The sequence below is a fragment of the Mycobacterium sp. genome (assembly GCF_047975165.1).
Classification (GTDB): domain Bacteria; phylum Actinomycetota; class Actinomycetes; order Mycobacteriales; family Mycobacteriaceae; genus Mycobacterium.
The window spans coordinates 1-44304 of record NZ_JBKECZ010000064.1 but is presented as its reverse complement, the minus strand read 5'-3'; the positions used below and the strand labels follow the sequence as shown (position 1 = coordinate 44304).

Genomic DNA, 44304 nt, shown 5'->3' with positions numbered 1-44304 from the left:
GCCGGTCGCGGTCGCGGCATTCGGCGGAGTACCGCGATTTCAGCGTCGCCAACCTCACGCGGTCCCCGGCCGAGCGCGGCGACGTGAATCCGCCCGAATCGCCGGCCCCGGCGGTCCCCGAGCCCGTACAACCCCGCCCCGCACCCCCGGCCCGGGCCCCGATTCCGCCCCCGCCGGCGCCCCCGGGCCCGCCGGCGCAGGCTGCTCGGCATCGCAGCCCCGAGGATGCCGACGCCCACCTCCCCGACCCGGAGCCGCAAAGCGACGGCCTGTCGGTGGCCGACTTGATGGCACGGCTGCAGGGGCAGTCCCGCGAGGGCGGGCGCCGTCGCCGCCGCGACGGCTGAACTGGGACCACGTGGACCAATCGACTAAGGTCTTGGTGACCGTCCGGTACCCGCACGTCGGGACTGGAACGAACCAAAGGATCTGTGAGGCCGTCTGCGATGATGCAGCCCGACGGTTTACGTCCGGCCCGGCTCAAGGTGGGGATCATCTCGGCCGGCCGGGTGGGCACCGCCCTGGGGGTGGCGCTGGAGCGTGCCGACCACGTCGTCGTGGCGTGCAGCGCCGTCTCGCATGTCTCGAACCAGCGGGCGCGGCGACGGCTGCCGGACACCCCGGTGCTCGCTCCGCGGGATGTCGCCGCCACTGCTGAACTGTTGCTATTGGCTGTACCCGACTCCGAGTTGGCTGGATTGGTGTCCGGCTTGGCCGCTACCGCGTCGGTGCGGTCCGGCACCATCGTGGCGCACACCTCCGGCGCCAACGGGGTTTCCGTTCTGGCGCCGCTGACCGAACACGGATGCGTCCCGCTGGCCATTCACCCGGCGATGACCTTCACCGGTTCCGACGAGGACATCGTCCGGCTGCCCGATGCCTGCTTCGGTGTCACGGCTGCCGACGAAGTCGGCTATGCCATCGGTGCGGCGCTGGTGCTGGAAATGGGGGGTGAACCGTTCGGTGTGCGCGAGGACCAACGTGTTCTGTATCACGCGGCGCTGGCGCATGCGTCCAACCATCTGGTGACGGTGCTGGCCGATGCGCTGGAGGCGCTGCGGGCGGCGGTGCGCGGCGACGAACTCCTTGGCCAGCAGCTTGTCGACGATTCTCCGGGCGGTATCGCCGAGCGCATTGTCGGGCCGCTGGCGCGGGCGGCATTGGAAAACACGTTGCAGCGTGGCCAGGCCGCTCTCACCGGCCCGGTGGCCCGCGGTGATTCGGCTGCGGTTGCCGGTCATCTGCGAGCGCTGCACCGTGCGGATCCCGAACTCGCTCGGGCCTACCGGATGAACGCGCTGCGGACCGCGCAGCGTGCCCATGCTCCGGCGGATGTGGTCGAGGTGCTGGCCCGATGAAGCTCCCCGACTTCGAACGAGGCCGGCTCAACGTGTATTCCGCGCCGCGGGATGTCACCTTGATCACCGGGGCGCTGCGGGGTACCGGCCGCCGGATAATGCTGGTGCCCACCATGGGAGCGCTGCACGACGGACACCTGACGCTGGTGCGTGCAGCCAGGCGGGTGCCCGGCTCGGTGGTAGTCGTGTCGATCTTCGTCAACCCCTTGCAGTTCGGTGTAGAAGAGGATCTCGACTGCTATCCACGCAGCCTTGACGACGATCTTGCGATGTTGCGCGCCGAGGGTGTCGAGATCGTCTTCACTCCGAGGGCCACGTCGATGTATCCCTGCGGCCTTCGCACCGCAGTGCAGCCCGGCCCGCTAGCTACCGAACTCGAAGGTGCGGCGCGCCCAACACATTTCGCCGGTGTGCTGACCGTAGTTTTGAAGCTGCTGCACATCGTCGGCCCGGACCGGGCCTTCTTCGGCGAGAAGGACTACCAGCAACTGGTGCTGATCAGGCAGATGGTCGCCGATCTCAACCTGGACGTGCAAGTGGTGGGTGTGCCGACGGTGCGTGAAGCCGACGGTCTGGCGATGTCCTCGCGCAACCGATATCTCGACCCGCGGCAACGCGAGGCGGCAGTGGCGCTTTCGGCGGCCCTGACGGCGGCGGCATACGCCGCGGCTGATGGTGCACAGGCTGCGTTGAACGCCGCGCGATCCGTCCTGGACGCGGCGCCCGGGCTGGCCGTCGACTATCTGGAACTGCGCGATCCAGGATTGGGGTCGCTGCCCGCAGGTGGATCCGGCAGGTTGCTGGTGGCTGCCAGGATCGGTGTCACCAGACTTCTGGACAATGTCGCAATCCAGGTGGGGGGCGGCACGCGCGCCGAGTGTGGGCCGGATGAACCCAGGGGCCGATCGGCTCAATTGCAACGGAGGAAATGATGTTACGCACGATGCTGAAGTCGAAGATCCATCGAGCCACCGTGACCCAGGCAGATCTGCACTACGTCGGATCCGTGACCGTCGATGCCGACCTGATGGATGCCGCGGACCTGCTCGAAGGCGAACAGGTCACCATTGTCGACATCGACAATGGTGCGCGACTGGTGACATATGCGATCACCGGCGAACGAGGCAGCGGAATCATCGGGATCAACGGTGCCGCGGCACACCTGGTTCATCCGGGTGATCTGGTGATCTTGATCGCCTACGGGACTATGCAGGATGCCGAGGCGCGTACCTACAAGCCGCGGATCGTGTTCGTCGACGAGGCGAACCGGCAGGTGGATCTCGGTGACGACCCGGCCTTCGTGCCGGATGGAGTGGACGAACTTCTCGACCCGCGGATCGGTGTGCGGTAGCCGTGCTGCTGGCTATCGACGTCCGCAACACCCACACCGTGGTGGGTCTACTGTCTGGATCCGGAGAACATGCAAAGGTAGTGCAGCAGTGGAGGATTCGCACTGAATCCGAAGCCACCGCCGATGAGCTGGCGTTCACAATCGACGGTCTGGTAGGGGAGGATTCCGAGCGGCTCAGCGGCGTCGCAGCCCTGTCCACCGTCCCGTCGGTATTGCACGAGGTGCGGGTCATGCTCGATCAGTACTGGCCGTCGGTGCCCGCTGTGCTGATCGAACCCGGTGTGCGCACCGGTATCCCGCTGTTGGTCGACAACCCCAAAGAGGTGGGTGCCGACAGGATCGTGAATTGCCTGGCGGCGTTCAGCAGGTTTGCCACCGCCGCAGTCGTCATCGACTTCGGGTCGGCGATCTGCGTGGACGTGGTTTCGGCAAAGGGGGAGTTTCTCGGTGGCGCAATCGCGCCCGGATTGCAGGTGTCCTCGGACGCGGCGGCCGCCCGGTCGGCGGCGTTGCGACGGGTCGAATTGACCCGACCGCGATCGGTGATCGGCAAGAACACGGTGGAGTGCATGCAGGCCGGCGCGGTGTTCGGCTTCGCCGGATTGATCGATGGCCTGGTCGACCGGATCCGGGAGGACGTGACGGGTTTCTCCGGCGACGACGAGGTCGCGGTGGTGGCCACCGGGCACGCCGCTCCGCTGTTGCTGCCGGAACTTCGCACCGTCGCCCACTATGACCGGAACCTGACCCTCGACGGCTTGCGGTTGGTCTTCGAACGCAACCGGGAGGGGCAACGCAGCCGGCTGCACAGCGCGCGCTGAACGCGATGCCGGTCGTTCGCACCGCCGTACCAGCCTCGGGCGCCGGGGAAAGTTCATTTAAGCTGGCACGTCGTGAGTGCCTCGGACCAAGACCCGGTGCAGGAACTGCCCGAGCAGTTCCGGATTCGCCGGGACAAACGTGCCCGCCTGCTTGCCGAAGGCCACGATCCCTATCCGGCAGCCATCCTGCGCAGCCACACGCTGGCCGAAGTTCGGTCGGCCCACCCCGATCTGGCGACGGATACGGCGACCGACGACGTCGTCGGCGTGGCCGGCCGTGTCGTCTTCGCGCGCAATGGCGGAAAGCTCTGCTTCGCGACGCTGCAGGATGGTGACGGAACTCAACTGCAGGCGATGATCAGTCTCGACAAAGTCGGCCGCGAGTCCCTGGATGCCTGGAAATCCGACGTCGACCTGGGCGACATCGTCTATGTGTACGGCACGGTGATCAGCTCGCGCCGCGGTGAGTTGTCGGTTCTGGCCGATTCCTGGCGGATTGCCGCCAAAGCGCTGCGTCCGTTGCCGGTTGCGCACAAAGAGATGAGCGAAGAAGCGCGTGTCCGGCGGCGTTATGTGGATTTGATCGTACGTCCGCAAGCCCGTGCGGTGGCTCGACAGCGGATTGCCGTTGTCCGCGCGATAAGGAGTGCGTTGGAGCGTCGTGGGTTCCTCGAAGTGGAAACCCCCATGTTGCAGACGCTGGCCGGTGGCGCTGCCGCGCGGCCGTTCATCACGCATTCCAATGCCCTCGATATCGACCTCTATCTGAGGATTGCGCCGGAACTGTTCCTCAAGCGCTGTATGGTGGGCGGCTTCGACAAGGTTTTCGAACTGAATCGAGTGTTCCGCAACGAAGGAGCCGATTCGACGCATTCTCCGGAATTTTCGATGTTGGAGACCTACCAGACGTACGCGACCTATGACGATTCAGCGCTCGTTACCAGGGAGCTGATTCAGGAGGTTGCCGACGAGGCGATCGGGACCAGGCAACTCCCGATGCCCGACGGCAGTGTCTACGACATCGACGGCGAATGGGCAAGCCTGGAAATGTATTCCTCGCTGTCCGAAGCACTCGGCGAAGAGATCACACCGGCGACATCCGTCGAGCGGCTGCGCGGGATCGCCGACCGGTTCGACACCCTGCTGTTGGATGACAAGGGAATTGGTCACGGAAAGCTCGTCGAGGAACTCTGGGAGCACACGGTGGGTGCGAGTTTGACGTCGCCGACGTTCGTTCGGGACTTTCCGGTGGAAACCACGCCGCTGACCCGCCAGCACCGCTGCGTGCCGGGAGTCACCGAGAAGTGGGACCTCTATGTTCAGGGGGTGGAGCTGGCCACCGGGTATTCCGAATTGAACGATCCGGTGGTGCAGCGCGAGAGATTCGCCGATCAGGCCCGCGCGGCCGCCGCTGGCGATGACGAGGCCATGGCACTCGACGAGGATTTCCTGGTGGCATTGGAGTTCGGCATGCCGCCGGCTACCGGAACGGGAATGGGTGTCGACCGGTTGCTGATGTGTTTGACCGGCCTCTCAATAAGGGAGACGGTATTGTTCCCGATTGTCCGGCCGTACTCCAGCTGAACCGCCTCAGTTGTGTCTGGATTGAATATTGGGCCCTGGTGTGGCAGATTAACCGGTTGACGATCGTAGCTAAACTGGGTCTGTAGCCAAAGGCGAAGAAACGTGAGGGAAAATTAATGGCGAAAAAAGTGACCGTCACCTTGGTCGATGATTTCGACGGCGACGGTGCTGCCGACGAAACAGTCGAATTCGGGCTCGATGGGATCGCCTACGAGATCGACCTTTCCAGTAAGAATGCGACGAAACTACGCAGTGACCTGAAGCAATGGGTGGACGCCGGTCGTCGTGTCGGAGGGCGGCGCCGTGGGCGTGGTGGCTCGGGACGTGGCCGCGGCACAATCGACCGCGAGCAGAGTGCCGCGATTCGCGAATGGGCGCGGCGCAACGGACACAAAGTGTCAACCCGGGGCCGCATTCCGGCCGAGGTCATCGACGCGTTCCACGCTGCGAGCTGACTTTTGGTCGGCCGGGCTGGGCTGGTCCGGGCCGGGGTACCGGCCAACCCCGCCAACCCGGTCGGCCCGGTATCGATCCCAGCGCCGGGACTGGCGGTTCGCTGACGGCGAACGGATCACCCCCCGGTATGGGAAACGTATCGGGACTTTCTCTCGTTAGGCTGTTGTAGCTGGGCTCGGCGGTGCCGGTAGCCGCAAGGTTAGAAGCCCGGCCGGCCGACCATTAGACTGAACACCAGGTACGCGGTGTCGGCCCCGGTGCCGGCAGGTCGTGCATGACAACCGAGTCCTGGCATGACGGAGTACCGATGGTGAGGGAGAGCAGGTAACCACCAATGTTCGAACGTTTTACCGACCGTGCCCGCAGGGTTGTCGTCCTGGCGCAAGAAGAGGCCCGGATGCTCAACCACAACTACATCGGTACCGAGCACATCCTGTTGGGCCTGATCCACGAGGGCGAAGGTGTGGCGGCGAAGTCGCTGGAACTGCTGGGAATCTCCCTGGAAAGTGTGCGCAGCCAGGTAGAAGAGATCATCGGCCAGGGGCAGCAGGCGCCGTCCGGCCACATTCCCTTTACCCCCCGCGCGAAGAAGGTTCTGGAGCTGAGCCTGCGTGAGGCATTGCAGCTCGGTCACAACTACATCGGCACCGAGCACATACTGCTGGGCCTGATCCGTGAGGGTGAGGGTGTGGCGGCTCAGGTGCTGGTCAAGCTGGGGGCCGAACTCACCCGGGTGCGACAGCAGGTGATCCAGCTGCTGAGCGGCTACCAGGGCAAGGAGGCGGCCGAAGCCGGCACGGGTGGCCGTGGCGGCGAGTCCGGTAGCCCGTCGACGTCGTTGGTGCTCGACCAATTCGGGCGCAACCTGACCGCGGCTGCCATGGAGGGCAAGCTCGACCCGGTGATCGGCCGGGAGAAGGAAATCGAGCGGGTCATGCAGGTATTGAGCCGCCGGACCAAGAACAACCCGGTCCTGATCGGCGAACCCGGTGTCGGCAAGACCGCCGTCGTCGAGGGTCTTGCACAGGCCGTCGTCAACGGCGAGGTTCCCGAGACACTCAAGGACAAGCAGCTCTACACCCTGGATCTGGGTTCGCTGGTGGCCGGCTCGCGGTATCGCGGTGACTTCGAAGAACGCCTCAAGAAGGTACTCAAGGAGATCAACACCCGCGGCGACATCATCCTGTTCATCGATGAGCTGCACACGCTGGTCGGTGCGGGTGCTGCCGAGGGCGCGATCGACGCGGCCAGCATCCTCAAGCCCAAGCTGGCACGCGGCGAGTTGCAGACGATCGGCGCCACCACTCTCGACGAGTACCGCAAGTACATCGAGAAGGACGCGGCGCTGGAGCGCCGGTTCCAACCGGTGCAGGTGGGCGAGCCGACGGTGGAGCACACCATCGAGATCCTCAAGGGGCTGCGCGACCGCTACGAGGCGCACCACCGGGTGTCGATCACCGACGGAGCGGTAGTGGCCGCGGCGACTCTGGCCGACCGCTACATCAACGACCGGTTCCTGCCGGACAAGGCGATCGACCTGATCGACGAGGCGGGGGCGCGCATGCGAATCCGCCGGATGACGGCTCCGCCGGACCTGCGTGAATTCGACGAGAAGATCGCCGACGCGCGCCGGGAGAAGGAATCGGCGATCGATGCCCAGGACTTCGAAAAGGCCGCGAGCCTGCGCGACCGGGAAAAGCAACTGGTCGCCCAGCGCGCCGAGCGGGAAAAGCAGTGGCGGTCAGGTGACCTCGACGTGGTTGCCGAAGTCGACGACGAGCAGATCGCCGAAGTGCTGGGCAACTGGACCGGCATCCCGGTGTTCAAGCTCACCGAGGCCGAAACCACCCGTCTGCTGCGCATGGAGGACGAGCTGCACAAGCGGATCATCGGGCAGGAGGATGCCGTCAAGGCCGTCTCCAAGGCGATCCGCCGCACTCGCGCCGGACTCAAGGACCCCAAGCGTCCGTCGGGTTCGTTCATCTTCGCCGGCCCCTCCGGCGTCGGAAAGACCGAGCTGTCCAAGGCGCTGGCCAACTTTCTGTTCGGTGACGACGACGCCCTCATCCAGATCGACATGGGTGAGTTCCACGACCGGTTCACCGCGTCGAGGCTGTTTGGTGCTCCGCCGGGATATGTCGGCTACGAGGAGGGTGGCCAGCTCACCGAGAAGGTCAGGCGCAAGCCGTTCTCGGTTGTGCTGTTCGACGAGGTCGAGAAGGCACACCAGGAGATCTACAACAGCCTGTTGCAGGTGCTCGAGGACGGCCGGCTCACCGACGGTCAGGGCCGGACGGTGGATTTCAAGAACACAGTGCTGATCTTCACCTCCAACCTCGGTACGTCCGACATTTCCAAGCCGGTTGGCCTGGGATTCAGCAAGACGGGCGGCGACAACGACTACGAGCGGATGAAGCAGAAGGTCAACGACGAGCTGAAGAAGCACTTCCGCCCGGAGTTCCTCAACCGCATCGACGACATCATCGTCTTCCACCAGCTCACCAGGGACGAGATCATCCGAATGGTGGATCTGATGATCGGCCGGGTCGGAGCACAGCTCAAGAGCAAGGATATGGCGTTGGAGCTGACCGACAAGGCCAAGTCGCTGCTTGCCAAGCGTGGCTTCGACCCCGTGTTGGGAGCCCGCCCGCTGCGGCGCACCATCCAACGCGAAATCGAGGACCAGCTTTCGGAGAAGATCCTGTTCGAAGAGCTCGGTCCGGGGCAGATCGTCACGGTGGACGTCGAGGATTGGGACGGCGAAGGCGCCGGCGAAGATGCGAAGTTCACCTTCGCCGGGACGCGTAAGCCTCCGCCGGAGCCGGACCTGGCCCAGGCGGGCGCACACAGCACCGGGGGCGCCGGGGGGCCCGGGCCCGTCGAGCAGTAGCCGGACCCGGGAATTGTCTCGACGCCCCGCCGACGGGCCGGAGGCAGGCCGGCCGAACGGGTGGTGAAGCCGCTACTTCGGGGCAACCAGTGCGAATGCCTGTTTGGCCACCTGCAGCATCCAACCGGTCACCTTGGGCCCGTGGTCGCGAGGCCAGGTCAGTTGAAAGCTGACAACCCATGGTTGCCCGGTCTTGTCGACGGCGTACCAACTGAAGGTCAGGTCTCCCGGTAAGCCACCGGCCTTCGCGCCGATGTACGGCCAGACGTTGCGGTCCAGCTCGATACCGGGGACGGCCGACAGGATCGCTCGCACGGGTGTGGCCGGCCCGGAGGCATCGGCCTGCAGCGCGACGTGGACCCGGCAGATGTCCCCGGCATTGCCGTACCATTCGGCGCCGAAGTTGGACGCGGGGGTGTGGGCGCGCAGCGGGTCGGGTTGGTAGGGCGCGGAATCCGCCCGCGCGAGCAGCGCGGCGCGCTCCTGTGGCGAGGCGTCCTTCCACTGCTCACGAAGATCGGGTTTACCCCAGCCGACCGAGAACACCTGGTACATGGTGGGGAAGGGCGTCATACTGCCCGGATCGTGGTGCCCGGCGCTGACCAGGGCCCGCTCGATGGCATGGGTGCCCATCCTGCCGATCAGCAGGTCGGTGGCCATGTTGTCGCTGGTCGCGATCATCTTCTCGGCAGCGGTGCGCACCGAGACGTGGTCGCCGGGAACCAATTCCAGGCCTGACGAGCCGACGGCCTTGCTTTTGGCTGTGACCGTCAGCTGATCGTCCCAGGAGACGGTGCCGCTTTTGATTGCGCCGGCCAGCGCGTGGAGCACGAAAAGTTTGAAAATCGACGCCAACGGCAGGGACTCGCCGGTGTTGGTGCCCGCCACCGGCGTGCAGTGGCCGTTGTCGATCCTGGCCACCTGATAGGAGTAGCGCGCACCGGTCTCGCTCAGCACGGCGTCGAAGTCCTGCCAGGTGGAAATCCGCGGTGGCGGCTGAGTTTCGAGTACGAATCTGTCGACCAGTCCCGCGTCATCGGTGTGCAGGCGGATGTCCTGGCGGGCACCGTAGGAGGAGACCAGGTGCAGGGTTGCCGTACTGGCACCGATGTCGACGCCGTGAAGGTCGAACGGGCGGTCCCACCAGAGGGCCTCCATCGTCGATTCGACGTCGTCGACCCGGTGCGGCGCCGCCAGGGTGGCCACCCCGACGGGGCCGATCGGCCAATCGGAGTTGAGCATGTCCAGGGTTTGACGGGCACGCAGGCCCGGCGGGGTCGTGGTGTTGACCCGGTGCTCGGAGTTGGCCGCGTATGCCGACGGGGTGGGTGGCGACGAGCAGCCGGATGCCGGTACAAGCGCCAGCGCGGCGGCAGCCATCAGTGCTGTGACGTGCCGCCACCGGCCCGCGACGCGGCTACTGGGCGGGACGTTTTGCCGGGGCGTCGAGCACAACTTCGAATTCCAGGAGGGCGGCGCCACTGGCCACGGGTTTGGCCCTTTCCCCGGCGTGCGCCTCTCTCGCCGGGCCGTTGGCCCAGGCCTGGAATGCTTCATCGGACTCCCAGTGTGTCACCACGAAGTAGCGGTCTTCACCTTTTACCGGACGCAGCAACTGGAAACCCAGAAAGCCCGGGGAGTTGTCCACTGCGTGTGCGCGGTGGGCGAAACGCTTTTCCAGTTCCGGGCCGGCATCCGCCGGCACCGAAATTGCATTGATCTTCACTACTGGCATTTCGTTAGGTTACCGTGCCCGGCATGCCCACCGATCCATTGACCCGTCGCGGAGGGCAGGGCGAGCCGATTGTCCTGGTACACGGTCTGATGGGCCGGGGTACCACGTGGTCGCGGCAGCTTCCCTGGCTGAGCGACCTCGGGGCCGTCTATACCTACGACGCTCCCTGGCACCGGGGCCGGGACGTCAACGATCCCCATCCGGTGAGCACCGAGCGATTCGTTGCCGACCTTGGCGAGGTGGTGTCGGCCCTGGGAACCACGGTCAGGCTGATCGGGCACTCGATGGGCGCACTGCACTCCTGGTGCCTGGCGGCACAGCATCCCGAGCTGGTCACCGCCCTGGTGATCGAGGACATGGCACCGGACTTTCGCGGCCGGACCGCCGGGGCCTGGGAGCCGTGGTTGCACGCGCTTCCGGTCGAATTCGAGTCCGCCGAAAAGGTCTGCGCGGAATTCGGCCCGGTTGCCGGCCGCTATTTCCTGGAGGCGTTCGATCGCACCGGCGCAGGGTGGCGGCTGCACGGCCACACTGCCAAGTGGATCGAGATCGCCGCGGAGTGGGGTACCCGGGACTACTGGCGGCAATGGCTGGCCGTGCGTGCACCATCGCTGCTCATCGAGGCGGGAACGTCCGTCACCCCCCCTGGACAGATGCGGAAGATGGCGCAGATCGGAGCCGCTGCAACGTATTTGAAGATTCCCGCTGGTCACCTGATCCACGACGAGGCGCCCGAGGCCTATCGCGCGGCCGTCGAGTCGTTTCTCGGTGTGTGAGGCTAGCGTTCGCCCGGAAGTGCGAACCGCCCGTCGGCGGTCCGGGCCACCAGGCCGTCGGCCAGCAGGGATCGCAGCGCCCGGTCGCGCTGCGTCGGATCGGTCAGCCAGGCGACATCCAGATCGGTACGACTGACCGGAAAAACGTTGTCCCGCAATACGTCCAGTAATTTTCCACGGGCTTGACGGTCGGTTCCGACGTACTTTTGGGCTCGGCGGCGGGGGCCGCGGTCGGCAGGATATCCCGCGTCGCGCCACGCGCATGGAATGAGTGGGCACAAGTCGCATTTCGGTGCGCGGGCAGTGCACACCGTGGCGCCCAGTTCCATCAAGGCGGCGGAAAACTCCGGCGCTGTGCCGTCGTCGGGCAGCAGTGCTGCCGTCTCGGAATTGTCACGGCCCACAGACGGTGCGCCGGCATCGGCGCGTCCGTGGATGACGCGGGCCACTACACGCCGAACGTTGGTGTCCACCACCGGAACCCGTTGCCGGTAGGCGAAGCAGGCCACCGCTCGCGCGGTGTAGCTGCCGACGCCGGGCAGGGTCAGTAGTGTCTCGACATCGTCGGGTACCTCGCCAGCGTGGTCGCGCGCGAGTATCGCCGCGCATTCGTGCAGGCGTTTTGCCCGCCTCGGATAGCCCAACTTGCCCCAGGCGCGCAGCAGTTCGGCGGTGGTCGCGGCGGCGGTCGCCGACGGTGTCGGCCACCTCCATACCCAATCGGTCCAGATGGGCAGTACCCGCGACACCGGCGTCTGCTGCAACATGATTTCGCTGACCAGGATTTGCCAGGCGCTGACGCCGGGCCGGCGCCACGGCAGATCGCGCCGGAACTCGCTGTACCAGGTGAGAAGATTTGTACCTGATATGTGTACAGCCGGAGTCACGGATATTTCCGGCACAATGGGAGCCATGCCGAACAGCAACCCGATAGCCGCCTGGAAAGCACTCAAGGAGGGTAACGAACGATTCGTTGCCGGTGAGGCTCTGCATCCCAGCCAGAGCGTCGCGTGTCGCAACCGGCTGGCGTCCGGGCAGACACCGCATGCGGTCATTTTCGGGTGCTCGGACTCTCGAGTGGCCGCGGAGATCATCTTCGACCAGGGGCTCGGCGACATGTTCGTCGTCCGCACCGCGGGCCATGTGATCGACGCGGCGGTCCTGGGGTCGCTGGAGTACGCGGTGGCGGTGCTCGAAGTGCCCCTGGTCGTCGTTCTGGGCCATGACAGCTGCGGCGCGGTCGGGGCCGCGTTGGCGGCGATCGACGGCGGTGAGCTACCGGGCGGATATGTTCGGGACATAGTGGAGCGAGTGACACCGTCGATCCTGCTGGGAAAGCGTGACGGACTCGAGCGGGTCGACGAGTTCGAGGAGCGGCATATCCACGAAACGGTCGCGCAACTGATGGACCGGTCCATGATCATCGCGGAACAGGTGGCTGCGGGCTCGTTGGCGATCGTCGGCACTACGTATCAGCTCGATCACGGCCGGGTTGTGCTGCGCGATCACATCGGTGACGTGGGTGAGGGCCCCTCTGGCGCAGCCCTCTAACACGTTCGTCCGATAGCCAACCGGACGACACGCCGGGCAGGGTCGAACGCGTAAGCCTGACCTGGCCCTACGGTGACATTGTGCTGGATCTGGAACCGCGGGGACCGCTACCTACCGAAATCTACTGGCGGCGCAGGGGGCTGGCCGTAGGCATCGCGGTAGTCGTCATCGGGATCGCCGTCGCAACCATCATCGCATTCGTCAGCAGCAGTGCCGGGGCGAAGCCTGCCGGCCAGCCGGCTGCGGCTCAAGGTCATGCGGGCCCGGACGCGCCGCAGGCGCCGCAAGCGAAGCAACCGGTCGGACAGCAGCCGTCTGAGAGTGTCGGCGGTGCGTCGGGGAACCCGAACCTGGGCCAGCCCACACCGACCGCGGCGGTGAAACCACCGCCGGTGCTCGAAGAAGGTGACGACTGCCCCGACTCCACGCTGGCCGTCAAGGGGTTGACCGACCAGCCGCAGTTCTTTATCGGCGACCAGCCGAAATTCACCATGGTTGTCACCAATATCGGATTGGTGTCCTGCAAACGCGACGTCGGTGCGGCAGTGCTGGCGGCCTATGTCTACTCGCTGGACAACAAGCGGCTGTGGTCCAACCTGGACTGCGCACCCTCCGATGAGACCCTGGTCAAGGAATTCGCTCCGGGCGAACAGGTGACCACCGCGGTGACCTGGACCGGGATGGGATCGGCACCGCAATGTCCGCTGCCCCGGCCGGCCATCGGGCCCGGCACCTACAACCTGGTCGTACAGCTTGGCAATCTTCGCTCGCTGCCGATTCCGTTCGTGCTGAATCAGCCGGCGCCGCCACCGGGCCCGCCGCTCGCGCCAGGCCCTGATCAGTCGATGGACGAGGGATCCGAGGTCCAGCAGGGCGGCTGATACCGGCGGTTCAAGCCGCCGCGCCCGCCACCTGCGTCGCCGCGCCTCTACTGCCGGTGCCCCGCGGGGCCCAGCGCTCTGCCCCCGGCAACCCGGCCCCAGCCCCCAGCCAGGGACACCACCACCAGCCCCCCCGAGAAGCCGGCAGGCCCAAACCTCGACTAGCGACTACCGGCTAAACCGTCAATCGGCAAGAGTGCCGACGAATTAGGGATCGGCAATCGTCGACTCGGCAAGCTGAGCCAGGCCCTCACGTACATGCCGGGCCCACATGGTGCCGATTCCCTCCACCGACTGCAGGTCGTTGGCGCTGGCCGCCAGCAGCCCCTGCAACGTTGCGAATGACCGGACCAGGGCGTCGACCTGGGCGAACTGCAGGCGGGGAATACCGGCCATCGCGCGGTATCCGCGGGGGCTGAGTGCCGAGTCCTGCGCCTCGGCCGTCGAGGGATACCCGAACACTTCGGCGAGGGCGGTGAAATCCAGCAACTCGGTGTCGGACAGGGCGTCCAGCTGATCCAGTGTGGCCACGATCTGCGCTTGTGCCAGCGGGGCTGGATCTGCGTGATAGTCGCGCACGATCAACTCCCGGGCGATGTCGTTACCGCCCATCAGCTCCTCCAGCTGGAGCCGTAGCTGACGCCCATCGGTACCCAGCTCCACCGCGTCGTCGTCGATCGTCCTCCCGATGCGTCGCACCAGCTGAAGGCGCTGCACCACCGCGAGCATGTCACGCAGCGTGACGAAGTCCTCGATCTCGCCCCGTGCCAGCTGCCGGGTGACCTCGTCGAGCCTGGCCTTGTAGCGCTCCAGTGTTGCTATCGCCTGATTCGCCCGGGACAGAATGGTCGCGGAGTCGGTCAGCACGTGCCGTTCGCCACCGACGTAGACGGTCACGATGTTCATCGAGTGGCTGACCGAGATCACCGGGCTTCCGGTCTGGATCGCCGCCCGTTCCGCCGACCGGTGCCGGGTGCCCGACTCGTCGGTGGGGATCGAGGGATTCGGGACGAGTTGCACGTTGGCTCGGACGATGCGGGTGCCGTCGGTGGACAGCACTACCGCACCGTCCATCTTGCACAGCTCGCGCAGCCGCGTCGGCGCGTACGGGACGTCGAGCGGGAAGCCGCCGTCGCAGATGGCCTCGACGTGTTCGTCGTGACCGAGGACGATCAGGGCGCCGGTGCGGCCGCGCAGAATACGTTCCAGGCCGTCGCGCAGCCCGGTGCCGGGCGCCAGGCGGGCGACGGCGGCACGGAGGGTCTGACGGGTCACAGAGTGCATTCTCCTATGGCGCGTAGCCCGGCGGGACCCTGGTGGGGTCTATCCGCCCGATGGGACTTCACCGGGGAGGGGATGCGCTGGTCCGCGATGTCGGACAGGTGCCGCAGCGCCTCGCCGATGGTGGCCGCCGTCAAGGCACGCATGCCCGAAGGGGTCTCCGCGCCCGGTGGGATCAGTGCGATGGTGAATCCCTGTCGAGCGGCCTCGGCCAGCCGGCGCTGCATGCCGTGGACCTGCCTTAGGTCACCGGCCAGCCCGACCTCGCCGATCATCACCGCGGTGGCGGGCAGCGGCTGGTTGGTGTAGGCCGAGGACAATGCGATCGCGACCGCGAGATCCGAGGACGGATCCGTCAGCCTCATGCCGCCCACCGTGGACAGGTAGATCTCGACGGCACCGAGTTTGAGCCGCGCGTGCTTCTCTAGAACCGCGGCTATCATCGCCGCTCGCGAATTGTCGATGCCGCTGACCGCCCGCCGCGGCGAGCCGCCGATCGATTTTGCCAGCAAAGCCTGGACTTCCCCGACCAGTGGCCGCTTGCCATCGAGGGCGACGGTGATCGCAGTCCCGGGAACCGGTGCCGACCGCTGATCCAGAAACAGCTGCGAAGGATCGGAGACACCTTCTATTCCGTTGTCGCGCAATAGAAAACAACCAATTTCATCAGCAGTGCCGAATCTGTTCTTGACTCCGCGGACCGTCCGCAACGCACCGCTTCGGTCACCTTCGAAATGCAAAACGGTGTCGACGAGATGTTCCAGGGATCGAGGTCCGGCTATGGCACCGTCTTTGGTTACGTGCCCGACGAGGATCATCGCGACCCCGGTTGCCTTGGCCGCCGCCGTCAACGCGGCCGTGACCGCGCGCACCTGGGTGACTCCGCCGGCGACCCCCTCCGTCTTGCCGGCGGACATCGTCTGGACGGAGTCGATGATCACCAACTCCGGTCCCACCGTCTCGATGTGGCCGAGCACCGTGTGCACGTCGGACTCGGCGGCCAGGTATAGCTCATCGCCGCCGCAGCCGATCCGGTCGGCTCGCAACCGTACCTGCCCCGGGGATTCCTCTCCGGAGACGTACAACGCACGCCGTTGTCGCTTGGCCCAGTGATGCGCGACTTCGAGGAGCAGCGTGGACTTTCCTATACCGGGGTCGCCGGCCAGCAGTGTCACCGAACCCGGAACGACACCGCCTCCCAGGACCCGGTCGAGTTCATCGACCCCGGTGGACCTGTGTCTGCTGGCGGTGGGTGCCACGGAGCTGATCGGCACCGCACCGCTACCCGCCGGTGCGGAGTGCCGGCCGTTGCCGACCGCGGCGAGGACGGTCACCTCCTCGACCGTGCCCCAGCTTCCGCAGTCAGGGCAGCGCCCGAGCCATTTGGCGGTGATATACCGACATTTCGAGCACCGGAATTGCGATCGTGTGTTGGCCACGCCGCGACCGTATCGGCAGGGTGTGACAAGTCGGACCGGGCGGGCCGGCTGCGCGGCAGGACGTGCGACAGGACGGGCCGGACAGCGGTCAGGAGTGGTTGGATCCCGGGGTCCGCGGTTGAACCAGACCCGCCGAGATCGGCACCTCGACCCTGCCCTCGCCGGCCTTCTCGAACGTGAAGGTGAACGGGTAGGTGAGGCCGTTGGAGATCGGTTTGGTCAGGCTGACGGTCGCCTTGGCCGCCCCCTTGGACTGCCCCGGCCCCGGAGCCACCGCCTGTCCGTCCGGCGTCCCGACGATCAGCATCCCGCGGGCCGGCAACTCGGCGTCCCCGGACAACGTCACGGTGCCGATGTCGGTGGTGATACCGGTCAGCGTGTCGATGGAATCAGGGGCGTTGTTCACTGCGACCAGTACCAGGTCGACCTGCTCGCCGGGTTCCAGGAAATCACCGGTCTGGTCGGCCTGGATCCGGATGTCACGCAGTAGTACGCCGTTGATCGTGGTCGCACTGCCGTTGACGGCGGGCATCTGATTCGCGGTCTGGGAAATCTGACCGGTACCGCAGCCGCTGAGTGCTGCTACTGCCAGAGTGGCAGTCGTCAACAATGCGGCCAGCTGGGCCGGGCGGGTGTTCAAGCGGTTCACTCAGTGCCTCCTGCTCGGCCTCGGTGCGACACCGCGCGTCGGGGTGGGCCAGACGCGGTTGATCGGCTGCACGGAGCTTTTTTCGATGCCATACCAACTATGCACAGTAGTAGCCCCGTCCCGTCGGCGGTAGTGGCGGTGTATCCGGTATCGAACATTTGCGACGCGTTCGCCTTCTGCACCCCCGTCCGCACCCGTGCGCACACTGCCCGCCTGAAGTCCGGTGCGGCCCGGTAGTTACCCTTTACGCGTGGATCGGAGCCGCTGTCGCAGGTGACGAGCATGCCGCCGAAGCGGGTTGCCGTGCACGTCCGAGACCTTCTGTCAAGCCCCAATATTCCCGCGACGTGCCCCTGACCTGCACCGTTGATCTGGACGCTACAAGTCCGCATGTTAGACTTAACCGACGAAAGGGGCTCGAATCAGATGATCTTCAAGGTCGGCGACACCGTTGTCTATCCACACCACGGTGCTGCGTTGGTAGACGCGATCGAAACTCGAACCATTAAAGGGGAGCCGAAAGAGTATCTCGTCTTGAAAGTCGCGCAGGGTGACCTGACGGTTCGAGTGCCCGCCGACAACGCCGAGTACGTCGGCGTCCGCGACGTCGTCGGCCAAGAAGGCCTCGACAAGGTCTTCCAGGTTTTGCGTGCGCCGCACACCGAGGAGCCGACCAACTGGTCCCGCCGGTACAAGGCCAACCTCGAAAAGCTGGCCTCCGGCGACGTGAACAAGGTGGCGGAGGTTGTACGTGACCTGTGGCGCCGCGACCGGGAGCGCGGCCTGTCGGCGGGTGAGAAGCGGATGCTGGCGAAGGCACGCCAGATTTTGGTCGGTGAGCTGGCCCTGGCCGAGAGCACCGACGACGCCAAAGCGGAGACCATCCTCGATGAGGTTCTGGCTGCCGCCTCCTGAATAACCCGAGACTCTGGGTGAACGCCGGGATCGGCGGTGTCGTAGCAGTTGTGCCGGCCGCGGGGTCCGGCACACGGCTTGCGGCTGGGGTGGCCAAAGCATTTTTTCAGCTCGACGGGCGATCGCTGGTCGAGCGAGCGGTCGCGTGTTTGCGGGAATCCGGTGTGGTGGACACCGTCGTCGTCGCGGTGCCGCCCGACCGCACCGACGAGGCCAAGCTGATTCTGGGCCGCCGGGCGGTTGTCGTGGCGGGTGGGTCGAGCCGGGCCGAATCGGTGAGCCGTGCATTGGCGGCACTGCCCGACAGTGCCTCGGACCACCGGCCTGACTTCGTACTGGTGCACGATGCCGCCCGCGCACTGACGCCGCCGTCGTTGATCGTCCGGGTGGTGGAGGGCTTGCGGTCCGGCCATAGCGCGGTGGTACCGGGTCTTCCGCTGACCGATACCGTCAAGGCCGTGGATGCCGACGGCATGGTGCTGGGCACGCCGGACCGGGCGGGTCTTCGGGCCGTGCAGACGCCGCAGGGATTCGCCACCGATCTGCTGATGCGTGCCTACGGTGAGCGGATCGATGCCGCGGACTTCACCGACGACGCATCGCTGGTGGAACGGATCGGTGGCCCCGTCCACGTGGTGGCCGGCGATCCGCTGGCGTTCAAGATCACCACCGGTCTGGATTTGCTGCTGGCAAAGGCGGTGGTGGGGCGATGATGCAGTTCCCTCGGGTCGGTCTGGGCGTGGACGTGCACCCGATCGAAGTGGGGCGACCGTGCTGGCTGGTCGGTCTGTTGTTTCCCAGTGCCGACGGTTGCGCCGGGTTTTCCGATGGTGATGTCGGGGTCCATGCGCTGTGTGACGCCCTACTCTCCGCCGCGGGGCTCGGGGACGTCGGCGGTGTCTTCGGCGTCGACGATCCGCGGTGGAAGGGTGCGGCCGGTGCCGACATGCTCCGCCATGTGATGTCGCTGCTCACCGAGGCCGGTTTTCGGGTGGGCAATGCCGCCGTACAGGTGATCGGCAACCGGCCGAAAGTCAGTTGGCGCCGGTACGAGGCGCAAGCGGTGCTCTCGCGGCTACTCAATGCGCCGGTGTCGGTAGCGGCCACGACGACTGACGGGCTCGGCCTCACCGGCCGGGGCGAGGGACTGGCCGCCATCGCGACGGTGATGGTCATTCCGTTGCGATAGCCCCGCCGCCGGGCTATCGGGGGTGCTCACGCCGAGCCGCAGCGGGCACAGGCAGTAAGCTGGCACGTCGTGACCGAACGTGCCCGCCTGCGGCTCCACGACACAGCAACGGGGGGCGTGCGTGACTTCGCACCGCTGCGCGCCGGGCACGTTTCCATCTACCAGTGCGGTGCCACCCCCCAGGGGCTCCCGCACATCGGCCACGTACGCAGCGGAGTGGCCTTCGACATCCTGCGGCGTTGGCTGACCGCGTGCGGCTATGACGTCGCCTTCATTCGCAACGTGACCGATATCGACGACAAAATCCTGACCAAAGCGGCTACCGCCGGCCGGCCGTGGTGGGAGTGGGCCGCCACCCATGAGCGCGCGTTCACCGCGGCCTATGACGCGCTGGATGTGCTGCCGCCGTCGGCCGAGCCCCGTGCCACCGGGCACATCACCCAGATGATCGACCTGATGGCGCAGCTGATCGAAACCGGTCACGCCTACGCCGCGGCGGGTGACGTGTATTTCGACGTGCTCAGCTACCCGGACTACGGCCGGCTGTCCGGGCACCGGATCGACGACGTCCATCAGGGCGAGGGCGCCGCGACCGGCAAGCGCGACCAGCGCGATTTCACCCTGTGGAAGGGCGAGAAGCCCGGGGAGCCCTCGTGGCCCTCGCCGTGGGGGCGCGGGCGGCCGGGCTGGCATATCGAATGCTCGGCGATGGCCCGAACCTATTTGGGGCCAGAGTTCGACATCCACTGCGGTGGAATGGATTTGATCTTCCCCCATCATGAGAACGAGATCGCTCACAGTCGTGCCGCCGGGGATGGCTTCGCCGGCTACTGGCTGCACAACGGCTGGGTGACGATGGGCGGGGAGAAGATGAGCAAGTCACTGGGAAACGTGGTCGCCATCCCGGCGATGCTGCAGCGGTTCCGGCCCGCCGAGCTGCGCTACTACCTGGGCAGCGCCCACTACCGCTCCATGCTGGAGTTCACCGAGGCGGCGCTGCACGACGCGGTGAAAGCCTACGTCGGGGTGGAGGAGTTCCTGCATCGCGTGCGGGGCCGGGTGGGCGCTGTCCGTCCCGGCGAGTGGACCCCGCGCTTCGCCGCGGCGCTGGACGACGACCTCGCGGTCCCGGCGGCACTGGCCGAGATCCACCAGGCGCGCGCGGAGGGCAACCGCGCACTGGACGCCGGTGATCACCAGGGGGCGATGAACAGTGCCGGCGCGATCAGGGCGATGATGGGCATTCTGGGCTGCGACCCGCTGGACGAGCGCTGGGAGTCCAAGGACGAGACGGTGGCTGCGCTGGCCGCCGTCGACGTGCTGGTGCGCGCCGAGTTGGAGAATCGGCGGCAGGCTCGCGAAGAACGCAACTGGCAACTGGCCGACCAGATCCGCGACCGGCTCAAACAGGCCGGTGTGGAGGTCACCGACACCGCGGATGGCCCGCAGTGGGCGCTGGGTGGTGGCGGAAAGTAAATGGCCGGAAATTCGCAGCGCCGGGGGGCGATACGCAAGGCAGGCACCAAGAAGGGGCCGACCGTTGGTTCGGGCGGTCAGCGGCGTCGCGGCCTGGAAGGGCGTGGCCCGACGCCTCCGGCGCGCATGCGTCCCAACCATCCAGCCGCCAAGCGGGCAAAGTCTCAGCCCCAACGCGTTGGCCGCAAATCCGACGACGCCGAGACCGTGCTCGGCCGCAACCCGGTGCTGGAATGCCTGCGCGCCGGCGTTCCGGCCACCGCACTCTATGTCGCATTGGGTACCGAGGCCGATGAACGGCTTACCGAATCGGTATCGCGCGCAGCCGATTCGGGCATCTCGATCCTGGAGGTGCCGCGCGCCGACCTGGACCGGATGACAGCCAATCATCTGCATCAGGGCATCGCGCTGCAGGTGCCGCCGTACGACTACGCCCACCCCGACGATTTGGTGACCGCCGCCATGAACTCCTCGCCGGCGCTGCTGGTTGCCCTGGACAACATCACCGACCCGCGCAATCTCGGTGCGATCGTGCGCTCGGTGGCGGCCTTCGGTGGCCACGGGGTACTGATCCCGCAGCGCCGATCCGCTTCGGTGACGGCTGTGGCGTGGCGCACCAGCGCCGGGGCAGCGGCTCGAGTTCCGGTGGCACGTGCGACGAATCTCACCAGAACATTGAAGGATTGGGCTGATCGTGGGTTGCGGATCGTCGGGCTGGACGCCGGTGGCGAAACGGTTGTCGACGATGTCGACGGTGGTGATCCACTGGTGGTGGTGGTCGGTTCGGAGGGTAAGGGCCTGTCGCGCCTGGTCCGGCAGAACTGCGATCAGGTGTTGTCGATCCCGATGGCGGGCCAGACCGAATCCTTGAACGCCGCGGTGGCTGCGGGGGTAGTGCTGGCCGAAATAGCCCGTCAGCGCAGGAGTTAGCCGCCGGTCATTGCCGGTCCCCAGCCGACCGGGGCTATGCCACTCACCCCCGGGGATCCTCGCGCTGCCAAAGGGTGGGCATGTGCACCGGGATGCCATCGCGGGCGGCCAGTTCATCGAGTGTGCGGATGGAAACGTCGAGGTCGTCACCCGCATAGGGTAGGGCCCGCAAAGGCTTTGACAGCGGCCGGAAGAAATCGTCCCAGTGGATCAGGATGACTCGGCGCGCACCGACCGCGTGAACGGTTTCTCGCCAGTATTCGTCGATGTAGGAGCGAGGTTGCAGCCCGAGCTGGCCCACGCTGAGGTAAACGGTTTCGGCACGGTGGCCGTCCAGCGCGCCGGTGACATACCCGGCGCTGCCCTGGATCAGCACCGTTGTGCCGGAGGGTCGATGGTGAATGAGCGCGGACCAGGCTTCCCCGCACCGGTAGGCAGATGCCCTTACCGGGGGCGCCACCGGTGTGCTGATGACACCGGGGTAGCGGTCGGGTGGACAGTGGTGCGATTCGACCAGCGTTACTTCGTAGGCCCCGAGGCGAATCGGCGTACCGGATGCCGCGACGATGATCCGATCTTCGGGTAGTCCGTGTCCGCGACCGACGTTCGCCGCCGATTCGCCGCCGACCAGAAGCGCGCCGGTTCGCTCGACGACCAGGGCGGAATCCATCACGTGGTCGATGTGGCAGTGCACGGGGATCACAGCTTCCAGCCGTGACACCTTGGCGCGGGCCAGGCAGCCATCGACCCGCGACGGCGACGGGGCCACCCGTCCGGCCGCCACCCGGGCCAGCCCCGGCCGGGAGAAATACCCGTCGGTCATCAACGCCGATGATCCGTCGTCCAGCAGCAGGGTCGCCACCCCGAGCCAGGTCACCGACAGCGGTGAGTCGGGTGTCGCAGGCGGGACGTCGAACCGGTCGGCGTATCCGTCGAGACTCGGGCGTCCTGGTTTGAGCCTCATCGGCAGAATGTGCCGATCTCGATTCCAGTGGCCTGAAGCTGACTGCGTACCGCCGTGGCGATCTGCACGGCCCCCGGAGAATCGCCGTGTACGCAAATAGATTCCACGGCAAGTGGAATGGTTGTACCGTCGATTGCCACTACCTCGCCGGCGCTCACCATGGCCGCAGCCCGTTGTGCGATTGCCGCAGGATCGCGCAGTACCGCACCGGGTTCGCGGCGGGAGACCAGTGTGCCGTCACTGGTGTAGGCGCGATCGGCGAATCCTTCTGCGACCGTGGGGAGATCGCGACCGGCAGCCTCTTCGAACAGTGCCGAACCTGCCATGCCCAAAACCGGAAAGCCGCCGGCCAGCCGTACCGCCTCAGCCACAGCAGCCGCTTGCCCCCGATGTGTCACGGTCGAATTATACAGTGCGCCATGCGGTTTGACGTAGGAAACCCGAGTTCCCGCCGCGTGCGCCAAGCCCTGCAAGGCGCCGATCTGATAGAGCACGTCGGCAAGGAGGTCCGCGGGCTCGACATCGACGAAGCGGCGACCGAATCCGGCGAGATCCCGATAGCTCACCTGAGCGCCGATCCGGACACCGCGGCCGGCGGCGCAACGGCAGACCTCGAACAGCCGGGTGGGATCTCCGGCGTGGAAACCGCAGGCGATGTTGGCGCTGCTGACGATCGCGAGCATGGCGTCGTCGTCACCGAGATCCCAGATACCGAACCCCTCGCCCAGGTCGGCGTTGAGGTCGATGCGGGCCACACGGGCAAGTCTAGGCCCGGTGTCCGGGCGAGGGCTTCGCCGTCTGCATTGGGGTGGTCCGCAGCGCGCGGCGGGAATTGGCGGTAGCGTCAGCGAGCGTGAGTCCAACACCGCGCAGGCGGGCGACTCTGGCGTCGTTGGCCGCCGAGCTCAAGGTGTCGCGCACCACCGTTTCCAACGCCTTCAACCGGCCGGATCAGCTGTCGGCCGACCTGCGGGAGCGGGTGCTCGCCACGGCCCAGCGGATGGGCTATCCGGGGCCCGACCCGGTCGCCCGGTCACTGCGTACCCGCAAGGCTGGGGCAGTGGGCTTGGTGATCACCGAAGCCCTGACCTATTCCTTCAGCGACCCGGCGGCCCGGGATTTCGTTGCCGGTGTAGCGCAGTCCTGCGAGGAATCGGGCCAGGGACTGTTGCTGGTGGCTGTCGGGCCGAGCCGCAGCGTCGAGGACGGCACGTCTGCGGTGTTGGGCGCCGGGGTGGACGGATTCGTCGTCTATTCGGTCCGAGACGATGATCCATACCTGCAAGCGGTACTGCGACGCCGATTGCCGGTAGTGGTGGTGGATCAGCCGGTCGGCCTGCCGGGCGTTTCCCATGTGGGTATCGACGATCGAGCGGCGATGCGCGAGCTCGCGGAATATGTGATCGGGCTGGGGCATCGCGCCATCGGCTTGTTGACCATGCCGTTGGGATCGGATCGGCGCCTGGGCCTGGTGGCCGGGCCTCGGTTGGAGTCGCCGTTGTTCGGTGTGCAGCGCGAACGGATCATCGGTGTCTGGGAGGCGATGGCCGGCGCCGGCATCGACCGGGATTCACTGACCGTGGTGGAGAGCTACGAGCATGCATCGACCTCGGGCGGTGATGCGGCCAGGGTCGCGCTGGAAGCCGATCCGCGGATAACCGCGCTGATGTGCACGGCGGACATCCTTGCCTTGTCGGCGATGGATTACCTGCGTGCATCCGGTATTTCGGTGCCGGGCCGGATGACGATAACCGGATTCGACGGTGTCGGCGAGGCAATCGGGCGTGGCCTGACGACCGTGTTGCAGCCGAGTCTGCGCAAAGGGCACCGCGCCGGGGAATTGGTGCTGCGGCCGCCGCGATCGGGACTGCCGGCGGTCGAACTGCTGGATACGGAGTTGATCCGGGGATGTACCTCGGGCCCGCCAGCCTAGTTCTTCTGCTGTTCGCCGATCAGCAGGCGCACCGTCAGATCCAGCCGTTTGCTCACGTCGGTCGCCGAGGCCCGGCGGGTGAGCCAGGCCAGCAGGTTGGACAGCCACACGTCGGAGATGACCCGGGCGATGTGGTACTGGTCCTCGGTGGGCTCGCCGTCACTCATCGCACGGGCGAACATGGCGTCGATCTGTTTCTCGACCTGGTCGACCTCGCTGGCGGCCGACGCGTCGGCGAAGACGTAGGCCCGCGTCATCGCCTCGGTGAGCAGCGGGTTGCGCTGCATCGCCCGGTTGAGTTTTCTGACCATGAAGTTGAGCCGCTGGAACGGGGTGCCGCCGGCCATCGCGGATTGGTCGGTCTTGGCGTCGATGCGGCTGAACTCCCGGCCCAGCGCCGATACCAGCAGATGCACCTTGGACGGGAAATACCGGTACAGCGTGCCGACCGCCACGTTGGCACGATCGGCGACCGCCCGCATCTGCACGGCCTCGTAGCCGCCTTTGGAGGCGATGGCCATGGTGGCGTCCAGGATGCGCTTGCGCCGTTCCCGTTGCGCCTCCGAACCCAATTCGGACTCGGCGAGCACTGCCACGTTCACCATCTCAACGGCCTGATCGCCCGCTGTGCGGCCCGGGGAGGGGTTCGCGGAGGACATGCGTGCGGCGGCTCCTATCGCGGTCGAGGGGTTGGCAAACGATACACGCTCCTGCCTTGAATATGACAACTGAACGCGGGTGCGCCGTACCCTCCCAACTGGTCTGAGCGCCGCCGACTTGACGGTTGCCCATACCTACTATTAGAACACGTTCTAGTGGTCATGACAGACTGGTTTTTCGGGGAATCGACCGTGAGGAGTGCTGGTGGTAGCGACGGTGGCCGACGAACGGCTCGCGGCGCGCGAAGTGGTGCGCGACTGGGCTCGGACCGCGGCATCGGGGGAGGCCGCGACCGCGGCCGTCCGTGCGGTGGAGCAGGGCGAATCCGACGCCTGGCGACCGTTGTGCCGCGCCCTAGCCGGACTCGGGCTGTTCGGCGTCGCGGTCGCCGAGGACCACGGCGGAGCCGGCGGCACCGTAGCGGACCTCAGCGCGATGGTCGAGGAGGCGGCCAAGGCGCTGGTTCCGGGTCCGGTGGTGACCACCGCACTGGCCGCCCTGGTTGTCGAGAATCCGGAGTTACTGGAGACCCTGGTATCGGGGGACCGCCTCGGCGGGCTCGCGCTGGACGCGGACCTGCGATTCGACGGACAGGCGGTGTCCGGCACCGTCGAGTGGGCGCTGGGTGCCGTTGCCGGCGGGGTACTGCTGGTACCGGCCGACGGGAGGTGGCTGCTGGTCGACACAGTTACCGAGGGGGTGTCGCTGGAGCCGCTGCGAGCCGCTGATTTCTCCCGGCCGCTGGCCCGGGTGGAGCTGGCCTCCGCGCGGGCCACCCCGTTGGAATCGGGCCGCCGGGTGAGCGATCTGGCGGCGACGCTACTGGCGGCCGAGGCGGCCGGTGTCGCCAGGTGGGCGTTGGAAACCGCGGTCGCCTACGCCAAGGTGCGGGAACAATTCGGCAAGCCGATCGGCAGCTTCCAGGCCGTCAAGCACCTGTGCGCGGAGATGCTCTGCCGCGCCGAACAGGCTGAGGTGGCCGCCGCCGATGCGGCCCTGGCGGCATCGGAGCCCGATGATCGCCAGTTCGCCCTCGCCGCAGCCGTAGCGGCCAGCCTCACCATCGCCGCCGCCAAGGCCAATGTCAAGGACTGCATTCAGGTGCTCGGCGGCATCGGGTGCACCTGGGAACACGACGCGCACCTGTACCTGCGCCGAGCCCACAGCATCGGCCGATTCCTCGGCGGCGCCGAGCGTTGGCTGCGCACGGTCGTCGCGCTGACCACCGACGGGGTGCGCCGTCGACTCTCGATCGACCTCACCGGTGTCGAGGATCAACGCGCAGAGATTGCCGTGGCCGTTTCCCGAGTCGCCGCATTGCCCGCCGGCCAACGGCAGGCCGCTTTGGCCGACGCCGGTTTGCTGGCGCCGCACTGGCCGGTCCCGTACGGCCGCGGTGCGGGCCCGGCCGAGCAGTTGCTCATCGACCAGGAGATGGCTGCGGCGGGCATCGAACGTCCGGACCTGGTCATCGGCTGGTGGGCCGCCCCGACGATCCTCGAACACGGCACGTCCGCACAGGTCGAGCGCTTCGTGCCGGCCACCCTGCGCGGTGAGTTCATCTGGTGCCAGCTGTTTTCCGAGCCGGGCGCGGGCTCGGATCTGGCGTCGCTGCGCACCAAGGCGGTACGCACCGAAGACCGCGGTGGCGGGTGGTTGCTCACCGGGCAGAAAGTATGGACGTCGGCAGCGCACAAGGCAGCCTGGGGAGTGTGCCTGGCCCGTACGGACCCGCAGGCGCCCAAGCACAAGGGCATCACCTACTTCCTGGTCGATATGAAGTCACCGGGCATCGAGATCCGGCCGCTGCGCGAGATCACCGGAGATGAGCTGTTCAACGAGGTGTTCCTGGACGGTGTGTTCGTTCCCGACGAGATGGTCGTCGGCAAGGTCAACGACGGTTGGCGGCTGGCCCGCACCACCCTGGCCAACGAGCGGATCGCGATGGCCTCGGGGACCGCGCTGGGCGACCCGATGGAGGAGTTGCTCGCGGTGCTGGCCGAGCTCGACCTCGACGCGGGTCAGCAGGACAGGTTGGCGAGGTTGATCCTGCTGGCGCAATCCGGCGCGCTGCTCGACCGGCGCATCGCCCAACTGGCCGTGGGCGGCCGGGACCCCGGGGCGCAGTCCAGCGTGCGCAAGCTCATCGGTGTGCGCTACCGGCAGGACCTGGCCGAGTACCTGATGGACGTCTCCGCCGGCGGTGGACTGGTGCAGAACCGGGCGGTGCACGACTTCCTCAACACCCGGTGCCTGACGATCGCCGGCGGAACCGAGCAGATCCTGCTCACCGTTGCCGCGGAACGGTTGCTGGGCCTGCCCCGCTAGCAGCCATTCTTCGCGAGCGTGACGTGGCTGCGAAAGGCTGCGCCGAAAATCGTCGTGAGGTAACGCTCGCGGCCTAGGAGAAGTTGGTCTGTGCGCAGGTACTGGGGGTGGTGAGGTCCACTCCGGGATAGACGACCTGCATATGGGTGCACACGTACACCGTCACGTTGGTCATCGGCTGGCCGGTATGCAGGCTCACCGAGTCGATGACTCCGGTGGTCTGGTACATCTCCGGTGGGCCTGCACCGAAATGCATCGTGGTGATGGTGTCACCCCCGCCGGTTTTCATCACCCGCTCGAACTGGCTGGTGGCGTGGGCGTCCAGGTAGGCGACCCGGCTGTTGGAGCGGATCTCGGTGGCTTGGCGGGCCCACAAACCCGGCGGGAACCCCGCCGGGCCATCGGGGGTTACCAGGTTGGCCCCGGTAATGAAGTCGCAGCTGCCGTTGCCATGGCAGTCGACGAACGAGTGTGTCTCGATCTGGGTGCCGTCGCCGACCGGGAATAAGCTGGTGGCGGTGTTGCTGGCGGCGACTGCCGCCGGCGCGGGCAGTAGCGCAAGCATGAGTCCGGCCAGGGCGAGAACCGGTGTCGTCCGCTTCATCCCGCTCCCCTTCGAAACAGTTGTTTCCCGGCTGCAAAGCCCGGCCCCGCGACTAGTCGTCGTAGGTAACTTCTACCGAATCAGATTCCGGGTGAGATTGACAGGCCAAAATCAATCCTTCGTCGAGGTCCTGCTGCTCCAGGACGTCGTTGACCTCCATGGTGACGTCGCCGCTGCGCAATGTGCAGGCGCATGCACCGCAGTGCCCCTCCCGGCAGGAGAAGGGGGCATCCAGGCCCGCGGCCAGCAGCACATCGAGCAGCTTGGTGCTGCGCGGCCAGGACACGGTGTGCGTTTGGCCGTCCAGCTCCACGACCGCGGTGGCCGGCGGCTGGGCTCCGGCCCCCTCGTCGGCCCCCTCGTCGATCTTGACCGCGGCGAACGGATCGGACGCCAGCGATTTGAACACCTCGATGTGCACCTGCCGGGCCGGAACGTGTAGTGATTCCAGCGCACCCTTGGCCGCTTCCATGAACGGGCCGGGTCCGCAGATGAACGTGGGCCGGCCGGTGAAGGGGGCGGCCAGACGAGCGAGAGCAGCAACGGTGGGCAGTCCCTGCAGCGATTCCAGCCAGTGCAGCACGGTGAGGCGGGCGGGGTACTCGGCTGCGAGTTCGCGCAGCCGGTCGCGGAAGATCACCGAGTTCTCGTCGCGGTTGGCGTAGACCAGCGTCACCTGGCCGCCGCCCTCGGACAGGGCAGATTTGCAGATTGAGATGATCGGAGTGATGCCACTTCCGGCAGCCAGCAGCAGGAAGTCGTCATCGAGGGTCTTGGGCACGAAGGTGCCCGACGGGGCGAGCAGGTGAATACGCATGCCCTTGTGGGCGTTGTCGCACAGCCAATTGGAGGCGTAGCCGTCCGCGGTCCGCTTGACCGTGACCGCCATTGCGTCGTCGGTGAACGGCGAACTGCACAGCGAGTAGCAGCGGGCCACCGAACCGGTGCGCTCACTGGGCACCCGCAGTGTGAGGAACTGCCCGGGCGCATAGCGCAGCCGCTCAGCCGGGATAACGGGGTCGCCGGGGGCGTCGGGAACCTCGAAGACCAGCGACCGGGCATCGTCGGTGTCCGCGATGACCTGGGCAATCTGCAGCTCCAGGACATGCTCGCCCAGGGGCTCGTCGGGTGCTTGGTCCAGATCCGCCGCCGTCAATGCCTACCCTTCCCTCCATCGCGATTAGAACATGTTATAGAAAGCCCGATACCAAGCGCTACCAGCCGCAGGAACGCCCTACTCGACACAAATCGGAACGTGTTCTAGTCTTCTTCTCAACGAGATCCCGAGGATCGCCAGCCCGCTCGGCCAGGAGGCAAACCCAAGTGACGTCCATTCAACAGCGCGACACGCAGCAGGTGTTGGCTGCCATCGACGATCTGCTGCCGCGGATTCGCGAGCGCGCGCAGGAGACCGAGGACTTGCGCCGGCTCCCCGAGGCGACGGTTGCCGATCTCGAATCGGTGGGATTCTTCACCCTGTTGCAGCCCGAGCAGTGGGGTGGCCTGCAGTGCGACCCGACGATCTTCTTCGAGGCGGTGCGCCGGTTGGCGAGCGCCTGTGGTTCGACGGGATGGGTGAGTTCGATCCTTGGCGTGCACAACTGGCACCTGTCGCTGTTCGACCAGCAGGCGCAGGAAGAGGTCTGGGGGGATTCCGCGGGTACGCGGGTGTCGTCGTCGTATGCACCGATGGGCGCCGGGGTCGTGGTCGACGGCGGGTACCTGGTCAGCGGGTCGTGGAACTGGTCGTCGGGATGCGACCACGCCACCTGGGCTTTTCTGGGTGGACCCGTCATCAAGGACGGTCGGCCGGTGGACTTCGGCAGCTTCCTGATCCCGCGCACCGAGTACCGCATCGACGACGTCTGGCATGTTGTTGGGCTGAAGGGCACCGGTAGTAACACGGTGGTGGTCAAGGACGTCTTCGTCCCCACCCACCGGTTCCTGTCCTACAAGGCGATGAACGACGGCACCGCCGGCGGCTACCGGACGAACACCGCCCCGGTGTACAAAATGCCTTGGGGCACAATGCATCCCACCACCATCTCGGCGCCGATCGTGGGAATGGCCTACGGCGCCTACGATGCCCACGTCGAGCACCAGGGCAAGCGGGTACGCGCCGCCTACGCCGGGGAAAAGGCCAAGGACGACCCGTTCGCCAAGGTGCGTATCGCCGAGGCCGCCAGTGACATCGATGCGGCGTGGCGTCAGCTGATGGGCAATGTCGGGGACGAATACGCGTTGCTGGCCGCCGGCAAGGAGGTCCCGTTCGAGTTGCGTGCCCGTGCCCGCCGCGACCAGGTGCGCGCGACCGGCCGGTCGATCGCGTCCATCGACCGGTTGTTCGAGGCATCCGGTGCCACCGCGCTGGCCAATGATGCTCCGGTCCAGCGTTTCTGGCGGGATGCGCACGCGGGCCGGGTGCACGCGGCCAACGATCCCGAGCGGGCGTATGTGATCTTCGGGAACAACGAGTTCGGGTTGCCGCCCGGGGACACGATGGTGTGATCGCCGCTGGCGACGTAGCGGAGCGAGGCGACGCGGTGGGCGTACCGTCTCCCCCGCGGGGAGAGGAGCTGCCCAGGATGGCCGCTGTCGGTGAGGAGCTGACGTTCGAATCCACGTCGCGCTATGCCGAGGTGGATGTCGACGGTCCGCTGACGCTGCATTACCACGAAGCCGGCGCCGGCAACGATCGGACGGTGGTGCTGCTGCACGGCGGCGGCCCGGGCGCGTCGAGCTGGACGAACTTCTCCCGCAACATCGCCGTATTGGCCCGGCAGTTCCGCGTTCTGGCCGTCGATCAGCCCGGCTACGGCAGCTCCGGCAAGCGCGCGGAACACGGCCAGTTCAACCGCTACGCGGCCAGGGCGCTGAAGGGGTTGTTCGATCAACTTGAATTGAAGCGTGTACCGCTGCTGGGCAATTCGCTGGGCGGTGGTACCGCGGTGCGTTTTGCGCTGGACTATCCGGAGCTCGCCGGCCGGCTGGTGCTGATGGGGCCGGGCGGATTGAGTGTCAATCTCTTCGCCCCCGACCCGACCGAAGGTGTCAAGCGGTTGGGGAAGTTCTCCGTCGAGCCCACCCGGGAGAACCTGGAGGCGTTCCTGCGGATCATGGTCTACGACCAGAAGCTCATCACCCCGGAACTGGTGGATCAGCGTTTCGAACTGGCCCGGACACCGGAGTCGCTGACGGCGACCCGGGCGATGGGAATGTCGTTCGCCGGTGCCGACTTCGAGCTTGGCATGATGTGGCGAGAGGTATACCGGCTGCGTCAGCCGGTCCTGCTGATCTGGGGCCGGGAGGACAGAGTCAACCCGCTGGACGGCGCGCTGGTGGCACTCAAGACGATCCCGCGGGCCCAGCTGCACGTGTTCGGACAGTGCGGGCATTGGGCTCAGGTGGAGAAGTTCGACGAGTTCAACGCGCTGACAATCGACTTCCTGGGAGGTGTGCGATGAGCATCCGGTCGCTGGGCTACCTGCGCATCGAAGCCACCGATATGGCCGCCTGGCGCGAGTACGGCCTGAAAGTCCTGGGCATGGTCGAAGGCAAGGGCACCGTCGAGGGCGCACTGTATCTGCGGATGGATGACTTCCCGGCCCGGCTGGTGATCGTTCCCGGTGAGCGGGACCGCTTGGCGGAGGCCGGCTGGGAGTGTGCGAACGCCGAGGGGTTGGCGGAGGTTCGCCGGCGTCTGGAATCGGAGGGCATTCCCTACCGGGAAGCGACGGCCGCCGAACTGGCCGAGCGGCGGGTCGACGAGATGATCGCATTCGAGGACCCGTCCGGCAATCCGCTGGCGGTCTTCCACGGTGTGGCGCTGGAACACCGCCGGGTGGTCAGCCCGTACGGCCACACGTTCGTCACCGGCGGGCAGGGCCTGGGACACGTGGTGCTCACGACCCGCGACGATGCCGAGGCGCTGCACTTCTACCGCGATGTACTCGGGTTCACGTTGCGCGACTCGATGCGGATACCGCCCCAGGTGGTGGGCCGGCCGGCCGACGCCGCACCGGCCTGGCTGCGCTTCTTCGGCTGCAACCCGCGCCACCACAGCCTGGCCTTCCTGCCGATGCCCACGCCGTCGGGGATCGTGCACCTGATGGTCGAAGTGCAGAACGCCGACGACGTGGGTCTGTGCCTGGATCGCGCCCTGCGGCGCAAGGTACCCATGTCGGCGACCCTGGGCCGTCATGTCAACGACCTCATGCTCTCCTTCTATATGAAGACACCGGGCGGGTTCGATGTTGAATTCGGGTGTGAGGGAAGGAAAGTCGACGACGACTCCTGGATCGCGCGGGAGAGCACCGCGGTCAGTCTGTGGGGTCACGACTTCACCGTGGGTATGCGCTGAGCCGATGAACGCCGTGCCGGTCGACCCGAGTGCCTTCCGCACCGTGCTGGGCCAGTTCTGCACCGGGATCACCATCATCACCACCGTCGAAGACGACGTACCGGTCGGCTTCGCCTGCCAGTCGTTCGCGGCACTGTCACTGGACCCTCCGCTGGTGCTGTTCTGCCCGACCAAGGTGTCGCGATCCTGGAAGGCGATCGAGTCGACGGGGCGGTTCTGCGTGAACATGCTGACCGAGCAGCAGAAGGACGTCTCGGCCCGCTTCGGCTCCAGGGAACCGGACAAGTTCGCCGGCATCGACTGGCGACCTTCGCCACTGGGCTCGCCGATTATCGATGGGTCGCTGGCGTATATCGACTGCACGGTGGCTTCGGTGCACGACGGCGGTGACCACTTCGTCGTGTTCGGCGCGGTCCGGTCGCTGTCGGAGGCGCCCAGGATCAAGCCGCGACCACTGCTGTTCTACCGAGGCGAGTACACCGGTATCGAACCGGACAAGACCACCCCCGCCCAGTGGCGCGACGACCTTGAGACGTTTCTGACCACCACCACCCAGGACACTTGGCTCTGAGCTATTTCAATTTTCCTTCTTCGGCGTTACCATCTGGCGACCGAGCAGAAGGCCACGGCTATGACCGACCAGACCCGCCGGCGCCAGGAGTTGGGTGCTGGGCGTTAGGGTCGCCGATAACAGATAAGGACATGAAGTGTCAATCGAAGCAACGGAATCTCGCGTCTCTGACCTGCAGCAGCGCAAGGACGCCGAAGAGGCGTGGCAGTGGATCGTCGATCTCAAGGAGAAGGCCAAGACCGACAGTGCGGCCGCCGAGGCTGAACTGAACGCGATCTTCCGCAAGGGGTCCGCACCCAGCGACCTGCACGGACCGACCGACGGCATCCTGGTCATGACGACGACCAAACCAGTCGTGGACAATGCTGTTCGGTTCATCACCAAACTGTGGATGCCGTGGCAGGGCAAGCGGTTCGACAAGGAGTCGAAGGTCGGCGACAACCGGATGGCCGACAACTCCAAGGTGCCGTCGAAGCTGATCTGGCCGTTCTACAAGATGAAGGAAACGCCCCAGGGCAAGCTCGCCTTCGACTTCAAGACCTACAAGGACGCCGGCAAGGCGGACCCGGACGTCGAGGTCATGGTCATCGACTACGCCGATGTCAAGGCGAACCCCATCGTTGTCATCCGCAGCATCCGCGACGAGCTGGTCGAGGTCGTGCCGGGGACCTACCTGGGCAAGATCCTCTACCGGATGCCGCGCGGCAGCTACGAGATGATCGGCTTCTTCGCGCTGCGTACCTAGCTGCCGCCTACCCGCTCGGCGGCTTTTTGGCTGCCGGTGCTCTGGGCGGCAGCCAGGCACCGAGTCGGCTGAGAGCCGCACCGATATCGCCGGTGGGCCCGGCGAACGACAGCCGCACGTAGGAGTTTCCCCGCTCCGGGTCGAAGTCGATCCCGGGTGCGATGGCGACGCCGGTGTCGGCCAGCAGCGCCGAGCAGAACGCCGGCGAGTCGCCGGTGTAATCCGAGACGTCGGCGTAGACGTAGAACGCGCCGTCGGTGGGCGCCAGCCGGTCGATACCGATGCTGCGCAGGCCGTCGAGCAGCAACGCGCGATTGGCGGCATAGTTGGTCAGGTTCGCATCGGCCTCGGCCGTAGCCTCCGGGGTGAACGCCGACACCGCGGCGATCTGGGACAGCACCGGCGGGCAGATGGTGAAGTTGCCGGTAAGGCAGTCGACCGCCCGGCGCAGCTCGGTGGGCAGCACCAGCCAGCCGATCCGCCAGCCCGTCATCGCGTAGTATTTGGAAAAGCTGTTGACTATCACCGCTTTTCGCGACGTCTGCCACGCGCAGCTGGTCGACGGCGCCCCCTCGTAGACCAATCCGTGGTAGACCTCGTCGCTGATCAGCCGGGTGCCGGTTTTCTCGCACCAGGTGGCGATGGCGGCCAGTTCTTCGGGTGGTATGACGGTGCCGGTGGGGTTGGCGGGGCTGGCGATGATGACGCCGTCGACCGGCGGGTCCAGTTCGCGAAGCATCTGCGCGGTGGGCTGGAAACGGGTTTGTGGTCCGCAGGGAATCTCGACCACCTCGCATCCCAGCGCTGACAGGATGTTCCGGTAGCACGGATAGCCGGGGGAGGCCATGGCTACCCGGTCGCCGGCGTCGAAGCAGGCCAGGAACGCCAGGAGGAAGCCACCCGAGGAGCCGGTGGTGACCACCACCGCGTCGGGTTCGACGTCCAGGCCGTGCCGGCGGCGGTAGTCCGCGGCAATCGCGGCGCGCAACTCTGGAATACCGAGGGCCACTGTGTAGCCCAGCTGATTGTGCTGTACCGCTTCCGCGGCTGCCGCGCGTACCGGTTCCGGGGCGCCGACGCTCGGCTGCCCGGCCGACAGGTTCACCAGGTCGCCGTGGGTACGCTGGCGTTCGGCGGCGGCCAGCCAGACGTCCATGACGTAGAACGGTGGAATGCCCGCACGCAGGGCGACGCTGACGGTCACGAGGCAGGCAGGACTTCGGAATCCAGCCGGCGCAACACGTCTCGGCTCGACTCGAGGAGGTGGGCGCTGCCGTGGGCCCGCTTGAAGTAGAGGTGCATATCGTGTTCCCAGGTGATCGCGATACCGCCGTGCATTTGGATGCCCTCTGCGGCAGCGATGTCGAGGGCCTGGATGGCCGCCAGCCGGGCGGTGGCCGCGTTGACCGGTGTGGGTTGCACGCACGCCTCATCGACGACCGCCTTCGCGGCGGCGATCGTGACGTACACGTCGGCCATCCGGTGTTTGAGGGCTTGGAAGCTACCTATCGGACGGCCGAACTGCACACGGTTCTTGGCGTATTCGACAGTCAGCTCCAGACAGCGTTCGGCAGCTCCGATCTGCTCTGCCGCCAGTAGTATGGCCGCGGTGTCGGCCAGGCCCGGATCGGGCCCGACCGGTGCGGTCGCTTGCGCCCGGACCCGGGCCAGCCTGCGGGTGGGGTCCATTGTCGCCACCGGCTCCGCGCTGAATCGGATCCACCTGTCAAGGCGTCCGTCGGCGACCGCGACCATGACATCGGCGATATCGCCGTTGACGACGTAGTCCGGGTCGAGCACCAGTGCCCCGATGGAGCTGCCCTCGGCCATTGCCGCCAGCGCCTCGCTGTCGGGCCGGGGTGCGGCCAGCAACGCGACTTCGGCAAGTGTGGTGCCCAGCAGTGGAGAGGGCACCAGAGCCCTGCCCAACTCGCGCAGCACCGTTGCGGCGTCCGCCAACTCACCTCCGGCGCCCCCGAGTTCCTCGGGGATCAGCAGTGCGGCCGCGCCGACCTGCTCACACAGCAAGCGCCAGAGTGACTCGTCGTAGCCGCGCTCGGATTCCATTGCGGTACGAACGCCGGCGGGTGTCGCATGCCGGGCTACCAGGGCAGCGACGGTTTCCCGCAGCAGTGTGCGTTCCTCGGTCATCACAGCGCCTCCAGTACGCGTTGCCTATGTACCTGTGCGGTGCCCCAGGCGCTGCGCAGCGCCTGCACCCGAAGCAGCGACAGCGACAGGTCGTGCTCCTGAGTGAAACCGATCGCCCCGTGAGTTTGCAACGCGGTGCGTGCGGCCAGCAAGCCCGCTTCCCCGGCGGCAACTTTGGCCGCGCTCACGTCGCGAACCTGCGAGGTCAGCGCGGCGCCGTAAACCAGCGGGCGGGCCAGCTCGATCGCGATGTGCACATCGGCGAGCTTATGCTTGATCGCCTGGTAGCTTCCGATCACCCGGCCGAACTGGGAGCGTTGTTTGGCGTAGTTGACGCTGCCGTCCAATAGGGCTGCGGCGGCCCCGAGAAGTTGAGCGGCAGTGGCCAGTTCACCCAATCTTGCCGCCCTATGGGTGTCGGCACACCAGCTGTCACCGGTGGCCGTCACATCGTAGAGCCGGCGCCCGGGGTCGACGGATTGGTGGCGGCCATCGGCGACGGCTTCGGTGACGCCGTCGGGTCCGGCCAACAGCACCAGGCCCGCGGTGTCGGCGTCGACGGCGCGGGGCACGTGGGGCGGCAGGGCGACCGTCGCTATCAATTCGCCCGTGCCCAGCTGGGCGGCGCGATCGTCATCAGCGAGTAATACCGGTGCGACAGCGATGGATTCGGTCACCGGCCCGGGTACACACCAGTAGCCCAGCCGCTCGCAGGCCACCACCAGATCGACCGGCGAGGCGTCCAGACCGTCGAACTTCTCCGGCACCATCAGTGCGGTGACTCCGAGGTCGGCGAGCTTCTCCCACACTGCGAGACCGGGTGCGGTATCGCCGACGGACCATGCCCGCACCGCACCGGGCAGGTCGGCGGCACCCAGCGCCGCGTCGATACTGGCGGTGAAATCCTTCTGCTGTTCGTCGAGGGTGAACTCCATTACCGTTTGTCCCGGGGCAGGCCCAATAGGCGTTCGGAGATGATGTTGCGCTGAATTTCATTGGTGCCGGCGTATATCGGGCCGCCGAGCGCGAACAGCAGCCCTTCGGACCAGGGTCCGGCCAGTTCGCCGTCGGCGCCGCGGATATCGAGTGCGGTCTGATGCAGTTCCACGTCGAGGTCGGACCAGAAGACCTTGGTCACCGACGATTCCGCACCCAGCTCGCCGCCCCGGGCCAGTCGGGTGACGGTGCCGAACGTCTGCAGCCGGTAGGCCTGCGCCTTGATCCACCCGTCTGCGACGCGCTCGGCGAACTCAGGTGGGGAGCCCGCGTCCTTCCACAGCTGAACCAGTCGCTCGGCAGCCGCGAGGAAGCGGGCGGGGCTGCGCAGCGACATGCCGCGCTCGTTGCTGGAGGTGCTCATTGCCGCGCGCCAGCCGTCGTTCGGCGCGCCGATGACGTCGGCGTCGGCAACGAAGACGTCGTCGAGAAAGATCTCGCCGAATCCGGTATCGCCGCCCAACTGCACGATGGGACGAACCGTTATGCCCTCGGCCTTTAGGTCGAACATGAAGTAGGTCAACCCGTGGTGTCGTTCGGCACTGGGGTCGGAACGGAACAATCCGAAGCCCATGTCGGCGAACGGGGCCCGCGAACTCCAGATCTTCTGTCCGTTGAGCAGCCAGCCGCCGTCGGTCCGGGTCGCGGTGGACCGCAGTGAGGCCAGATCGCTGCCGGCTTCGGGCTCGGACCAGGCCTGCGCCCAGATCTGCTCGCCGCTGGCCATTTTAGGCAGGATACGGTCAAGCTGTTCGGGTGTGCCGTGCGAGAAGAGTGTCGGGGCCAGCATGGAGGTCCCGTTGGCGCTGGCCCGGCCGGGTGCGCCGGCACGGAAATATTCTTCCTCGTAGGCCACCCAGTGCAGCAGCGGCGCATCCCGGCCGCCATACTTCTTTGGCCAGGTGATCACCGAAAGACCGGCATCGAAAAGCACGCGATCCCAAATACGGTGCTGGGCAAAACCGTCGGCGTTGTCATAGGATTTCGTGGGTATCCGGTCTTGATTTGCGTCGAGGAAAGCCCGCACCTCTGCGGCGAAGGCCAGGGTTTCGTCGTTGTAGGTGATGTCCACTTCAGATCAACTCTCGCAGTCGTGGTTTGAGCACTTTACCGCCGGCGTTGCGGGGTAGCCGGTCGACGAACCGGACAGAGCGGGGGGTCTTGAAATTAGCCAGATGTTCTCGGGCGTAGTCGATTACCGACTTTTCGTCCAGCTCGGCACCCGGGTTGGTGACGATGAACGCGCGGCCGACTTCGCCGAGCCGGTCGTCGGGCACTCCGATCACCGCGGCGTCGGCAACCCCGTCGAGCCGGGCCAGCACCTGCTCCACCTCGGCCGGGTAGACGTTGAAGCCGCCGCAGATGTACATGTCCTTGAGTCGGTCGGTGATACGCAGGTTGCCGGCCGTGTCCACGGTGCCGATGTCGCCGGTGTGCAACCAGCCCTGGGCGTCGATGGCCGCGGCGGTGGCCGCCGGGTCGTCAAGATATCCGAGCATGACGTTGGGGCCGCGCAGCAGCACCTCCCCCGGCTCGCCGTCGGGGCCGTCGACACGCAGTTCGAAACCCGCGAACGGACGCCCGCAGGTGGTGGCAACGGTCACCGGCTCGTCGTCGGGGCGACACGCCGTCCCCATGCCGTTGGCCTCGGTAAGGCCGTAGGCGGTCAGGACAATATCGATGTCCAATTCGCGCTGCATGCGTTCGACCAGTACCACGGGTACCGTCGCCGCACCGGTGACCGCCAGTCGCAGGGAGCTCAGGTCGTAGTTGCCTCGGTTCGGGTGATCCAGCAGCGTCTGGTAAATCGTCGGCGGCCCCGGCAGGACGGTGATCCGGTGCTGTTCGATGGTTTGCAGGGCGTGTAGCGGATCGAACGTCAGGTGCGGGTACAGCGTGGCGCCGGTCTGCAGGCAGGCCAGTATGCCGGCCTTGTAGCCGAAGTTGTGGAAGAACGGGTTGATGCACAGGTAGCGGTCTTCGCTGGTGATGCGGCCGTTGGCAGCCCAGGATGCCGAGGCGTCCAGGGACTGCCGGTGTGCACACAGCACGCCTTTGCTGCGGCCGGTGGTGCCGGAGGTGAACAGGATGTCGCTGATGTCGTCGGGGTTGACGGCGGCGGCGCGGCGGCGGGCCGTCTCCGCGGCGCCGGGATCGTTGCCGCGGGCGATGAACTCGTCCCAGGTTCCGTCTGGTTCGTCGATGCCGATGCGCACGATGTGATGCAGGGTCGGCAGGGCGGCCAGGTCCAGATCCGCGACCCGGTCGGCGCCCAGGAATCGCCCCGCCGAAAACAGCACCGGGGTATCGGTGCGACCCAGGATGTCGGCAGCCTCCCCGGGGGTGTAACGCGTGTTCAACGGCACCACGGCCGCGCCCGCGTGGTGGATGGCCAGGCAGGCGATCACCCAGTGCCAGCTGTTGGGCGACCAGACGGCCACCGGGTCGTGTGGTTCTACGCCCAGGGCGATCAGGGCGGCGGCTGCCCGGTGCACCTCGACGCGCAGATCCGCGGCGGTGAAGCTGCGGTCCTCGGTGACGAGTGCAGGGTGGTCAGGCATTGTGTGCGCAAGCCGATCCAGCGCCGCGGGGACGGTGCGGGGATCGCTGTTCATCGACGCTCCTCGGAAGTGCCCGCGCCCCGTCACCGGGCGAACAAAGCAAGTGCTTGGTAGGTTAGCCTACAGGGTATGCAGGACGTCGAGGAATTCCGGGCGGAGGTCCGCGCCTGGCTCGCCGACAACCTGGTCGGTGACTTTGCCAAGCTCAAAGGCCTCGGCGGGCCGGGGCGTGAGCACGAAGCCTTCGAGGAACGCCTGGCATGGAACCGGCATCTCGCCGACGCCGGTCTCACGTGCCTGGGGTGGCCCGTGGAGAACGGCGGCCGGGGCCTGTCGACCGCCCACCGGGTGGCGTTCTACGAGGAATACGCCCGCGCCGACGCGCCGGACAAGGTCAACCATTTCGGTGAGGAGTTGCTCGGGCCGACGCTGATCGCCTACGGAACTCCGGAACAGCAGCAGCGCTTTCTGCCGCGCATTCGTGACGTCACCGAGTTGTGGTGCCAGGGATATTCCGAGCCCGGCGCCGGTAGCGATCTGGCCAACGTGTCGACCACGGCCGAACTCGACGGCGACCAGTGGGTGATCAACGGACAAAAGGTGTGGACGTCGCTGGCGCACCTGTCGCAATGGTGTTTCGTGGTCGCCCGCACCGACAAGGGCTCCAAACGGCATGCGGGACTGTCGTATCTGCTGGTGCCGCTGGACCAGCCGGGCGTCCAGGTGAGGCCGATCGTCCAGATCACCGGCACCGCGGAGTTCAACGAAGTGTTCTTCGACGACGCCCGCACCGACGCTGCCCTGGTCGTCGGACAGCCGGGTGACGGCTGGCGCGTGGCGATGGGAACGCTGACCTTCGAACGCGGGGTGTCGACCCTGGGGCAGCAGATCGTTTATGCCCGTGAGCTCTCCGACCTGGCGGCACTTGCCCAGCGCACCGGTGCGGCAGGCGACCCATCCATCAGCGAGCGACTCACCCGTTCGTGGGTCGGGCTGCGCGCCATGCGTTCCTACGCGTTGGCAACCATGGACGTCGAACAGCCCGGCCAGGACAACGTGTCAAAGTTGTTGTGGGCCAATTGGCATCGTAGCTTGGGCGAATTGGCGATGGACGTGATCGGCAGGCCGGGACTGGTGTTGAGCGACGGCGAGTTCGACGAGTGGCAGCGCCTGTACCTGTTCACCCGTGCCGACACCATCTACGGCGGCTCCAACGAGATTCAGCGCAATATCATCGCCGAGCGGGTGCTCGGCCTGCCCAGGGAGGTGAAGGGGTGAGTTTGTCGCAGACACCGAAAGAGATTGCCGGACACGGGCTTCTCGACGGCAAAGTGGTTGTGGTGACGGCGGCGGCGGGCACCGGGATCGGTTCGGCAACGGCGCGACGGGCGCTGAGCGAGGGCGCGGACGTACTGATCTCCGACCATCACGAACGCCGGTTGACCGAGACGGCCACGGAATTGGCGGCTTTGGGGCTGGGCCGCGTGGAACACGTTGTGTGCGACGTGACATCGACCACCCAGGTCGATGCGCTGGTCTCGGCTGCGGTAGCCCGGTTCGGGCGCATCGACGTGCTGGTCAACAACGCCGGGCTGGGCGGGCAGACGCCGGTGGCCGACATGGCCGACGAGGAATGGGATCGGGTGCTCGATGTCTCGCTCACCTCGGTGTTTCGAGCAACCAGGGCGGCACTGCGGTACTTCCGCGAAGCACCGCACGGCGGCGTGATCGTCAACAACGCCAGCGTGCTGGGCTGGCGGGCACAGCATTCGCAGTCGCACTATGCCGCGGCCAAGGCCGGGGTGATGGCGTTGACCCGTTGCAGCGCAATCGAAGCCGCCGAGTACGGGGTGCGGATCAACGCGGTCTCGCCCAGCATCGCCCGGCACAAGTTTCTGGAGAAGACGTCGTCGGCTGACCTGCTGGACAGGCTTTCCTCGAACCAGGCGTTCGGGCGCGCGGCCGAGCCTTGGGAGGTTGCGGCCACCATCGCGTTTTTGGCCAGCGACTACGCCAGTTATCTGACCGGAGAGGTGATCTCGGTTTCGAGTCAGCACCCGTAGGCCGGGTGACCCGGCAATCGCCGGCTTCTCCCCGCCTCTAGCGCCTTCGCCTACCCGGTCAGGCCTCTCAGCCACGCCGCGAAGTTGAAATATCCGGAGGTCAACGTGCTGGTGTTGAAATACCCGGTGGTGAACCCGCTGATGGTAATTGGCGGGGAGATACCAAGCGCATCTGAACTCTCCGGCACCGGGGTATTGAACCAGCCGGATCCTGCACCGTTCAGCGCACTTCCACCCGGGAAGTTGTTGTAGAAGCCGGAGACGGGATCGTTCCCGGACTTTCCGTTGAGGCCGACGATGTTGCCGAAGCCGGACATGCCCGGAGGGCCGTCGTTACCGTAGCCGGAGCTTTCCAGGGGCCCGTCGATGTTGAAGAACGAGCCGGTGTTCAGCCCGCCGGAGTTGTAGCTGCCGGTGTTGCTGTTCCCGGAGTTCCCGTCGAAAGTGTTGTATAAGCCGGCGTTGAAATTGCCGGTGTTGGCCTTGCCGCCGTTCCCGTCGCCGGTATTGCCGTCACCTGCGTTGAAGTTGCCGGTGTTGAGTATGCCGCCGTTGCCGAAGCCGACGTTACGCACGCCGCCGTTGCCGAAGCCGATGTTGCCGGTATCGGAGTTGCCGATCCCGAACGTTTGCAGCTTGCCGAGATCGTCGGCGAGAAAATTGGTTCCGGAGTTGAATAAGCCGACGTTGCCGTCACCGGAGTTGAAGAAGCCGATGTTGCCGGTTCCGGAGTTGAACAGGCCCAGGTTGCCGGTGCCGGTGTTGCCGTCGAAGTGGAACTGCCCGGTCGCGGTGTCGTAGTAGGCGCCGCCGAACCCGATCAGATTCTCCCCGGTCAGCCCGAAGCCGATGTTGTTGACGCCGGTGTTGCCGAGGCCCAGGTTATTGACGCCGCTGTTGCCGATCCCCTGGTTGAGATCACCGCTGTTGCCCAGGCCGATGTTGTTGTGGCCGGGGGTGGCGGTGAGCAGATCGGAGTGGTCGTAGATGCCGGAATTGCCGAATCCGATGTTTCCGGTGCCGATGTTTCCCGCACCGATGTTCCAGGCGCCGAAGTTGCCGTTCCCGAGGTTCTGGATACCGCGGTTGCCGCTGCCGGTGTTGCCGCTGCCGTTGTTGCCGAATCCGTTGTTGCCCGCACCGGTGCCGGCGATGGTGACGTCGGAAAAAACCGGGTTGATCTCGAAGTCGGGATCCACCAGTACCTCGGCGTCGGTGGTGTTGCCGGCGCCGATGTTGCCGCCGCCCTTGTTGCCGGCTCCGTAGTCGGGTGCCTCGGATTCGGCGGTGCCCGCGACGCCGCCGCCGAGCAAGGCGCCGATCACCGGCAGCCCCTGCAGGGCCTGCTCCCACGAAGACAGTTGTGTCGCAGCTGTGGAGGCTCCGCCGTAGTAGCCGAACATCGCGGCCACATCGGCGGCCCAGAATTCTTCGTAGATGCCTTCTGCGGCGGCGATCATAGGGGCGTTGAGGCCCAGGAAGTTCGAACGCACCAGTTGAGCAAACGCGTTGCGGTTTGCGGCGATCGCTTCGGGGTTGATCATGGCTGCCTTGGCGGTCTCGAAAGCGCTGGCCACCGCGTTGGCCTGACCGGAGGCGCCGAGTGCCCGGGTGGAGGCGGCTTGCAGGAACGCCGAATACGGGGCGGCGGCGTTGGCCATCGCGGCTGCGGCTGGGCCCTGCCAGGCCTGACCGGTCAGATTCGATGTGACCGAGGAGAACGAGCTGGCCGCACTGCCCAGCTCCTCAGCCAGGTTGTTCCAGGCCGCCGCAGCCGCCAGCATGGGTGCCGAGCCGGCGCCGAGGCGCATCCGCAGCGAATTGATCTCCGGTGGTAGGCCGGCAAAACTCATGATGGTCCTTCTTTCAGCTCTGAGCCCTGAGCCCTGAGCCCTGAGCCCATCTGGACACTTTGACCCGCGACCTGCGTTTATCCTGGCGGGCGCTAATGGTACCCGCTGTGCCGATGCAACCGAAGGGGACCAGCATGCACGCAGTGCCCGACGGCTGGCGTCGTCTCGGGTTGACCGCGACGGGACGGAGGTTGTCGGCAGTGCTGGTGGGGTGGGCGGTACGTTGCCGCCGGGCCGGGCGATCGACGCCGCCGGGTGTCGTGCGACGGGCTGCTCGTGCCACTTCGGTGAAGCGAACCGCGAAGTTGTACGACAGCCATTCGCCAAGCAAGCGCTTGGTTGATAATCTGGCCGGGTGGAACGGATGACTGGCCAGGCCGGCGGCGGCCGCCGAGGAGAGCTATTGGACCTCGCCGCGGTCATGTTCGCCGAACGCGGCCTGCGCGCCACCACCGTACGCGACATCGCCGACGGTGCGGGCATCCTCTCCGGCAGCCTCTATCACCATTTCACCTCCAAGGAGGAGATGGTCGACGACCTGCTGCGTGGATTCCTGGACTGGCTGTTCGGCCGCTACCTCGAGATCGTCGCAACCCGGCCCGACCCGCTGGAACGGATCAAGGGCCTGTTCATGGTGTCGTTCGAGGCCATTGAGCATCGACACGCTCAGGTCGTCATCTACCAGGACGAGGCCCAGCGGCTGTCGTCGCTGCCCCGCTTCTCCTACCTAGAAGAGCGCAACAAGGAACAACGCCAGATGTGGGTCGATGCCCTCAACCTGGGCATCGAACAGGGAGCGTTGCGGCCCGACCTGGACGTCGACCTGATCTACCGGTTCATCCGCGACACCACCTGGGTATCGGTGCGCTGGTACCAGCCGGGCGGACCCCTCACCGCGCAACAGGTGGGCCGGCAGTACCTCGCCATCGTTCTCGGCGGAATCCAGCAAGAAGGAGACTGACAATGCCGGAGGCGTACGTCATAGACGCTGTTCGTACCGCGGTGGGCAAGCGGGGGGGCGCCTTGTCGGGGGTGCATCCGATCGACCTGGGCGCCCACGCGTGGCGCGGACTGCTCGACCGGGTCGACGTCGACCCCGCCGGCGTCGATGACGTGATCGCCGGCTGTGTCGACGCCATCGGCGGACAGGCCGGCAACCTCGCCCGGCTGTCCTGGCTGGCCGCCGGCTACCCCGAAGAAGTGCCCGGTGTCACCGTGGACCGCCAATGCGGC

Annotated in this window: 43 protein-coding genes and 2 pseudogenes; 28 read left to right on the top strand and 17 right to left on the bottom strand. The window is 66.5% G+C overall.

What is annotated here, in order from left to right; all coding sequences use genetic code 11:
* The 8 genes and pseudogenes from ACK5M9_RS07500 to clpC1 all read left to right on the top strand — a co-directional run.
* Positions 1-347: pseudogene (locus tag ACK5M9_RS07500) on the top strand (hypothetical protein); the annotation flags it as partial.
* Positions 348-446: 99 nt separating this feature from the next.
* The gene (locus tag ACK5M9_RS07495) at positions 447-1358 is read left to right on the top strand and encodes a Rossmann-like and DUF2520 domain-containing protein (RefSeq protein ID WP_416892546.1); all 912 of its coding nucleotides are present in this window, start codon (positions 447-449) and stop codon (positions 1356-1358) included.
* On the top strand, positions 1355-2290 hold the full coding sequence (gene panC / locus ACK5M9_RS07490; protein WP_416892545.1) for a pantoate--beta-alanine ligase: 936 nt from the start codon (positions 1355-1357) through the stop codon (positions 2288-2290). The genes ACK5M9_RS07495 and panC overlap by 4 nt, the downstream gene beginning before the upstream one ends.
* Positions 2290-2709, top strand: a complete 420-nt coding sequence (panD, locus tag ACK5M9_RS07485) for an aspartate 1-decarboxylase (protein WP_416892544.1) — start codon at positions 2290-2292, stop codon at positions 2707-2709. The genes panC and panD overlap by 1 nt, the downstream gene beginning before the upstream one ends.
* Before the next feature lie 2 nt (positions 2710-2711).
* The gene (locus ACK5M9_RS07480; RefSeq protein WP_416892543.1) at positions 2712-3530 is read left to right on the top strand and encodes a type III pantothenate kinase; all 819 of its coding nucleotides are present in this window, start codon (positions 2712-2714) and stop codon (positions 3528-3530) included.
* 72 nt (positions 3531-3602) lie between these two features.
* Positions 3603-5114: a lysine--tRNA ligase gene (lysS, locus tag ACK5M9_RS07475; RefSeq protein WP_416892542.1), complete on the top strand. Its 1512-nt coding sequence runs from the start codon at positions 3603-3605 to the stop codon at positions 5112-5114.
* Between the two features lie 116 nt (positions 5115-5230).
* Complete coding sequence (gene lsr2, locus ACK5M9_RS07470) at positions 5231-5569, top strand: histone-like nucleoid-structuring protein Lsr2 (protein WP_416892541.1); 339 nt, start codon at positions 5231-5233, stop codon at positions 5567-5569.
* A gap of 335 nt (positions 5570-5904) precedes the next feature.
* Positions 5905-8460 (top strand): ATP-dependent protease ATP-binding subunit ClpC, encoded by a 2556-nt coding sequence (gene clpC1, locus ACK5M9_RS07465; protein ID WP_416892540.1) that lies wholly within the window; start codon positions 5905-5907, stop codon positions 8458-8460.
* 72 nt (positions 8461-8532) lie between these two features.
* Here the strand turns inward: clpC1 and ACK5M9_RS07460 are convergent, their stop codons facing one another.
* On the bottom strand, positions 8533-9840 hold the full coding sequence (locus tag ACK5M9_RS07460) for a serine hydrolase (protein ID WP_416892539.1): 1308 nt from the start codon (positions 9838-9840) through the stop codon (positions 8533-8535).
* Positions 9841-9877: 37 nt separating this feature from the next.
* On the bottom strand, positions 9878-10195 hold the full coding sequence (mhuD, locus tag ACK5M9_RS07455) for a mycobilin-forming heme oxygenase MhuD (RefSeq protein WP_416892538.1): 318 nt from the start codon (positions 10193-10195) through the stop codon (positions 9878-9880).
* Between the two features lie 14 nt (positions 10196-10209).
* Here mhuD and ACK5M9_RS07450 point away from each other — a divergent pair, with 14 nt between their 5' ends.
* Positions 10210-10971 carry an alpha/beta fold hydrolase gene (locus ACK5M9_RS07450; RefSeq protein WP_416892537.1) on the top strand — a complete coding sequence of 254 codons (762 nt, stop codon included), beginning with the start codon at positions 10210-10212 and terminating at the stop codon, positions 10969-10971.
* A gap of 2 nt (positions 10972-10973) precedes the next feature.
* Here ACK5M9_RS07450 and ACK5M9_RS07445 read toward each other — a convergent pair whose 3' ends face one another.
* Entirely contained in the window at positions 10974-11885 is a 912-nt protein-coding gene (locus tag ACK5M9_RS07445; protein ID WP_416892536.1) for an A/G-specific adenine glycosylase, read from the bottom strand.
* Here ACK5M9_RS07445 and ACK5M9_RS07440 point away from each other — a divergent pair.
* Both ACK5M9_RS07440 and ACK5M9_RS07435 read left to right on the top strand, forming a co-directional pair.
* Positions 11884-12522 carry a carbonic anhydrase gene (locus ACK5M9_RS07440; RefSeq protein ID WP_416892535.1) on the top strand — a complete coding sequence of 213 codons (639 nt, stop codon included), beginning with the start codon at positions 11884-11886 and terminating at the stop codon, positions 12520-12522. The genes ACK5M9_RS07445 and ACK5M9_RS07440 overlap by 2 nt on opposite strands.
* An 80-nt stretch (positions 12523-12602) precedes the next feature.
* The gene (locus tag ACK5M9_RS07435) at positions 12603-13403 is read left to right on the top strand and encodes a hypothetical protein (protein ID WP_416892534.1); all 801 of its coding nucleotides are present in this window, start codon (positions 12603-12605) and stop codon (positions 13401-13403) included.
* A gap of 207 nt (positions 13404-13610) precedes the next feature.
* On the opposite strand, the gene disA is transcribed toward ACK5M9_RS07435, so the two are convergent.
* From disA to ACK5M9_RS07420, 3 genes are all read right to left on the bottom strand, one after another.
* Positions 13611-14687: a DNA integrity scanning diadenylate cyclase DisA gene (gene disA / locus ACK5M9_RS07430; protein ID WP_416892533.1), complete on the bottom strand. Its 1077-nt coding sequence runs from the start codon at positions 14685-14687 to the stop codon at positions 13611-13613.
* A complete protein-coding gene (gene radA, locus ACK5M9_RS07425; protein WP_416892532.1) occupies positions 14675-16123 on the bottom strand; it encodes a DNA repair protein RadA in 1449 nt (482 codons plus the stop codon). The genes disA and radA overlap by 13 nt, the downstream gene beginning before the upstream one ends.
* An 88-nt stretch (positions 16124-16211) precedes the next feature.
* The gene (locus ACK5M9_RS07420; protein ID WP_416892531.1) at positions 16212-16772 is read right to left on the bottom strand and encodes a hypothetical protein; all 561 of its coding nucleotides are present in this window, start codon (positions 16770-16772) and stop codon (positions 16212-16214) included.
* Between the two features lie 99 nt (positions 16773-16871).
* Between ACK5M9_RS07420 and ACK5M9_RS07415 the strand changes: the two genes are divergently transcribed.
* The 6 genes from ACK5M9_RS07415 (at position 16872) to rlmB (ending at position 21282) form a co-directional block, all read left to right on the top strand.
* Positions 16872-17009, top strand: coding sequence for a hypothetical protein (locus ACK5M9_RS07415; RefSeq protein WP_416892530.1), 138 nt, complete (start codon positions 16872-16874; stop codon positions 17007-17009).
* A 189-nt stretch (positions 17010-17198) separates the two neighbouring features.
* Positions 17199-17687, top strand: a complete 489-nt coding sequence (gene carD / locus ACK5M9_RS07410; RefSeq protein WP_416892529.1) for an RNA polymerase-binding transcription factor CarD — start codon at positions 17199-17201, stop codon at positions 17685-17687.
* 17 nt (positions 17688-17704) lie between these two features.
* Positions 17705-18400: a 2-C-methyl-D-erythritol 4-phosphate cytidylyltransferase gene (gene ispD, locus ACK5M9_RS07405; RefSeq protein WP_416892528.1), complete on the top strand. Its 696-nt coding sequence runs from the start codon at positions 17705-17707 to the stop codon at positions 18398-18400.
* A complete protein-coding gene (ispF, locus tag ACK5M9_RS07400; RefSeq protein WP_416892527.1) occupies positions 18397-18876 on the top strand; it encodes a 2-C-methyl-D-erythritol 2,4-cyclodiphosphate synthase in 480 nt (159 codons plus the stop codon). The genes ispD and ispF overlap by 4 nt, the downstream gene beginning before the upstream one ends.
* Positions 18877-18945: 69 nt before the next feature.
* Entirely contained in the window at positions 18946-20352 is a 1407-nt protein-coding gene (cysS, locus tag ACK5M9_RS07395) for a cysteine--tRNA ligase (RefSeq protein ID WP_416892526.1), read from the top strand.
* The gene (gene rlmB, locus ACK5M9_RS07390) at positions 20353-21282 is read left to right on the top strand and encodes a 23S rRNA (guanosine(2251)-2'-O)-methyltransferase RlmB (RefSeq protein WP_416892525.1); all 930 of its coding nucleotides are present in this window, start codon (positions 20353-20355) and stop codon (positions 21280-21282) included.
* A 43-nt stretch (positions 21283-21325) separates the two neighbouring features.
* Here the strand turns inward: rlmB and ACK5M9_RS07385 are convergent, their stop codons facing one another.
* Together ACK5M9_RS07385 and ACK5M9_RS07380 are read right to left on the bottom strand one after the other, a co-directional pair.
* On the bottom strand, positions 21326-22246 hold the full coding sequence (locus ACK5M9_RS07385; protein ID WP_416892524.1) for an MBL fold metallo-hydrolase: 921 nt from the start codon (positions 22244-22246) through the stop codon (positions 21326-21328).
* Complete coding sequence (locus ACK5M9_RS07380; protein WP_416892523.1) at positions 22243-23001, bottom strand: LamB/YcsF family protein; 759 nt, start codon at positions 22999-23001, stop codon at positions 22243-22245. Before ACK5M9_RS07380 ends, ACK5M9_RS07385 begins: the two co-directional genes overlap by 4 nt.
* 98 nt (positions 23002-23099) lie before the next feature.
* Here ACK5M9_RS07380 and ACK5M9_RS07375 point away from each other — a divergent pair, with 98 nt between their 5' ends.
* Positions 23100-24179 (top strand): LacI family DNA-binding transcriptional regulator, encoded by a 1080-nt coding sequence (locus ACK5M9_RS07375; protein ID WP_416892522.1) that lies wholly within the window; start codon positions 23100-23102, stop codon positions 24177-24179.
* Here ACK5M9_RS07375 and kstR read toward each other — a convergent pair.
* Entirely contained in the window at positions 24176-24775 is a 600-nt protein-coding gene (gene kstR / locus ACK5M9_RS07370; RefSeq protein ID WP_416892549.1) for a cholesterol catabolism transcriptional regulator KstR, read from the bottom strand. The two genes, ACK5M9_RS07375 and kstR, sit on opposite strands and share 4 nt — an antisense overlap.
* 268 nt (positions 24776-25043) lie before the next feature.
* Here kstR and ACK5M9_RS07365 point away from each other — a divergent pair, with 268 nt between their 5' ends.
* Entirely contained in the window at positions 25044-27167 is a 2124-nt protein-coding gene (locus ACK5M9_RS07365; protein ID WP_416892521.1) for an acyl-CoA dehydrogenase family protein, read from the top strand.
* Between the two features lie 73 nt (positions 27168-27240).
* On the opposite strand, the gene ACK5M9_RS07360 is transcribed toward ACK5M9_RS07365, so the two are convergent.
* Positions 27241-27771, bottom strand: a complete 531-nt coding sequence (locus ACK5M9_RS07360; protein ID WP_416892520.1) for a hypothetical protein — start codon at positions 27769-27771, stop codon at positions 27241-27243.
* 52 nt (positions 27772-27823) lie between these two features.
* Positions 27824-28927, bottom strand: a complete 1104-nt coding sequence (locus ACK5M9_RS07355) for a 2Fe-2S iron-sulfur cluster-binding protein (protein ID WP_416892519.1) — start codon at positions 28925-28927, stop codon at positions 27824-27826.
* 167 nt (positions 28928-29094) lie between these two features.
* On the opposite strand from ACK5M9_RS07355, the gene hsaA reads away from it, so the two are divergent.
* The 5 genes from hsaA (at position 29095) to ACK5M9_RS07330 (ending at position 33447) form a co-directional block, all read left to right on the top strand.
* The gene (gene hsaA / locus ACK5M9_RS07350; RefSeq protein WP_416892518.1) at positions 29095-30279 is read left to right on the top strand and encodes a 3-hydroxy-9,10-secoandrosta-1,3,5(10)-triene-9,17-dione monooxygenase oxygenase subunit; all 1185 of its coding nucleotides are present in this window, start codon (positions 29095-29097) and stop codon (positions 30277-30279) included.
* 77 nt (positions 30280-30356) lie between these two features.
* Entirely contained in the window at positions 30357-31235 is an 879-nt protein-coding gene (hsaD, locus tag ACK5M9_RS07345) for a 4,5:9,10-diseco-3-hydroxy-5,9,17-trioxoandrosta-1(10),2-diene-4-oate hydrolase (protein ID WP_416892517.1), read from the top strand.
* The gene (hsaC, locus tag ACK5M9_RS07340; RefSeq protein ID WP_416892516.1) at positions 31232-32131 is read left to right on the top strand and encodes an iron-dependent extradiol dioxygenase HsaC; all 900 of its coding nucleotides are present in this window, start codon (positions 31232-31234) and stop codon (positions 32129-32131) included. Before hsaD ends, hsaC begins: the two co-directional genes overlap by 4 nt.
* A 4-nt stretch (positions 32132-32135) precedes the next feature.
* Positions 32136-32702: a 3-hydroxy-9,10-secoandrosta-1,3,5(10)-triene-9,17-dione monooxygenase reductase subunit gene (hsaB, locus tag ACK5M9_RS07335; protein WP_416892515.1), complete on the top strand. Its 567-nt coding sequence runs from the start codon at positions 32136-32138 to the stop codon at positions 32700-32702.
* Positions 32703-32838: 136 nt separating this feature from the next.
* The gene (locus ACK5M9_RS07330) at positions 32839-33447 is read left to right on the top strand and encodes a hypothetical protein (protein ID WP_416892514.1); all 609 of its coding nucleotides are present in this window, start codon (positions 32839-32841) and stop codon (positions 33445-33447) included.
* A 7-nt stretch (positions 33448-33454) separates the two neighbouring features.
* Here the strand turns inward: ACK5M9_RS07330 and ACK5M9_RS07325 are convergent, their stop codons facing one another.
* Genes ACK5M9_RS07325 through fadD3 form a run of 5 tightly spaced genes read right to left on the bottom strand, consistent with a single transcriptional unit; the run spans position 33455 to position 39209 of the window.
* Positions 33455-34651, bottom strand: coding sequence for a pyridoxal phosphate-dependent aminotransferase (locus ACK5M9_RS07325; protein ID WP_416892513.1), 1197 nt, complete (start codon positions 34649-34651; stop codon positions 33455-33457).
* Positions 34648-35598 carry an acyl-CoA dehydrogenase family protein gene (locus ACK5M9_RS07320; protein WP_416892512.1) on the bottom strand — a complete coding sequence of 317 codons (951 nt, stop codon included), beginning with the start codon at positions 35596-35598 and terminating at the stop codon, positions 34648-34650. Before ACK5M9_RS07320 ends, ACK5M9_RS07325 begins: the two co-directional genes overlap by 4 nt.
* Entirely contained in the window at positions 35598-36533 is a 936-nt protein-coding gene (locus ACK5M9_RS07315; protein ID WP_416892511.1) for an acyl-CoA dehydrogenase family protein, read from the bottom strand. Before ACK5M9_RS07315 ends, ACK5M9_RS07320 begins: the two co-directional genes overlap by 1 nt.
* Positions 36533-37666 carry an acyl-CoA dehydrogenase family protein gene (locus ACK5M9_RS07310; RefSeq protein ID WP_416892510.1) on the bottom strand — a complete coding sequence of 378 codons (1134 nt, stop codon included), beginning with the start codon at positions 37664-37666 and terminating at the stop codon, positions 36533-36535. Before ACK5M9_RS07310 ends, ACK5M9_RS07315 begins: the two co-directional genes overlap by 1 nt.
* A gap of 1 nt (position 37667) precedes the next feature.
* Positions 37668-39209: a 3-((3aS,4S,7aS)-7a-methyl-1,5-dioxo-octahydro-1H-inden-4-yl)propanoate--CoA ligase FadD3 gene (gene fadD3 / locus ACK5M9_RS07305; protein WP_416892509.1), complete on the bottom strand. Its 1542-nt coding sequence runs from the start codon at positions 39207-39209 to the stop codon at positions 37668-37670.
* Positions 39210-39284: 75 nt separating this feature from the next.
* Here fadD3 and ipdE1 point away from each other — a divergent pair, with 75 nt between their 5' ends.
* Both ipdE1 and ipdF read left to right on the top strand, forming a co-directional pair.
* Positions 39285-40433, top strand: a complete 1149-nt coding sequence (ipdE1, locus tag ACK5M9_RS07300) for an acyl-CoA dehydrogenase IpdE1 (RefSeq protein ID WP_416892508.1) — start codon at positions 39285-39287, stop codon at positions 40431-40433.
* Positions 40430-41218, top strand: a complete 789-nt coding sequence (gene ipdF / locus ACK5M9_RS07295; protein WP_416892507.1) for a (5R,7aS)-5-hydroxy-7a-methyl-1-oxo-2,3,5,6,7,7a-hexahydro-1H-indene-carboxyl-CoA reductase — start codon at positions 40430-40432, stop codon at positions 41216-41218. The genes ipdE1 and ipdF overlap by 4 nt, the downstream gene beginning before the upstream one ends.
* Before the next feature lie 50 nt (positions 41219-41268).
* Here ipdF and ACK5M9_RS07290 read toward each other — a convergent pair whose 3' ends face one another.
* Positions 41269-43074, bottom strand: coding sequence for a PPE domain-containing protein (locus ACK5M9_RS07290; RefSeq protein WP_416892548.1), 1806 nt, complete (start codon positions 43072-43074; stop codon positions 41269-41271).
* A gap of 361 nt (positions 43075-43435) precedes the next feature.
* Between ACK5M9_RS07290 and kstR2 the strand changes: the two genes are divergently transcribed.
* Both kstR2 and ACK5M9_RS07280 read left to right on the top strand, forming a co-directional pair.
* Positions 43436-44032 carry a TetR family transcriptional regulator KstR2 gene (gene kstR2, locus ACK5M9_RS07285; RefSeq protein ID WP_416892547.1) on the top strand — a complete coding sequence of 199 codons (597 nt, stop codon included), beginning with the start codon at positions 43436-43438 and terminating at the stop codon, positions 44030-44032.
* Between the two features lie 2 nt (positions 44033-44034).
* Positions 44035-44304, top strand: a pseudogene (locus ACK5M9_RS07280) (acetyl-CoA C-acetyltransferase); the annotation flags it as partial.

What these genes read in the sequence shown, in the direction of transcription:
- ACK5M9_RS07460 (WP_416892539.1), bottom strand. Translation starts at nt 9,840, where the DNA reads ATGGCTGCCGCCGCGCTGGCGCTTGTACCGGCATCCGGCTGCTCGTCG.
- ACK5M9_RS07445 (WP_416892536.1), bottom strand. Translation starts at nt 11,885, where the DNA reads ATGGCTCCCATTGTGCCGGAAATATCCGTGACTCCGGCTGTACACATA.
- ipdE1 (WP_416892508.1), top strand. Translation starts at nt 39,285, where the DNA reads ATGCAGGACGTCGAGGAATTCCGGGCGGAGGTCCGCGCCTGGCTCGCC.
- hsaB (WP_416892515.1), top strand. Translation starts at nt 32,136, where the DNA reads ATGAACGCCGTGCCGGTCGACCCGAGTGCCTTCCGCACCGTGCTGGGC.
- disA (WP_416892533.1), bottom strand. Translation starts at nt 14,687, where the DNA reads ATGCACTCTGTGACCCGTCAGACCCTCCGTGCCGCCGTCGCCCGCCTG.
- ACK5M9_RS07440 (WP_416892535.1), top strand. Translation starts at nt 11,884, where the DNA reads ATGCCGAACAGCAACCCGATAGCCGCCTGGAAAGCACTCAAGGAGGGT.
- ispF (WP_416892527.1), top strand. Translation starts at nt 18,397, where the DNA reads ATGATGCAGTTCCCTCGGGTCGGTCTGGGCGTGGACGTGCACCCGATC.
- rlmB (WP_416892525.1), top strand. Translation starts at nt 20,353, where the DNA reads ATGGCCGGAAATTCGCAGCGCCGGGGGGCGATACGCAAGGCAGGCACC.
- hsaD (WP_416892517.1), top strand. Translation starts at nt 30,357, where the DNA reads ATGGCCGCTGTCGGTGAGGAGCTGACGTTCGAATCCACGTCGCGCTAT.
- panC (WP_416892545.1), top strand. Translation starts at nt 1,355, where the DNA reads ATGAAGCTCCCCGACTTCGAACGAGGCCGGCTCAACGTGTATTCCGCG.
- lsr2 (WP_416892541.1), top strand. Translation starts at nt 5,231, where the DNA reads ATGGCGAAAAAAGTGACCGTCACCTTGGTCGATGATTTCGACGGCGAC.
- carD (WP_416892529.1), top strand. Translation starts at nt 17,199, where the DNA reads ATGATCTTCAAGGTCGGCGACACCGTTGTCTATCCACACCACGGTGCT.
- ACK5M9_RS07360 (WP_416892520.1), bottom strand. Translation starts at nt 27,771, where the DNA reads ATGAAGCGGACGACACCGGTTCTCGCCCTGGCCGGACTCATGCTTGCG.
- fadD3 (WP_416892509.1), bottom strand. Translation starts at nt 39,209, where the DNA reads ATGAACAGCGATCCCCGCACCGTCCCCGCGGCGCTGGATCGGCTTGCG.
- ACK5M9_RS07415 (WP_416892530.1), top strand. Translation starts at nt 16,872, where the DNA reads ATGCACAGTAGTAGCCCCGTCCCGTCGGCGGTAGTGGCGGTGTATCCG.
- ACK5M9_RS07315 (WP_416892511.1), bottom strand. Translation starts at nt 36,533, where the DNA reads ATGGAGTTCACCCTCGACGAACAGCAGAAGGATTTCACCGCCAGTATC.
- ACK5M9_RS07385 (WP_416892524.1), bottom strand. Translation starts at nt 22,246, where the DNA reads ATGAGGCTCAAACCAGGACGCCCGAGTCTCGACGGATACGCCGACCGG.
- kstR2 (WP_416892547.1), top strand. Translation starts at nt 43,436, where the DNA reads ATGACTGGCCAGGCCGGCGGCGGCCGCCGAGGAGAGCTATTGGACCTC.
- clpC1 (WP_416892540.1), top strand. Translation starts at nt 5,905, where the DNA reads ATGTTCGAACGTTTTACCGACCGTGCCCGCAGGGTTGTCGTCCTGGCG.
- mhuD (WP_416892538.1), bottom strand. Translation starts at nt 10,195, where the DNA reads ATGCCAGTAGTGAAGATCAATGCAATTTCGGTGCCGGCGGATGCCGGC.
- panD (WP_416892544.1), top strand. Translation starts at nt 2,290, where the DNA reads ATGTTACGCACGATGCTGAAGTCGAAGATCCATCGAGCCACCGTGACC.
- ACK5M9_RS07320 (WP_416892512.1), bottom strand. Translation starts at nt 35,598, where the DNA reads ATGACCGAGGAACGCACACTGCTGCGGGAAACCGTCGCTGCCCTGGTA.
- hsaC (WP_416892516.1), top strand. Translation starts at nt 31,232, where the DNA reads ATGAGCATCCGGTCGCTGGGCTACCTGCGCATCGAAGCCACCGATATG.
- ACK5M9_RS07495 (WP_416892546.1), top strand. Translation starts at nt 447, where the DNA reads ATGATGCAGCCCGACGGTTTACGTCCGGCCCGGCTCAAGGTGGGGATC.